A 57671-nucleotide genomic window follows, 5' to 3' on the forward strand; every position below is an offset into this window, starting at 1 on the left:
TCAATGGTTAAATTTCTACCATTTGACATATCCATTCTCAAACGCGCACCCTGCACTTGGAATGTGCTAGAGCCATCACTAGAACGTAACTGCAAGCCTGTAACTACCCCAGCATTAATTTTTCCAGCGTCTATGCTTGATATCTTAGCGCTTGTAATCGATGCATTTGCAATTTTTGCGTTATCAATTGCACCATTGCCTATCTTTGCATTTGTTATTACACCATTTTCAATTTGAGCGTTTCCTATTATCGCATTCTGTAAGTGAACTCTAGTAATTGCGGCGTTTGCTATAGAAGCTGTTCCAATAGCAGCACGAGCAATAACACCAGAATTTGCTTTGATCGTATCCGCTCGTAGGTGTTTTGCTTCAATAGAACCATCTACAATTAATTCACCCCTGGACATCTGTCGAACGACAATGTCGCGAACATAGAATGAACCATTGTTATCAGATTCATCTTTTTCTAGAAACCATTCAACATCTTGTATTGTTTTCTCCTTATTCGGTTGAACAGTAACTTTAAAGGTTCTTACACAGACTGAACGCGTGGTACCTATTTGAGAATTAGTTACGGCTGCATTTTCCCACGTCCCATCTGTATATCTATATCTTAGAATCCAATTCACATTACTGATAGTAGGGTCTTTCATTCCAAAAAACGATAAATAGTATTCATCGTCCAAGGAGAAATCCATCTGCCTTGCTTTTGCCAACAAAAGTTTACCGTATCTACCGCTAATTCTAAAAAAGTTAGTTCCAGATATATTACTTACACTGTGACCGCCTCGATCTCCATCTACAGAAATTTGATTAACATTGCTCATATCCGCTACAAATAATTTAGATGAGGAAATTGTATTCGCTTGAATCTTATCCCCACTAAGATTATTAATATGTGCATTTTGGATAACTGCATTGTCTATCCTTGATTGCCCAGCTAAATGAATAAGACCTGCTTTAATCTTCACAGATTCTGGTTGAATGTTCAGCTCAGCTACCAACTTATCACGTTCCACGCGAGCAGAAATTTGACCGGCTTGTGTGATTATTCTTCCTTCTGCCGTAGTTACACGCCCAGTGAGGTGATTTACTTCTGTTTTTGTTGCTCTTAAGGCTATTTCATCTTTTGTTTGTACAATTTCAGTTTCTGCTTTTACAATGCGACCATAGACCGTATCACTGTCACTACCATCTATGTTTTGTGAGCCAATAGGAACATTTGGAACAAATCCTTGGTTAGGTAATAATTGAAAACCATTGTTATTATTTGATTTGTAGATACTATAAGAAGTTAAAGTGAACGCTTGGTATGTTGATCTAACTCGTAAATAGTATTCAACCACAACGTTACCTGAATTTTGAACAACAACCGCTTTAAAATCTTCCGTTCTTAACCTACCTTTTGAATCAGTTACAGCGATCTCCGCTATTGTTGGTCCGCCTATTGCCTCTTGCTGTTTGTGCCTAATATAGATTGTTGTTTTATCACCTGTTGATGCACTATGGTCTCCACCAACAATATCAACAATTCCATAAACGTTGTTATATCTTGATGTTAGCGTAGTTCGTGCAAATCTCGTCCAATTTCCACCGTTACTACCACCAGAACCAGTTGTTCTTACCGTCTCCCCTTCAAGTTTATTATCCAATTTTGACTCGATACTAGATATCGTCGTACTAAATCTTGTAGTGGATAACTCTAATTCACCTGTTCGACTTGCTAGTATCGTAATATCTCCTGTCGCTGTGTCTACTTTCCTGGTCACATCAGTCACATTACCGCGAATCCCGCTTAAGGCCAAGTCCAAGGCTGATTGACGATTATTGTAGACTATTGCGTCTACCTTCTTGCTTAAGTCATCTTGGCTGGCTTTTAAAGCGATCTGTCCGTCTAGTATTTGAATAGAAGTTTCTGTTCTAGTCGTGCGTTCTTGCAAATCACGAATGTTTGTGACATCAACCATAGATACATCGTCATATTGCACCCAGCCTCTAGTATGATTGGCTACTAACCAAATTGTAATTGAGGTAACACCTTCAGGACAGGTCCAACGTTCTTGTATCTCAGCCCACTCATCCTGCGCTCCGTCCCATCCCCAATCTCTCAGTTGATTCGTGTTTTCCGCATTGCGAATAGATAGCTTTTGATTATTACGCGTTCCGTTGGCTTCAGGGTGAGTTTTATAACAAAAAGAAAATTGATACGTTCTCCCTGCCTTTACTGGAATAGGTAGTATCGTATCAGCCCTATTGGTACTCCCATTTTGGGCAAAAAACCGCATTGCTTTGTTTCCTGAGTTTGGGTCATCTTCTGTTACTGCATTACTACCTCTTGATATCCATCCTTTTCCTCCACCTTCAAATCCTCCATCGGGTAGCATATTATCACCAGTAGTTGGAGCCATATCTTCCATATCCGTTTCTAGATTTTCTAAGGATATGGAAAATCTATCCGTCCTTTGTTCAAGAGAACTAGTTCTTGACCTGACAGCCGTAATATCACTAGTGTTTCCATCCGTCTTAGTAGTTACATCACTAACTTTGTTTGATAGACCACCTATAGAAGTCTCAAAACGTGATTGCTGCTCTGACAAACCTTGAACCGAATTTTCTACCCTCGTAAAATCAGTAGAAAAACTATCAACTTTTGCATCAACCTTACCGATGGATTGTGCTAAAGAACCTTTTTCAGTGTTAAACTCTGTTTTTGTTAACCTCGCATTAATAGCCGCTTCATTTATGGTCAGCTTGTTGCTGTGAGAAGACAGAATTCCTTCTTGATTAGAGAGTTTATCTGCTTGTAGCTCCAATTGATTTTTGGCTTCATCCACATCTACCTTTATACCTGTTACTTCACCATTAATATCTCCGACGTTTTCAACAAGTTCATTTGCTACCTGGTCTAATTCAAGAAGTTTTGCATCAGTAAATTTAAATTTACCATCTACCAGTTCTAAGCCAGCTTTTGTGGCTAAATCGGATCTTAATGCCTCTTCCAACTTAACTAGATCGACAGACCAAACTTTATCGTCTAACTCGTCCCTCAATTCTTTTGTGATACGGTTAATCTCTTCTTCGGTATAGCCTTCTACCGTTTTGCGTATCTCTTCCAATGTGTCATCTGCGAATTTGTCCAGGTCAATGATGCCTGGCTTAAGATGTTCCATTTCGATTACACCTTTTGCGATTTTATCAGAAATAATCGAACCATCTACAAGCTCTTTACCTGATAAACTCTCATCTGCGATAACTTGAGCGGTTTTACTTAATTCCCTTAGTTCTGCTGCAATTTCTGGACCAAATAGAATGTCATCAGAAATAATCCGGGCTGTCATTGCTGTAACTTCTTGAGAATAAAGAGAAAATCGATCATGGTAGTTAAACGCTCTAACACGGAAATAAAGTTGTTTGTTAGGCTCAAACGTGTATGAAAAGCTATTACCCATCCCTCTAAAAATCATTGTTTCTGGTGACGGCAAAAAGCCTTTTACTTCAGAGGCATAGACTTCATATCCTTGTATATATGTGAGAATATAATCAAAATCCCACTCAACTAAAACTGCCGCAAAAAGCCCTGTTACTTTTACGTTTTGGGGTACTGACGGTACGATATTTGGGTAACGACTCCCATCAATAGGACGAGCTGCTTCATCCCATTTACCACGGTTATCATTAATCTGTCTGACTACTTTATCTAGCCGGTCATCATAACCATGTACAGACAAAACTTGTCCCATTTCAACTACAGCAGATTCCTCAATATCAAGTAGGTCATACTCCATAGCAATGACACGTGCCTGAATCTCAATCGGGCGAGAGAATTTACGATCAATTGCCCTAGCCGTATCACCGAGACTTACCTTCTCATGTTCATAACCCGCAATTACTTCAAGCATGTGTGCAGCAAGGCGGTAATTAATCTCTGGACCCTTAACTCTTTGCAATTGTTCCCACGTTGCTTTTAATAACTCAGCTGGATCGTCGTAGTCTCCATTTTGCCATTCGGCCTCTCGGTGAAGTAGTTGACCATTATGTTCTCGACCATACTTTTGTAAAGCGTCAGGATCACCCACCCACTTTTGACCCGCAGGTTTATCTACTGGATCTCCTGATGACTTACTCCAAACTACATCAGCAAAGTCTAGATAGCGTGTAAGTGCGACATCCTCATTGTCTCCCTCGCTATCATTATTTAAAGATGATCCCCGTCCATAAATAGCTGTGGTCGGATAAGAAAGGATGGTCCGTTGAATTTCTTGCATGTTATAACCTATTTCGAATCGTTTGCCACTATCCAACCCTCGTCTGGCCAAGATACGAATTTTGCGTGCGGTAATCTTATTTCCATTAAATTCAACAGTATCTTTAAATTCTCCGCCCCAGATCTCCATGATGGTCCAGATGGCACCAATTGAAGTTTCATAATAGAAGTTTGTCGTGTATTGGCCAAGCTCCACTTCTACTGTCCCTGTCCATCTGGTTCCTTGTAAAGCAACTGTTAATACTTCCAGAGCTGGGCGGTTAACAAAGCGACTGTCGACAATAATGTTTTCTTTAAGCTCCATAAATGCGGGTTCGCAGAAAGCAGTCGTCACAGCTCCACTTGCATCATCAGAGTCATCAAGTTCTTTGATAACGAATAATCTTAATTCGCCTTCCTTGTCTTTAAAAACAACTTGATTTTCCTCCAACACATATTTAGCTTCCTCCACCTCAGCATTTATGGTAAAAGAAAAAGGCTGATCGGGTAGCCCGTTCAGCTCTTCTCGGAAATGTGTAGCTTGTAAACCAGTCTCTTCTGAAAGAGTAGTAATCAAATGATCCTGTGAATTTAATATATATATTTCTGCCACGCTAGTCCTCCCTTCTTCAAATTCAATTTCTTTTTATATAATGTTATTAATAGAACTTCTCCGTATACGTCACTTCAGTGTTATAACTGGAACTAATCTGGTTTTCCCCAGGTTGGACCTTGAACCACTCGCTTGCTAAAGAAAGCAGTGGCATCCGTACTACACCATTTAGTACGATTTTTCGCAAACGAGAATCAATTTCCAACGTATCACCTACACCAAAGGTGTAATGTAATGTAATTTGTTTTCCAGATAGCAATTCAATAGAATAATTCGTAGTTTCTTGTCGAAAAATCGTTTTGCTTTTCCAATGCGTTTCCTTTTGTCCTAAAACCATGTGAGTCTTGTTAGATGAGTCAATTTGCAAAACTCTAGTCTGCCCAAACCGATATGCCTCAGGTAAATAGAAGGTTAAAACGCCTTTAGCGAAATTGATCCGTTCATCAAGTTCCATAGATTGATAAAAAGCCAAATAATACATATTCGGCATATCAATAAATTGCAATTTTTTCGGTTCAGAGTGTACAAGCCATTCAGATAGATCTTGTTTCAGCCCTTCAATTCGTTTATCACTGCGAATAGTGATAGGTACAGCTAACTCCATCCCTGAAAAATGTTTACGAAGTACTCTTTCGCCATCTGTTTGTTGGTCAAAAGTTATAAATTCTATAGGTGGAGTAGGAGGACGAAATAATTCCATATTCACCCGTAAGTACTCCTTTTTAACACCATTAAAAATCATGTAACTCTCACCCCATTTCTACTTTGCCGAAAGTTTTTACGCTCTTGAAGCTTTGTAAGGTCTTCTACAATTTCACTTGCAATCTTCTTGGCGCCGACGTAAACATTAATGGTAGCTGGATTTTTCTCAATTGAGTTTGCTACATCCTCTTGCCTGGCAATAGCTTGTGCTTGCTGACTATTTATTTGCCGAGAGGGCAGTCCTACATTTCCAACATCTATAAGTCCGCGTACAGGTGTTGCGAGAGCTTTCAGTTTACCCATCACATCAGATAAATCCGGTACTTCTGGTTTCATCCATTCTGAAGCCCTTGAACTCATTTTTTGGACAGGGCCCTTCTTTCGCTCCATACCGATTTCCCAACCGGTCATCATGTTCTTTCCGATCATGTCACGCATCCAACGCGAAGGAGAACGAATGCCTAGTGCCCCTTTAATACCATTTTTAATAGTAGTTGCTATTCCAGTAATCTTTTCTGTAACTTTGCCAACCATGGACCCCAATCCATTGATTAATCCTTGTATAATATTCTTACCAATTTGTAAAAGATCGATATTTGCAAGAAAATCTTTTGCTTTATTCCATGCATCTTCAATGTTTTGTCTTGCTTCATCCATTTTGTCTTTAACTGCTTGTTTGATCTCATTAAATTTATCCGTTACACTTTTGATGATTTTTACTGCTGCCAAAAGAATAAATAAAACGATATTGTTCCAAATTTCTTGAAGCGTTGCTTTCGCTTCATTCATTTTTTCTTGAATATTTCTCCTTATTTCTAAAAACTTATTTATAACCATTGCTACAAGAGCGATAAGGATCGTTGAAAATTTTGCTTTGATTGATTCCCATATTTCTGATATTTTATTTTTTGCCTCATCCATCTTTTCTTTGATCGTGTCTTTTATCAAATTAAAGATGTTTTTACCGGTTTCCCATATCGCGGTCCAAATTCCAGTAATATACGTTAGAAATATTCCCCATATCAATTTGAGGTTTTCAACCAAGGTACTTATAATGATACTTACATTTTCTTTAAGGGCTTTCCAAATTGCACTAGCTGCTTCTTGGATTTTTAACCAAATTTGAGATAAGTGAGAAGCAAAGCCTTCCATATCACCAGTAACCAAATCGATTAAGAGAAGAATTGGAGCCAGTATAGCTATTTTAATTAGCTCCCACAATGCGGCAGCCATCGTTTGTATATTGGTCCAAACTGTCGATAGCATTATAATGAGGTTGTCCCAAATCTGTGTAGTGTTTTCAAAAATTGTCGTCCACATCGTTATGAAGAATTCAATAAGTGGAGCAAATAACGTTAAAATTAAACTAACAACCTCATCAATTTTCTCTGTAAAGCTATCCCAAATCGTTATCGCATACTCTACAATTCCAGTCCATAACTCAGTAAAAAAGTCTACAATACCTAACCATAGTTCCTTGAACCACTCTACCGTCTCCTGCCACACAATTTTCAAAATCTCCCAGATCAATAGTGCACTTTCCTTAATACTCTCCCAAAGATTAATGAAGAATTCACTAATTGGTTCCCAGTAGATGTAAATAAGTACAGCAGCGGCAACTATAGCAGCAGCTAACCACACATAAGGATTCATCAAAATAGTATTGTTTAATTTCTTCATTACTTCATTAAGTGAGTTGAAGGTAGCAACACTCGTAACTACCGTACCAAGTCCTGCAGCTATCGCACCTAATAGGGGTAACCATGGCTCCAAATTGTTATATATCTCTTTAATCTGTTCGACTACAGGAGGAATATTCTCCCCAATTGTTGTGAGTACTTCTTCAAAGTATCTTCCAAACTCTGAAACCAGCATTTGCATATCTGGCAACCCATTACTTGTTAACATTTCATCAATACCTTGAATAATACTTACTACTCCATTAGCTACAGATGATTGCATACTATCAAAGGCTGTATCCCACGTTCCTCCTAGTTCTTTCGCAGCCCCAGAGATATTTGTAACACCATTTGTTCCTTCAGTCATAGCCATTGTAACTGTGTCTATAAACCCTTCGGCTGTAAGTGCGCCAGCCGCTAAATCCTTTTGTACGGATTCGGTATCACGACCTGTTGCTTTGGCGTACATACCTACTGCGTCAATCCCGTTATCATATAGATTATTGAGCTGACCCATGTCAACTTGTCCATTTTTTGTCATTTCCGATAATGTGCTTGTCACACTTGCCAGTTGTTCATTTGAACCATTTCCATAGAATGCTACCGCATCACCCCAAGCTTCGATTCGACTGGTCGCTTTATCGACATCTACGCCACGAGTGACAAAATCTTGGACTCCTTGTGTAGCAACATCCAGGCTGTAAGCTGTTCCATTTACAATATTACCTGTACTTTTAATTGCCGCATTTGCAATTTTTGTACTACCTGTAGCATCAGACATGACTCGTTTAAAACTTTCAATCGCATCAATCCGGTCAAAGGCTTTCGGGATCGAATCTTTTACAAGGTCAATTGCTTTAGATCCCAGTTTAACTAAACCTAGTGAAGAAGCGATTTCGTCAATTCCCTTCCCACCTTCAAAACCAGCTTCTCTGACTTTAGAGGTTAAGCCCTTTATTGCTCCGCCAGCCTTCGCTAATTTGTTATTATCTAGTTGTATGTCTACAACTACCTTACCTTCTGAAATAATAATCACCGCCTTTCAAATTTATTTACGGTTTATGACCACTTTGAGCATTAAAAAAAGACCCTTTAATTGGGTCAATACTTGCTTTTGTAACGCTACTTACTACTTTTCTAAACTACACACTAACACGTTAAAATTCCGCATTCCCTTTCAATTCGTAGGCCTCTTGCATTTCTTTAATGCGTTTTCGCTCTTTTGCTGTACCTTTTCCTGTAGGTAACTCCATCTGCCTGATTTGTAGCACTTCTTTAAATTTTGTATCTGCCCTAAGTCCACCTAATAACGCTTTGAATTTATTCCAATGCAACGTTCCTTGTTGCTCAAACAAATCAATTTGATAATCCTGCATAAATGAAGCAAAAATATATTCCGCGTCTTCCACAAGAGAGTAGACTCGTTCTTCTTTTTGCGCAGGCATTGGGTTCCCTTTAATGTCTAAAGGAGCCTTCACTTCCTTTTGAGCAACCACTGTTTCAAACAGTTTTTGTAGAATGGTTGCTTTTGTCTCGATATCAAAATCGACGTTACCCATTAACATTTCTATACCCATTTCAACTTTAACTTCATCGTTGAGCTCATTGTCGCCGAGCATTTCTATCAGTCTAATAATATTGTCAAAGCTCATGTTCACGGTGTACATTTGTCCCGAAATTACAACTGAATCATCTAGAGGATAGGCAAGGGAAAACATGTAACTTCACCTATTTCTTTTTTGACTGAATATACTTTTGTGATTTTGACTGTTTTAACGCTTTAAACTCTCCACGTTTCTCTAATTCTTCCATTAAACCGGTACGTAATGACACATAGCCAACTCCTAATTCAATGATAGAAGGTGTTAGCGCATAAATCTGATCAAAAGACCCAGCTCCTAGGTATACGTCATATGCTTCTCTTAATGTATCCTTTGCATCCTCAAAGCCGTTCTGATCATCTAACTCTGCCACTTTCTTTAAAGCATTCTCCCCTACTTCTAATTCCTTCTTAAGGTTGCTATCCGAATAATCATATTCAAAGTGAAGGCCGTTTATTTCTACTTCAATAATTGGGCGTTTAAGATCAATTTTAATAGCCATTTATATTCCTCCTTTATTGTTAAAAAGGGCGGAAACCCGCCCCTTATGAATTTATTTAATCTTGAGTTTCTTCCTCAACAGGTGAACCATCCGATTTCTTAGGTCGTTTGTCAAAAGAAATAATACAACTGAAAACCGCATATTCAATCGCTTCGCCCCCAGATGACTTGGGTTCTGTTACCGTTGCTTGTCCCTCGTAAGTATCACCATTAGATTCTACTTTCTTAAACATGATCTTACGTCCCTCACCAAGCTCTTGCTTTAATCCAGCAATGAACTTCATAGCAGGATCCTCATCGTCATACATTCCTTCAAAAGAATAGCTCTCTGAAACAGAAGTAACATCCTTTTCTGGTGTACCATCTCCATCATAATAGCCTGTGTCTTCTACATTCTCCTCAGATTCATCTGTAACTGAGGAAATCCATTTAGCCAGTTCCATAAAATCAGGTGCTTCTGAACCCTTCACTAGTGGTGCTACAAAATAACTTGTTAATGCATTCTTTTTACGACTCATCAAAATCTCTCCTTAATATATAGGTCAGCGCTAAATGCAGCTGAGTAATAATAGTATGTTTCATCTTTTCCGTACTGATCAGGATTTGTTTTTACATTTATACCGTTAAACAAATACGTGTTATTAGCACTAGGAACATCCTTGATTTGAGTTAGGTCATTCGTTATTTTTAGAAGAGTATTATACGCTTCTAGTTGATGTTCATGCTTAGTGATTACTTCGAATACTAACTTCTTGTCGTGTGAGCCATCATAGTAAGATGCCTGAGTATCAGAGGACTTCTTCTTCAAGGTTATGCCGTTTCCAGATACTAAAGGAGTAGTTACAATCAGTGAATAGTAACTCTGCTTGTTTAACAGATCTAGCACAAGTCTATCTAAAAAATCTATATTCATGCATATCTACCCTCTACCTTCTTTAGTGCAATATCCATGTTTTTAAATACGTATTGCAGACAAGATTTATAGTCTTGTATTCATATTGAGTTTAGTTCTCCACATAATCAATCACCTCTTTCTGAACGTATTACCTTATTTAAATACGAATGCTCTCGCTTCACCAGGAGTAAGCTTCTGCCACGAAAACATGTCAATGACAACTCTTGATAGGACTTTTTTACCTACCATGCCCGCGCTTCCTTCAGACGCGATGAACGCTAAAGCTCCTGTCAGCCTCCTGGTTAGCTACTGACAATCAACACTCTTCTGAAGAATCCCGGTACGCCATTGATAGTGGAGTAAGGCGTTTCTCCTTCTATATCCATAGCATAATTCTTTTAGCACAAAAAAAAGGTACCCTGTTTGGCACCCATTTTGTCCGTATTTTGTTTTTATTTTTAAATAATCCCAATAGCAGTTGCTAATCTTAGCATGGCCGAACGCTTCTTTTCATAATATTTTCCTTTCTTGATTCCAAACTCTGAATAGATAGTAAGATCATTTATTTCGATTGAAGATAAAAATTTCCTCTCTACAATAGTCCGTTCTGTTTCATCTAAGCAAGCATTCAATGCTCTCTCCATCTGTTTTACTCTAAGCTCTTCACTATTATTGAGATTCTTTAATCCATTAGCTGTTTGTAAAGAGGGAAACAAATCCACACCATGCTCTCTTTGTTCTCGTTGATTGTCTACCTTTACCTTTAAAGCTCGATAGTTTCGTAACTCATTTATTACCATCTTCTGCATTTGCTTCTCATCAATATCAACTAATTCAGTATTACAATTACCTTTCCTCACTTGAACCCCTCCATTATTTATTAGGACATTCAGAAAAAATCAAATAAAAATATCACAAAATAAATCTGACCTAATCAACACCCAGTGCCTTTTGTCATTCATCACAGGTAATATTAAACATAACGTTTACTTTTGTCAATGATTTTTGTCAACTAAGTGTTTTCAAATGTCAATAGAAAGGGTATACTACTATTAATGAACGATAAAGGTGGAGTAAATATGGCTGAGTTCGGAAAATATTTAAAAGCTATGAGAGAACAACGCGGATTAGGTGTCAATCAGCTTGCTACTCTATCCGGAGTTAGTTCTTCTCTAATATCTAGAGTCGAGAACGGAAAAAGAGGCGCCCCGAAAAGCTCTACATTAGATGAATTAGCTAAAGTTTTAAAGGTTTCGCAAGTAGAATTCTATTTTATGGCTGGTCACGTTGGTGTTCTTGAGTACAATCAAGAATTTATTCCTTCAAATATAGCATTGCAAAATTTGTCTGATGAGGATAAATATTTACTTAACAAAGAGAATGTAAAACATAATTCTAATGATGAACGTGACATTGCAAAAAGAATGGAAGCCATCAGAAGAGACTTAAAAACGCCTGATGGTCTTAATTTTTCGGGTGAACCTTTATCTGAAGAAGCAATAGAGTCACTTCTAGAAGCTATGGAATATGCAGTAAGGCAGACCCAGCGTATTAACAAGAAGTATGTCCCTAAAAAGTACAGAGATAATAATTAGGGGGAGATTTATTTGATTTGGATCAAAGAAACCGTTAGAGAGGTCACCGAGAAGTACAGAACAAACGATCCGTTTGAATTAGCAGCTCACTTAAACGTAATTATCATGGAATGGAATCTTGATGACGAAATAAATGGTTTTTACCACTATGAAAGGAGGAATAAGTATATATTTTTAAATAACTCGTTAAACGAGACATTTAAACGGTACACTCTAGCACATGAATTGGGCCATTCAATTTTACACCCTAAATTTAATGCAGCAAAAATGAAAGAGCACACTCTGTATTCGCAAGAAAAGATTGAAATTGAAGCAGATACCTTTGCAGTTGAATTATTAATAACAGATCATTTTCTCAAAGAGAATAAAAATCGAATTTCTACTATAAAAGATGCAGCTCTTGAAAATGGAGTACCTCTAGAATTAGCTCACCTAAAGAAGGTATGATTTTTAAAGAGATTTTATTTCAGTTAAAAAAGGAACATACATTCCTCTTAGAGGTTAGTCTTTTAAAAATGAATATATATGTAATGTAATTATCTAATGCCAAAACTCAAAAGGAGGATAGTTTTAGTAATAAATACATAAATAAAGCATATTTCCTATAACGGAAATATGCTTTATTATTTGTTAATATACTCGGATGGAGACGGTGGGAATCGAACCCACGTCCAGAAACAACGACACTTACGCTTCTACGAGCGTAGTTACTGTATTAGTGTTTCGCCGTCATCTCAGCCCAGCAACAGGCTTTGATACGGCTAGTCCGATTAATCTCTTCCTCCCCCTTCAGACTGCAGGGGAAAAGGTGTAGCCCACTTAGAGTGAGTCCCAGGTCCTACCACATGGGCGATGGAGGGTGGAACCGCAAAAGAGCTGTTACGCTGCTACTGCGAAGTTGTTGTTTTCTTTGCCAGTTAATTGGCTTTGGCGTTTTAACGTGGCCGACCCCCACGACTCGCCACGTAAGCACGACCTGTTCCTGTCGAATCCAAAACGTCCCCGTGTCAGAAAAAGTTCCGAGGTTTTAATACCTCAGAACTCTAATGATAGCACAATAAACAGTCAAAATCCAGTTATATGCTATCCGTTAAATCGTTCCTTCATTGCACGATCCACTTCTCGTTTTGCATCTTGTCGACGAAGGGTTTCACGTTTGTCGTAATTCTTTTTCCCTTTTGCCACACCGAGTAGTACCTTCGCAAAGCCATTTTTGATATAGACTTTAAGAGGTACCAATGAATAGCCTTGCTGTTGAGTCTGACCAATGAGTTGGCTGATCTCTTTTTTCTTCAGCAATAGCTTCCTAGCACGTGTAGGTTCATGGTTAAAACGGTTTCCCTGTTCATACTCAGCAATATGAGCATTGTGAAGGTATACCTCTCCATCACGGATACGGGCAAAGGATTCCTTAAGGTTCATTCTGCCCGCTCGCATGGATTTTATCTCAGTGCCTTGAAGCACCATTCCAGCTTCAAAGGTTTCTTCCACAAAATAATCATGGCGTGCTTTTTTGTTCTGTGCAACAAGATTATCATCTGCTTTTGGTTTTGCCATTATCCGCACCTCAAATTCTCTTCGTGCATCTATCTTAGCAAAGGCTTTAAGTGAACGTCAATTGCGTTGTTGCCGCTTGATCAGCTCTTTTTCTTTTTGCCTTTTTTGCGCTTTGCTCCAGGTGCATTATCATAGAAAGGCTTTTTCTTTTTCTTGCGGCCTCCTGATGTAGACTCACCCGGTTTTTGATCTCTCGCCCCTGCTGTTTTAAGAGGTTTGCGTGCATTTTTCCCTGGACGTTGCTTGCGTTTGCCGCCATCAATCACTTTCGGACGACTTTTAGGTGCTCTAGGTGCACGAGCTTTCATTCCAGTCAGTTCAAAATCAATTGAGGATTCCTCCACATTCACCTGAACCACACGGATTTCTACTTCATCACCAATACGGAATACCTTACCAGTCCGCTCACCAATCATCGCATATTGCTTCTCATCATAATGATAATAATCATCCGTCAAGTAGCTAACGTGCACGAGACCTTCGATCGTATTCTCAAGCTCAACAAACAACCCGAAATTCGTTACACCACTGATGATCCCTTCAAAGATCTCACCAATTTTGTCTTCCATGTACTGAGCTTTCTTGGCACTGTCTGTATCACGTTCAGCATCTACTGCTCTGCGCTCCATCTCAGATGAATGTTTCGTGATCTCCGGCAGACGCTCATTCCAGATATCCTGCGTAGACTTATCAATTTTCCCTTGAATTAAGTATGTGCGAATTAAACGATGCACGATTAAATCAGGGTAACGACGGATTGGTGAGGTGAAGTGAGTGTAGAACTCAGTGGATAAGCCAAAGTGTCCTAAACTATTCGGATCATACTTTGCTTGCTGCATTGAACGCAACATTACTGTACTAATGACCGCTTCTTCTGGCTCGCCTTTTACTTCAGCTAATAGCTTTTGAAGAGCACGAGGATGTACCGTATTCGCTGTACCACGCACCACATAACCAAAGTTTGTGATGAACTCCATGAACTTTTCTAGCTTCTCCGTTTTAGGGTCTTCATGAATTCTGTAGACAAACGGAAGATCTAATCGATGGAAGTGCTCTGCAATGGTTTCATTCGCTGCAAGCATAAATTCTTCAATTAACTTTTCAGCCACTGAACGCTCTCGCAGCTCAATATCAACAGGTTTGCTTTCTTCATCTACAATGACCTTAGCTTCCTTAAAGTCAAAATCTATGGCGCCACGTTCTGTCCGTTTGTTACGTAGGATCGCAGCTAGCTTTTCCATTTGTTCAAAAAGTGGGATTAAGTTCTTATAACGATCTCGAACCTCGTCATCTGTATTTAACAGGATTGAATTAACGTCTTTGTAAGTCATGCGTTCGGTTGTACGAATCACACTTTCAAAAATATCATGATTCACGACCTGTCCAGCTGCATTAAACTCCATCTCACATGAAAGCGTTAGTCGATCCACTTGTGGGTTTAATGAACAAATTCCATTCGATAAACGGTGAGGAATCATTGGAATAACACGGTCAACTAGATACACACTCGTTCCACGTTCTGCTGCCTCGACATCTATTGGTGACCCTTCCGTCACATAGTGCGTGACATCAGCAATATGAACACCAAGCACATAGTTTCCATTATCAAGTTGCTTCACTTGAACTGCATCATCTAAGTCTTTGGCATCTGCTCCATCAATCGTAACAATGGTTTCATCGCGCAAATCACGACGACCTGCTATCGCAGCTGGATCAATGGTATCGCCCACATCTTCCGCTTGTTTGATTACTTCATCAGGAAATGCAAGTGGAATGCCATGCTTGTAGATAATACTTAAGATATCCATGCCCGGATCGTTTTTGTGGCCAAGAACCTGTTTGACTTCACCTTCAGCACCTGCGCGGTCCTTTGGATATTTTGTAATTTCAATGACGACCTTATGTCCAGCAATTGCGCCTTTCTCTTTGCCTTTTGGAATAAGAATATCGTCCGGAATTCGTTTATCATCCGCTATGACCATGCCATATGCTTTGTAATCAACGTATTCTCCTACAATATCTGTTGTTCCACGTTCGACTATGCGAATGACTTTTCCTTCTGGTCTTGAACCAGAAGAACGCGAATGAAGGCGGACAAGAACAGTATCCCCATTCATAGCCCCCTCCATATCCTCAGCATTTACATAGATATCGTTCTCCCCTTGTTCTTCAGGGATCACAAAGCCAAAGCCTTTAGCATGTGCCTGCAATCGGCCACGGGTTAAGTTCATTTTTTCCGGAACGCCATAGCGGTTCGTTCTTGTTTGAACTAAGATACCTCTGCGTTCCATTTCATTTAAAATCTTTACTAGCTCTTTAAACTCATCACTATCTTTTGTAGGAAATGCCACTTCTAATTCCGAGACAGATAGAGGCTTTTCTGCTGTATCTTTAAAGTAGTGTGTAAGCTTTGTTAAAAGTTCTTCATTCATAAATGTCTTTCTCCTTTCTTTCTCTCTGTTCTGCCAGTTCTATCTGTCCCTACTTCAAGCTTATTGATCCCAATCGCATGTTTGCAAAAATTCTAGGACATCTTGATGGAGTTGTTCTTTTTCATCTCCAAGGGTGATCACATGACCAGAGTGTTCATACCATTTAATTTGTTTATCATCTGATTCTGCTTCATCATGAATAATGTTTGCACTGTTTGTATCAATCATGCCATCCTGTCTAGCTTGTACGACAAATAGCGGTGAGTAAATATAGTCTAGCTGGCTACGAACTTCATCCATTAAGCCTTTTAATTGATACAGAGTGTCCATTGGAAGCTGTTTGAATGCCTCCATTTCTTCTTGAATGACATCATCTGATTTTTGTTCTCTTTTCTTATAGGCTTCTGCATATTCGAGCATACCTTCATAGATAGCATCTTCCGTCTTCGCTCTTACAGGTGCACACATAGATACGATACCCTTTACAGGTAAAGTGTAACCGATTTTTAGAGAGAATACCCCTCCGAGTGATAATCCACACACAGCTATTTCATTATAGCCTTCATCTTTCAAATATTGATACGCTTCTTGTACATCTTTCCACCAATCCTCTGGCCCTGTTTCCACTAATTGCTCTGGAGGAACACCGTGCCCCTTATATAAAGGAGCGTAACAGGTGTAGCCCTCCTTCTGCAAAAATCGACCAAGCATGCGGACATCTGCTGTTGTTCCAGTAAACCCATGCAACAACAGGACAGCCCGCTTGCCTCCTTCAAAGAAAAATGGTTTAGGTGCAACTAACTTCATCTTGTTCATCCTTTCTATTTATCTGACCAAGTAAAAAATCTTGAATAAGCTGTGTCAACTGGTCCTGCTCAAATCCATGACAGATCATATGTCTTCCATCTTTTAAATAATGAATGAACTTCTCCTCTGCACCAATAGTCCGAAAAAGATATTCAGAACTCTTTCTAGGTACTAGAGCATCACGTTCGCCTTGAATGATCAGGGTTGGCGTATGAACGTGTCGGATGTATGGACGAATCTTCTTCACAGCCGTCATAAACTGTAGAACAGCTGACATCGGTGTATGAGTCATCTTATGCCGATACAAATCCACCAATTGATCAGGTTCTGACTCTCCAGTTAATTGGGTATGCCATGCCGCTTTGACACTTTCAAATAGCATGGGGGGGTTTAGATAATAAGCCGCCGCGCTAAGCAAAACTAGTTTCTTTATCTCATACTTTGCAGCAATATAACAAGCCAAAAGACCACCCATCGAAAAACCAATCACATAAACTTCTTCACAACGTTTGATCAGTTCTTCGACAGCTACCTCGACCATGTATACCCAGTGTTGATACGTAACCTCACGCAAATCCTCATCTGGCCCATGACCAGGCAAAGTTGGAGCGTATACCAACCAATCTTTTTGTTGTCTTAGTGATTCTGCAATCGGCTCAACTTCCCATGGATCGCCGGTGAAACCATGTATACAAAGACATCCCTTCAATGCCTTCCCCACCCTTTTGTATGATTTATAGACAATGATGCATTTACTGACTCATTGCTTCAGCCAATAATCGATAGGACTGAATCCGATCTTTTGCCGAATGAAGATTACACAGGATTAAAAATTCATCCATGCCATATCTCTCAGAGAGCTTCACTAATTCCCGACGAACCGTTTCCTGTGACCCTACAATCATTCGTGTTCGGTTATGTATCATACGCGTTTGATCCTCATCTGTATACTTATATTCAGTCGCTTCTTCAGAACTTGGCACACGGCTATCCAGTTCTTTTTCAACACGCAACAGCCAGAGATCCTGACTTTTTGCAAGATACTCAGCCTGCTCATCTGTTTCAGCACACACAACAAAAATCGCCGTCAACATTTGCGGTGCCTGACTCCACTCGTTTGGAATGAAATTTGACCGATACGCTTCAAAGGCTTGCCGACCCCGAGCTGATTTTATAAAATGACCAAACACATAGCCTATCCCTTGTTTCGCTGCTTGTATAGCGCTGTTTTCACCCAATCCAAGCAACCACATAGGTGGAGGTGTTTCGACCTGTGGGGATGCTTTAACACCTGAATAGGCGTGATTTCTAGGTAATGTGTCTCTTATATAATGTATGAGATCCTCTAATTGCCGATCAAACTCCTCTAAACTCCTCGGTTCACCATCAACTAATGCCTTACGCAAAGCCGGCGTACCTCCAGGAGAGCGTCCAACACCAATATCAATTCTACCCGGAAATAGAGATTCAAGTTGCTTACTAACTTCCGCTATTTTAAATGGACTGTACTGAGGAAGAAGAATGCCCCCTGTCCCTATTCGAATCTGCTTCGTGCTTGCTGCAACAGCTGCCATGATAATCTCTGGCGCACTACTCAACATTCCCTTTGTCCCATGATGCTCCGCAAACCAATATTTTGTGTAACCTAGCTCTTCAGCTATAGTCGCCATTTTTATTGTTTCATCCATCCTGTCAGATACCGACTGACCTTTGGATAGAGGGACTTGATCTAAAATACCTAGCTTCATCAAATCGTTTCGCCTCCCTCCTTCTATTGTATCCTTTCTAGCTTATTTTCCCTATTTTTCTGCTTTCCACACCTTATGTTCTATTTTATTGTGTGCTGTCGGTTTTTAATGGCGGTTCTATCGCTCCAATTCATCCTCCATTGCTCCATTCCAGCACCTTATCGCACCAATGATCCCCCTTCCGACAACCTAAAAAAACAGCGAGCATCCTAAGATACCCACTGCTTTCTTTGTTATTTATACTTTTACGGCTTCTGACTGAACATGAACTTCTTTCGAACGATACGTTGAAACAACGTCACCAGCCGAATTTGTTTGGAAAAGGACAGATCTTTCTTCTTCTAGTACGATGGAGTAGGTTCTGTTTAGTACCGGGTTTGTGACTTCAACTTCTACATCTCCTGCGAATTCAGAAACAAAAATGTAAAGATCTCCTTCATCAAACGACAGTCTACGTCCATAAACGCCTGGGTTGTCTCCGCCTTTAATCCAAATTAATTCTTCGGAAACACCAGCTTTTTCGAGAGCAAAACGATAGAGTTCCTTTAATGGCTCTAAACGATTATTCAACTCAATTGGCAGTGGACTCCAGATAAACGTTCCTTGACCAATCGACACGTGCTTAACCGTGTTTTGCGTTGAATCTTCCAAGCATTCTTTTGTTAGCTCAGCTATGCGTCTTGCCCCAAAGCTAACCGCATGAGCCTTTCCATCAATCACTAAAGCCTCTTCTCTCAATACATTACGACGAACCGAGGCACCAAATTCTTTTGTCAGTCTCGTTGATTCCTTCCAACCTGCGTCTAGACGAAGTGGGCCTGTGTAGAGAACTGTTCCACCTTGCTCTGCATACGCAACTAATTTGTCAAAGGCTTCATTACTGAAGTTGTGCGCACTCGGTACAATCACAAGTTTAGGTTGATCATCAAACAACGCATCTAAATGATATTCACCAAATCCTCTCGCATGAATATTTAATTCATACGACAATGTGCGGACTGCTTCGGTTGTTGCCTCAAACGCAAGCTTTCGAGTCGAGAAGTCATTGGAATATGGATAAACCACAGCTACTTCTTCTAGCTTTCTATTCACGAATAAATCACCTGATTCTTTCATAAATGCACCAAAGTCATAGGATACATCTGCCTCAGGTTTTTCAGTTCCATCTGCTCTTAAGGCTCCAATGTTCGATTCATTTACATTATCCATGTAGAAGTTCGTATTCCACAACCATTGAACAGCCCCTGCGCCTCCTGTCGAGAAAGCATACGCATATTTGCGCTCCAAAATATTACGAAGCTCTTCTTCCGTCCGCTTAGCCAATCCATCCGGCTGCTCCAAATACATGATACCCGTTTCTTGAACAAGGTTCGGTTTTGAAGCTGTTTTTGTGAATACACCATCCCATACGAGATGATCCAGCTGCCACCACGTATGGTTGGTTGTATAATCTACAACCGACTCATAGAAAAATGGTGTTGGACGCTGAGAACGTAAGGCCTCATCCTGACCAACTGTAATTAATCGATCACTGTTAATAGAGTGAATGGTGGTCGATAAATCGGCTGCCCACTGATTATGCATATCCATGGTAAATAGCGTATAGTCTAGCCACACTAAATTTTTGCTCGGATTACGCATGTCCTGCACATCAAAGTTCATATCTTCATGCTCAGGTGTTGTAATGGACTCAAACGTAGGCAATTCAACAGAAGAATAGTTCCACGCTTCCTGAACCTCACGAATCGTTCCATACTTTTCTTTTGTCCAATCTTGGAATGCTTTAATCTCAAATGTATCTCTTGCCGAACGTGGTCCAGAAAAGATTCGTTTTGGATCAAACATAGATGGTTCATTAATTAAATCCCAATGAAGATGGGTAGCTTTTGTATACCTAGACGTAATTGCTGCAATAAAACGCTTCTGAGCTTCTAAACTACGCGGGTCAAGATATGGGTTTTTCCCTTCCCATAATTCCGGAGTAAAAGCAAAGAATGTAAAGCAAAGATCTAAATCATGTCTCTTCGCTGTTAAGACAAACGCATCGATCGCTCGAAGAACTTCTTCATATGGGTGACCATCCACATACATGATCTGTCTCCATGCTGTCCAGATACCAGAACGGATATGATTAATGCCTGCATGCTTCATTTGCGCCATGTCCTGATCCCATACAAGCGTATTCGGCATAAACAAGAATTTCCTTGCAACGTCAGAAGTCATATAGGTCATTCCCACAATTGGAAACGGCTTATCGTCCTTCTCAAAGTAATCTCGGTTTGCTTTTAAAGGAGTCCCCTCTTGTAGCAACGTCTCTGAGAAACCCCAGAATCCCTGATTAAAGTGGATAAGTTCACCTGTTGTAGATAGTGCTTTAACATGAATAGTATAGAATCCTTCTTCCACTTGAAATGGCAGTGTTCTTCTTATTGTTGACCATTCTCTTGATTCATCAACCGTCACAACTTCTTGATAGCTAATTTTATCTGCGCCATCCTGTAGCACTTGAAACTGAAGTGTCCACTGCTTTCCTTGTTGCTTCTGATGATACAAAGCAAGGCTTTGCAGTTGAACGGAAATGGTTGGCACTTCACCAGGATAATAACTGGCATACCCAGGTTTTACCCATATCTCCGTTACACCTTCCGAGGTATACCAAGCTAACTTGTTTAGAATGTCCGCACCATGCTTCCAAAAGTGCTCATCAAAACGTTGATTCAAAAATATCCAGCGTCCTCCTGAGAATTGTCCTTTTGTATTCTCGATTAATACAACCGGAGCTGAAATTTCTCTACCCTCTTCAGATAGTCCAGTTAATAATGGATAGATATGAGCATCCATTGGTCCACTCGACCCATTCTCGTGAGGTTGGTCATCATCTTTTGTTATATGCAAAACGAAACCATATGTTGGTTGAATACTGAAGGCTCTTTCTAGACCCTCCAATATCGGACGATCATTTGAACCAACAAGCTCACACACCTTTGTGCTATTGACCTGTAAGGCTTCATGAATATTCAATTGCTGATGATAAGCCGTCTGCTCAACTTCAATCTTCCATTCACCTTGTTCTTTATATACAGGGTACCTAAACGGAATATCACCCGTATGAACGAGTCCTCCTCCTGCTTGGAGAAAGGTCAGGATTGCCGACCAATCTTCCTTAGGAAAATAGGAACCATGTAAATTAACAAAGGTTTGGTATTCCCCACTCTCCAATGCACTCTTTAATTCTTCAGCATTCACCGTATGTGAGAGGTTAGCTAGGTTACTTTCAGTTGGCCGCACCCCATCAAACGGAAATGTATGATCGTAAAAAAACAAATAACTCATGCGTGTAGAACCCCTTCCACCTAATTTTTCACTGCGCCTTCTGTAAGACCAGCAATGAAATAGCGACTGAATAAGATAAAGACAACTAAGATAGGCAGAGTCGCCATGAACGTTCCTGCTAGAATCATAGAGTAGTCTGTATAAAACACATCATTTAACGTTCTTAAGGCGATCTGAATCGTATGAACACTTTGATCCTTTAGAACAACTAAAGGCCATAAGAAATCATTCCACGTGTTCATGAATGTTACGATACCAAGCGTTGCAAGCCCTGGTTTAACTGTTGGCAGAACAATGTTCCAATACGTACGGAAGTTACCGCACCCATCCATTCTCGCGGCCTCTAGTAGCTCATCAGGTATTGCAGATGAAATATATTGCCTCATCCAAAACACCCCAAACGCACTAACCATAGCCGGTACGATAACTGCTTGAAGTGTATCAATCCATCCTAATTGACTGATAATCATAAAGGATGGGATTAAGCCTAGCTGAGGCGGGATCATCATCGTTGCTAATAGGAAAACAAACAACATATTTTTCCCTTCAAACTGTAGCTTTGCAAAAGCGAAACCTGCTAACGAACTGAAAAACAAAACGGAAAGCGTGACCGCTGAGGAGATAAAAAATGAATTAAACATGGCTCCAAAGAAATCAATCCGATCAAATACGTTCATTGCATTTTCAATAAATTTTGTACCCGGAATCAGGGCCGGAGGAAATTGGTTAACGGATGTCGTTGAATTGGATCCAATGACAAACATCCAATAGAAAGGAAATAAAGATAATAAAGAACTGCATACTAGAAAGGTATATAACAAGATTTTTGGCAGTTTCTTCTGTCCAACTTCTTTCATAACGGAAATTCTCCCTTCTTGCGTTAAGCTGACTTGATTCGTTTAGTCACAAACATATTAATTAATGAAACAACAATGATAATGAGGAATAGTACCCAAGCAATAGCCGCTGCATAACCAAACGAGAATCGTTCAAATGCTTCTTGATAGAGATATAGAGTCATTGTTAAACCTTGTGACTCGGAACCAATACCAAACAATAATGGCTCTGTGAATACCTGCATGCCTCCAATAGAAGAAAGCAAAACGGTAAAGATAATAATTGGGCGTACCATTGGAATCGTAATAAAAAAGAATTGTTGGATTTTTGAAGCTCCATCAATTGTAGCGGCTTCATATAAATCCTTAGGTATACTTTGTAGTCCTGCTAAGTAGATGATGGTGTTGTAACCTACCCATCTCCACATTACCATCAGTGAAATGGCAACATGAGTTCCGAAATATGAACCTTTCCAGTTGATAGGATCAATCCCAATTGAACTTAATGCATAGTTGATAATTCCATACTGTGTACCGAATATGGCTGAGAAAACAATAGCTACCGCAACAATGGAGGTAACGTTAGGCATAAAGACAAAAAGACGAAACAAGCTTTTTCCTTTTAAGAATGCTTGATTTAACACAAAGGCTAAAACTAAAGCAATGAACAACTGAGGGATCGTTGAAAGTGCCCATATACTAAAGGTGTTACCGACAGCCTTCCAAAATAACGGATCGTTTGTAAAAAGACCAACATAGTTGGCAAGACCAATAAACTCTCTTTCACCAAGAATGTTCCATTTATGAAAGGACAGGTACGCTGTAAATATAAGTGGAAACATCCCAAACACACCAAACAACAAGAAAAATGGAGAGATATATAGGTAACCGGAAATTCGGTCACGAGTGCGTTGGTTGTATTTTCGTTTAGGCTTTTTTTGCATGGTCGGGCTTTTAGGCTGCACTTCTGTACTCATAGGTTTCATCCTTCCTACTATACTTTCATAAGAAACAGCGTAAGATTACTCCTACGCTGTATGATGTCATGTTACCGTGAAATCTGTCTGTCTACTTCTAACATCGCTTGATCCCATGCTGCTTCTGGTTCTGCCGCTCCATCGGCTACAGTACCGAGTGCGTCCTGCATAATTGTATTGATTGGACTTGTCATTGGCGCACGATACACATCTTCAACAAGCGTCGCCGCTTCGGCATAGATTGCACCAATATCGTTTCGAATGAAGAATTCATCATCTAGTTCGTTAATAGCAGGCTCATCATAGATACCTGGTGTTGATGGGAAGTTCCCATTTTCTTCAAAAATATCAAGCTGGTTCTCTGGTGACATTAACCATGTGATGAACTCATATGCTTCTTCCGGATGATCACTCTGCGCAGGAACTGTTAGGAACGATCCTCCCCAGTTTCCAGAACCTTCAGGCATCAAAGCGATATCCCAAAGTCCAGATGTATCAGGTGCATCATTTTTGATATTTTGTAGCATCCACGGTGGTAGAAATACTGTTGCAAAGTCTCCGTTTGCAAGTGCTGCTCCCCACTCAGGAGTTTGTCTTTCAATGTTAGCTTGGATATCCATCGCTTCAATTGACTTATCCCACGCCTTAAGAATTTGCGGGCTATCTTCAATAATTAGCGTTCCATCCGTTTCGAAATACTGCTTTTGTCCCTGCTCACGAATCGCCGAGTACAAATCAGCTACATCACTAAACATATACGTTCCTGTTTCATCCATTAACTGTTGCCCTGCTTTTATATAGTCATCCCACGTGCTCATTACTTGAGCCACTTCATCTGGATCCGTTGGTAACCCTGCTTCTTCAAATAAATCAACACGATAAGCCATTGCCATCGGACCGATATCTGTTGGAATACCAATAACTGAACCATCATCAGATGATGCTTGTGCCCATTTCCAATCAAGGTACTCTTCTTCTAAATCTGCTGCTCCATAGTCAGCCAGATCATAAAACATTTCACTGCTCTCTTTAATTCTTTCAAGGTACCCTTCATCTACTCCAGAGATATCCGGCGCACCAGATCCAGCTGCTAAGGCTGTAATTAAATTCTGATGGGCATCCGCATACTCAGCCTCTTGAATATTAATTTTAATTCCAGGATTTTCTTCTTCGTATTGTTTTGCCTTGTCAGCAAATCCCATACCCGGCCAAAGCCACATTGTTAATGTAACGTCATCTCCACTTCCACCCTCGCTAGAACCAGATCCTGATGATGAACAAGCAGCCAATGCTGCAGCTACACCGATGCTTCCTGCAACTAATAACGATTTACGAGCTAAACGATTCATACTAAATCCCCCTGAATTGTTATTTTTGTTATTATTAAATGTTATTTATAAATAAAACATATCATTTAAATTTCAAAATGTAAACGCTTAATTTTCTAAAAAATAAAAATCGGCAAGCATAAGCTCACCGATCTCTTGGTACATCAATAGATTCTTTTAATAACATATCTCCTGAGATTAATATTTTTTCAGGAGGGTACTCACTATGATTAATTCTCCACACTAAACGATCAACCGCTCTTCGTCCAATGACTTGTTTTAAAACTTGAACAGTTGTCAGAGCAGGAGTTTGACCTTCTTCTTCGTCTAGTAAGTCAAACCCAGTGACAGAGACATCCCGAGGACAGGATAAACCATTATCTTCAAACAGATTAATGACCCTTCGTGCTATATGGTCATTTGCGCAAACAAAAGCCGTCGGAAAAGGGATTTTTTCCTTTTTCCAGCTGTTTAATTTCAGTTGAATCTCATCTTCCATGTCATCATTATACGTAATATCCATTAAGGTTGTTGCTTGTTCTAAACCAGCTTTTTCGATCACTGTTCTAAACCCTATCCATCGATCAAAAAAACTACGAGAGTGCTTTAATTCCCCTATAAACGTTATGTTTTTGTGTCCAAGTCCTATTAAATGATCCGTGATTCGTTCAACCCCACTGCGATTGTCCATAAAAATGCTATCAGCTCGCATGAGTTTATCTTCATGATCAATCATTACAATTGGAATCCCGTAACCAGACAGGGCAACTAGTGATTGTTCATCTAACGTTCCTAGCGTAATGATCCCAATCAGATTGGTGACGTCTACTTTTTTAGATAGGTCCATTTCACTTGTAATAACGATCATTCCAGCCTTTTTTGATTGAATTCCGACCGAGATTCCTTGATAAACAGATCCCCAATACGTATACGTAATGCTTTGATATTGAGAGTTCGGGAGGAAAACAAGAATATAGCCGTTCTCTACTTCTATCTTACGATTCAATTGAGTTGAAGGAGCCAGTTGTCCTTCTTTTAAATACCCTAATTGCTTTGCTGCGAACAATATCTTTTGTCTCGTTATATCACTTACACCTGGTTTGTTATTTAACGTTTTAGATACAACATACTTAGAGACCCCTACAGTATCTGCGATGACCTGCATGGTTATTTTTTTTTGCCCCATTGATCTACCTCACTGACATCCTACAATTTTGTTATCTTTGTTAGCATTATAACAGTATTTTTAGTTTCCTGCAGATTAATTAGATAAAAGGAATAATGAAATATAAAACCGGAATGATCACAAGCAACAAAGTGGTATTAACAATCCAATTTGAATTTGCAAGCTCAACATCTAATTTATACAGTTGAGGAGGCACAAGAGCTGAAACAGCTGTTGGCATCGCCGCCATAATTAAAATGACTTTTAAAAGATATCCATCGAATAATTCTCCCAGGCCAAATAAAACAGCAAGAGATACGATGATCGCGGGTACCATCACACATTTGATCGCTGACAGTGAGATACTGAGCTTGAAGTGCTTTTTGACCGCTGTCAGTCGCATAGAGAAGCCCACAGGAATCAAAAGAATAACAGAAGCCAGAGGAACAAGGATTTGATTTAACTGGCCATAGAAGTCAAAGCGAACCCATGATGATAGGTTTAATAATCCTCCAATGACAACGGCGAAAAACGTAATCATGATAAACGGGTCCCGGATAATTGAACTCCATTTAGAACGACTCACTTTATTCGTTTGTACCTGACCATAGCTCTTAGCAATCGGATAACAAACCGTATAATAAAATAACTCTTCAAACAGTCTAAACATCGCTACGTACGCTAAGCTCTGTTCTCCTAATAACAAGACGCAGAATAACGCCCCAAAGCTCCCTAGATTCACAAATGAACCTGTTACAAACATTGAACCCGTTTGTTCTCTCGACAATTTATAGTACTTGGACAGAAGGATACCAAACAAGCCACCAAGCATGATCGTAGCAATCCCAAGAACAGGGAGATAAATAAGTTGGATATTTGATAGTTCTGAGTACCAGAACGCCCCTATTAAAATGATGGGATTGATCCCAAGAAGCACAAATCGAATACAAAATGATAAAAAGAGAGACAACGGAAACCAAACAGGTATAGACTGTTTATCGGCCATTAACCGCAAGATCCGTCCCAGTATAAGCCCTAATGCAATAATACCAAAAGCAAACAAAAATTGGTTAATGCGATCCACTCCTACACGTAACAGTTATAGAATATGTTAAATTTATAATAAAATGGTTTTTATAGGAGATGATGACGAATGAAACCCGCTTTACTTATTCTAGATGCGCAAAACGGGTTTATCCAGGCAGGATCTTTTCAAAAAGAGGTAGATAATATTCAGAAGCTAGCTACCCATTTTAAAGATCGTTCATCCCCAGTGATATTGACACGACATATTGATTCACTATCAACTAGTCTTATTCAAGACCAAACTGATGAAGGAGAACTAGATCCTCGTTTAACCCCATTCGCAACTAAAATTGTGAAAAAGGGTCAACCCAGTGCATTTTTGGACACTGATTTGAACAGCTTTCTTCAGTCAGAAGGGGTGACTCATCTTGTCATCACCGGATTTAATGTAGAGTACTGTTGTCTATTTAATTCTGTTATTGCACATGAAAAAGGTTACTCAGTCACTTATGTAGAAGATGCTTCTGGCACTGTGAACACGCATGAAACGTACGAAATGCCAGGTTTAGATATTCGTGATTTTGTGGCGACTGTCCTTCACTGGTCCGGAACCACTCACGTTGTAGATACAGAAGAATACATATCTTAACATAGAAGAAACCACCCCAGTCTTACCACATGATTGGAGTGGTTTCTTTAAAACATCTATTATAAGAAATAACCAAGAGTGACAGCTAGAACAAAAAATAGAACGGCCAATACGATGGTTGCTCTATGAAGAACAAGGTCTACTCCTCTGGCTTTTTGTTTCCCTACCAACTGCTCTGCTCCACCGGAAATAGCTCCAGACAATCCAGCACTTTTCCCTGACTGCAGCACAACAACTGTAATTAGAGAAATCGAGACAATTACCAACAAAATCATTAACGTTAGTTGCAAATCATTCCACCTCCATGCACATCTTGCGCTAGTTTAAATCTACCATATACCCGTGCCTTAATCAACGCTATCGCTAGAAAAAGTAAGAATTTTATTCTGACGTACACGCTTGTTGATACATTAACCATCTATGTTATATTTCCGCTTTATTCTACAAGCACCTCATCATTTCCCGCGCAATATCTCAATTTCCGAGTGGTAGTTGTACTTATGACCATATTAGACACCGTAATAAGCCAAATAGTTAGGAATAGAGCGAAGAGGATGTCCTCATCGAACCAATCGCAATAGGATCACTTGCATTGCTTTCGCTGCTAAGTTCGAAACAAAAAAGACGATCTTTCGCTAAGTAATTCAATAAAAATATCCTCAATAATCTATTAAGATTCAGGTCCTCTTACTAGCGGACGGGATGGGGAGGCCGACTCCTGCGGGAATAAAGGGCAAGGTTGAAATAGACTGGTATAGCCAGTTTAGTTCAACGCCCTCCCGCGGAAAGCGTGCCCCCCCATCCCGGTAGCGGAATGACTGCACTCTCTCAATTAACTTAAGCAGAAATATATCTCAAACCAAAAAAGAACGATCCTATATAGGATCGTTCTTCGTTTTTTAACTTACTTAGATAGATTGTAGAAAGACTTACGTCCGCCGTAAACAGCTACGTCAGCAAGCTCGTCTTCGATACGAATCAACTGGTTGTATTTTGCTACGCGATCTGTACGAGAAGGTGCTCCCGTTTTGATCTGACCAGCATTTGTTGCAACAGCGATATCAGCAATTGTAGCATCTTCTGTTTCACCAGAACGGTGAGAGATAACGGCTGTATAACCAGCACGTTTAGCCATTTCGATTGCTTCAAACGTTTCTGTTAGTGTACCAATTTGGTTCACTTTGATTAGAATTGAGTTAGAGATTCCTTTTTCAATTCCTTCAGCAAGCTTTTCAGTGTTGGTAACAAACAAGTCATCCCCAACAAGCTGTACTTTGTCTCCAAGTCTTTCAGTTAAAAGCTTGTGACCTTCCCAGTCATTTTCATCTAGACCATCTTCAATAGAGATGATTGGGTATTTGGATACAAGATCCTCATAGAAACCAACAAGCTCTTCAGATGTGAAGACTTTGCCTTCACCTGAAAGATGGTATTTGCCATCTTCTTTGTTGAATAGCTCAGAAGATGCAACATCCATTGCTAATTGAACTTGCTCGCCTGGCTTGTAGCCTGCTTTTTCAATAGCTTCCATGATTGTTTGAAGAGCTTCTTCATTAGAAGATAAGTTTGGAGCAAATCCACCCTCATCACCTACAGCTGTATTGTAGCCTTTTGCTTTAAGAACAGCTTTAAGGTTATGGAAGATTTCAGCGCCGATTTGAACAGCATGCTTAAAGTTATCTGCTCCAACTGGCATAATCATAAATTCTTGGATATCTACGTTGTTATCAGCGTGCTCTCCACCGTTGATGATGTTCATCATTGGTACTGGAAGAGTTTTTGCACTGAATCCACCAAGGTATACGTATAAAGGAATACCTAGTGCTTCAGCAGCCGCATGAGCAACCGCCATAGATACACCTAGAATCGCGTTAGCACCTAATTTTGCTTTGTTTTTTGTTCCGTCAAGCTCAAGTAGAAGCTTATCGATTCCAAGTTGGTCCATTGAATCTGCCCCAATAAGTTCAGGTGCAATAAGATCATTTACGTTAGCAACAGCTGTAAGAACACCTTTGCCCATGAAACGGTCTCCGCCGTCACGTAGTTCTACTGCTTCGTATTCGCCTGTAGATGCGCCACTTGGTACAAGGGCACGTCCCATTGCTCCAGACTCTACATATACTTCTACTTCTACTGTTGGATTTCCACGTGAATCAAGGACTTCACGAGCATGAATATCAGTAATCATTGTCAAGCTAATCATCTCCCTTTAATGTTGTTTGGTTATTTTATTAATGTAATTCCAGTCATTTCTTCCGGTTTCTTTGCATCAAGTAGCTGAAGAAGTGTTGGAGCAAGATCGGCTAATTTGCCATCTTCACGCAACGTAATTCCTTTTTCAGTCACAATGACAGGTACACGGTTTGTTGTATGTGCCGTCATTGGATTTCCTTCGAGTGTAATAACTTCATCTGCATTCCCGTGATCAGCGGTAATAATCGCAGCGCCACCTTTTTCGTGGATAGCATCTACTACTCGTCCAAGACATTCATCAACTGCTTCAATTGCTTTGATTGTTGGCTCAAGCATACCTGAGTGCCCAACCATGTCCGGATTAGCAAAGTTCAAAATAATTGCATCGTGCTTTTCGGCTTGAATCTCAGCCACAAGCGCATCTGTTACCTCATATGCACTCATTTCAGGCTTCAAGTCATACGTTGCTACTTTTGGTGAATCAATAAGGATACGTTCCTCACCAGGGAATTCCTGCTCACGTCCACCACTAAAAAAGAAGGTAACATGAGGGTATTTCTCTGTTTCAGCAATTCGAAGCTGACGAAGGTTTTGTTGAGAAAGAACTTCTCCGAGTGTATTATCAAGATTTGTTGGTTTGAAGGCTACAAATCCGTCAATCGACTCACTGAACCTTGTTAAGCAAACAAAATGCAGGTGTTTTGGAAATTTCTCTCCGCGGTCGAAACCTCTAAAGTCTTCGTTAGTAAATACTTGTGAAAGCTGAATCGCACGGTCCGGTCGGAAATTAAAGAAGATGACTGCATCATCATCCTGAACTGTAGCCACTGGCTTTCCTTCTTTGTCCGTCAACACAGAAGGAATCACAAATTCATCATGGATGTCATTTTTGTAGTTATCTTCGATGACGTCTAAAGCATTTTCATATGAAGGTCCGTCACCATATGTCATGGCGCGGTATGATTTCTCTAGACGATCCCAGCGCTTATCACGGTCCATTGCATAATAACGACCATGAAGCGTGGCAATCTCACCAATTCCGATTTCTTCAAGCTTCTTTTCTACAGAACGAATATACGTTTCTGCAGATGTTGGGCTTACATCACGTCCATCAAGGAAACCGTGGATATAAACCTTTTTCACATTCTTACGCTTAGCTAACTCAAGCAATGCAAACAAGTGGTCAATATGACTATGAATGCCGCCATCTGATAGAAGACCATATAGATGAAGAGCGGTTCCCTTTTCATTTACATGATCCATCGCATCAATAAAGGTTTGGTTCTCAAAGAACTCCCCTTCACGGATAGCAAGGTTCACTCGAGTTAAGCTTTGATACACGATTCGGCCGGCACCAATATTTAAATGACCAACCTCTGAGTTCCCCATTTGACCAGCTGGTAATCCAACCGCTTCCCCATCTGCTTTCAGGGTTGCGTGAGGGAATTCATTATGAAAACGGTCATAATTGGGTTTGTTCGACTGCTCTACCGCGTTGCCTTTGGTTTCGTCCCTTAAACCAAAGCCATCTAGGATAATCAGAGCAACGGGCTTTTTACTCATTTTACCGCCTCCAGAAGCTCTAGGAATGAAGCTGGCTCAAGGCTTGCTCCTCCTACTAAAGCTCCATCGATATCAGATTGTGCCATGTATTCAGCAATGTTAGCTGGTTTTACACTACCGCCATATTGAATACGAACAGCGTCAGATACTTCATGAGCGAACGCTTCTGCTACTACCGTACGGATATAGCCGCAGCCTTCGTTTGCATCTTCAGAAGATGAAGATTTCCCTGTACCAATTGCCCAAACTGGCTCGTAAGCGATGACCGTGTTCTTAACCTGTTCATCAGTCAAACCAGCAAGACCTTTTGTGATCTGCTCTTGTAACACATCATTCGTACGGTTTGCTTCTTTCTCTTCTAACGTCTCACCGCAACAAAGGATTGGAATCAGTCCTTGCTCATGAGCAGCATGGACCTTTTTGTTTATAATGTCGTCTGTTTCACCAAACAATTCTCTGCGTTCAGAATGACCAAGTACAACATAATCAACCTTTAAGTCAGCAAGTGCTGCTGGACTTGTTTCACCAGTAAAAGCTCCGCTTGTTTCGAAATACGCGTTCTGAGCTCCAATTTTTAAGTCTGTACCTTCTGTAGCTTCAACCAAACTCTGAAGGAAGATAGAAGGAGCACACACAACTGAATCAACGGACTCAGCGCTAGGTACTTTACTCTTTACTTCTTCAGCAAATGCTTTTGCTTCTGAAAGTGTTTTGTTCATTTTCCAGTTCCCTGCAATAATAGGTTTACGCATGGTTCATCACCTCTCGTAATTGATTACTCTTTATCTGAAAGGGCTACAACACCTGGAAGGTCTTTGCCCTCCATAAATTCAAGTGACGCCCCTCCACCTGTAGAGATATGGCTCATCTTATCAGCGAATCCAAACTTTTCAACAGCAGCAGCAGAATCTCCACCACCAATAACAGAATACGTTTCAGTGCTATCAGCAAGAGCTTCGGCTACAGCCTTCGTTCCGCCAGCAAAGGTCTCAAGTTCAAATACACCCATAGGACCGTTCCAGATTACAAGTGCAGAATCTGCAACAACACTCTTGTATGTATCTTGTGTTTTAGGACCAATGTCTAAAGCTTCCCAATCAGCTGGAATTTCGCTAATCGGAACAATGTGTGTGTTTGCATCATTAGAGAAGTCATCTGCAACAATAACGTCCTCAGGCATGTAGAAGTTCACACCGTTCTTTTTTGCTTTTTCCATAAAGGTTTTGGCTAGCTCAATTTTATCTTCTTCTAGTAAGGACTTACCTACTTCATGACCAAGAGCTTTTACAAATGTATAAGCCAATCCTCCGCCAATGATAAGGTTATCGACTTTATCTAATAGATGATCAATGACACCAATCTTATCTTTTACTTTTGCTCCACCAATAATAGCTGTAAATGGACGTTTCGGTTCTGTCAGTGCTTGTCCAAGCACATCAAGTTCCTTTTCCATTAAGAAACCAGCAGCAGAAGGAAGATGCTTAGCGATTCCTTCAGTAGAAGCATGCGCACGGTGAGCTGCACCAAATGCGTCATTTACATAAAAATCAGCTAGGGATGCAAATTCCTTTGCAAGTTCAGCATCATTTTTTTCTTCTCCTGGATAGAAACGGACGTTTTCAAGTAGAAGAATATCCCCATCTTTTAACTCTTTTACAGCAGCCTGTGCTACTTCACCTCTTGCTTCAGTGCTAGCAGCGACTGGTTGATCTAACAACTCAGAAAGTCTTACTGCAACAGGTTTGAGACGAAGTTCTTCAACAGCTTGTCCTTTTGGACGACCAAGATGACTAGCAAGAATAACTTTCGCACCTTGTTTAACTAAATGTTTAATGGTTGGAAGAGCCGCTTTAATACGAGTCTCATCCGTAATCGCTCCATCATTCATTGGTACATTAAAGTCAACACGAACAAAGACGCGCTTTCCTGTTAATGTAACATCTTGAAGAGTTTGCTTATTCATAAACGAACCTCCTCCTATTCTTTATTTTGTGACAAGCGGAAAGAGGAGTCAGATTCAAGACCCTCCTCCTCTTATGATCCGCTTGCTCCATTATAGCCCTTTGCTAGCGATGTATTCAACTAAGTCAACGACACGGTTTGAGAAGCCAGTTTCGTTATCGTACCAAGAGATAACTTTAACCATGTTGCCTTCCATAACCATTGTTGAAAGTGCGTCAATTGTAGAAGAATGTGTGTTGCCATTGTAGTCATGAGATACTAATGGCTCTTCAGAATATCCAAGCACACCTTTAAGTTTTCCTTCAGATGCTTCTTTAAGTGCTGCATTTACTTCTTCAGCTGTTACGTCTTTATCTAGCTCAACAACAAGGTCAACTAGTGACACGTTTGGAGTTGGAACACGCATAGCTGCACCATTCAATTTCCCTTTAAGTTCAGGAAGAACAAGTGCTACGGCTTTAGCAGCTCCAGTTGATGTTGGAATGATATTCTCAGCAGCCGCACGAGCACGACGGTAATCTTTATGTGGAAGATCAAGAATTTGTTGATCATTTGTGTAAGAGTGAACTGTGTTCATTAGTCCACGACGGATACCAAATTGATCGTTTAATACTTTAGCAAAAGGCGCTAAGCAGTTTGTTGTACAAGATGCGTTAGAGATAACGTCATGGCTTGCTGGATCATACTTATCTTCGTTCACACCTACTACTATAGTTAGATCTTCATCAGAAGCTGGTGCAGAGATGATGACCTTTTTAGCTCCTGCTTCGATATGTTTAGCAGCATCTGCACGCTTCGTGAAGAAACCAGTAGATTCGATAACCACTTCAACTCCGTGCTTATCCCATCCAATTTCAGCTGGGTTACGCTCAGCAGAAACCTGGATCTCATGACCGTCTACAACTAATGAGTTTTCTTTTACTTCAATGCTCACGTCAAGATTTCCGTGAACCGTGTCATATTTCAATAAGTGAGCTAACATGTTAGCGTCAGTTAAGTCGTTAATTGCTACTACCTCTACGTTAGGATTCTGAAGTGCCGTGCGGAATACGTTACGACCAATACGTCCAAAACCATTAATACCAATTTTCGTTGCCATGTTAAAATTCCTCCTGACATAATTTGAAAAGCTAATCTATCAAAAAGGGCAGTACCCTTTTCTTCCTATTCATATTTCTTGAAGCAGTCTTCTTGCGGCCGCCTCATCTGTAATTAATACGTCACTTGGACGGTGTTGCATATACGCCTTAATTGCATTGGCTTTTGATGCGCCTCCTGCAACAGAGATCACATGCTTGCCAGTGTCTAACTCATCCAACTGCAACCCAATCGTTCGTTGCTTATGAATAATCTCACCTGACTGATTAAAGTAATAGCCAAAAGCCTCTGCTATTGCGTGTTCCCTTTTCAGTTTGTTCATAAACGGCTCTTCCGAACTTCGTCTAGCAGCCATTCTAGTAGCATCACCAATTCCATGGAGCAAAATGCGGGAAGTCTTAATCAAATCAAGAATTTCCTTAACAGATGGTTCCATCACTAGTGAAGCATAAGCTTCTTCGCTTAACTGATCAGGTACATGCATTAGACGATATTCAGCTCCAGCACGATCAGCAAACTCCGCACTAATCGTATTTGCCTGATTTTCGACTCTTTCACCTAACCCTCCACGGGCAGGTACAAAGATTGTTTGGCTTACCTTCGGATCTGGTGTCATCATTTGTGCAACTGCTGCAAGAGTTGTGCCTCCCATAACAGCTACCACAGATCTTGGCTCAATGATTGCTTTTAACTCTTTGACGCAAGCCTGACCCATCTCCTGCTTTACCCAGTCTTCCTCGTCACTGTCTCCGGCTACAATAACTGCCTTCTTCACTCCGAGTTTGTCTTGAAGTTCTGATTCAAATGCCTTTAATCCAAGCAATTCTTTCATCGTATCGTCTAATTGGACAAGCACAGTTTCCCCTTCTCTTGTAAGACTCATACCAGCTGTCGTAAATGTAACAAGCCGTTGTTCTTTAAGAAAAGTCACTTCTCCTCGTACAACTCGTTCGGAAAGTTGTAGATTAACAGCAAGTGCCCTGCGACCAATTGGTTGGCGAAGATAAACGAATTGCAGCATTCGATATCGTTTTTGCATGGTTTCTACTAGTTCAGGTACTAGCTGCTTCTGTATATTAACCAGCTTTCTCATCATTAGTAGCACCTCTTTCTGTAAATAGGGACACTGATCGTCCCGCGCAGACATTTTACGTCCCGATTAAACCAAACGTCTGCTACAAATATAATGATAACAACTGTTCACCAGTTTGACAAGTTTTTTAGCCTAGTTTTTAAAATAAAAAAAGCAATACTTAGTTCGTATTTTTAATGATTTGACTGATTTTATCATATGAAAGAATTCCCTCATCTGCTTCGATCCCCTCCACTAAAACCACAGGAATACGCAACATATATTTCTCCAACAATTCATCGTCTTCATAAATATCAACCACATTGACTGTTAAGAAATATTCTTCTTTTAATTTTTCAATAACATGAAGCCCCTTCTCACATAATGAACAGTTGTTCTTCGAGTAGAATGTTATGTGCATGATGTTGTCTCCTTCTATATAAAGTTAGATTCAGTATATCAAAATAAATGCAGTAAACCGTAAAACCGGTTTAACTTTACCTAGAATCGGCAATGATGAAAAGAGGGTTTTGGCTTGTCGATATGGAATGTACTATATAAAGAGTGGTTTTTATTTGACCTTCTTTGACCTAATCGGTATGATGTACATACAGCACAATGATGAAAGCTGATCTTAATACGTAATTAACCACATTTCACAGGAGGAATGATCCATGAATCTCATCCCTACAGTTATTGAACAAACAAACCGCGGCGAGCGTGCATACGATATTTACTCTCGTCTTTTGAAGGACCGGATTATTATGCTTGGAAGTGCTATTGATGACAATGTGGCTAACTCAATTGTTGCACAGTTACTTTTCTTACAAGCAGATGATCCAGATAAGGATATTTCTTTATACATCAACAGCCCAGGCGGATCAATCACGGCTGGTATGGCGATCTACGATACGATGCAGTTCATCAAACCAGATGTATCAACGATCTGCATTGGTATGGCCGCTTCAATGGGATCATTCCTATTGTCAGCTGGCGCAAAGGGCAAACGCCTTGCTTTACCTAATAGTGAAGTCATGATCCACCAACCACTTGGTGGAACACAAGGTCAAGCTTCAGACATTGAAATTCATGCTCGCCGCATTATTGAAATGCGTGAGAAGCTGAACGAAATTCTTTCAGAGCGTACAGGTCAACCAATCGAAATCATTGCTCGTGATACTGATCGTGATAACTTCATGACTGCTGAACGCGCAAAAGAGTATGGTTTAATTGACGAAGTCATTTCTTCACAAGCACAAAAGAAATAATAAAAAAAGGCAGCCCACTCGGCTGCCTTTTTTTATGTATTAAATTAAGAAGGATTTTGAATATAATCAACCAATGTATCAAGTGCTTCTTTCTCATCGTGCCCATCAGTACTTATAACAATTGATGCATCATGCCTAATAGCCAAACTCATAATCCCCATTATACTTTTGGCATTGGCCACCTTGCCATCTTTTTCAATATTAACAATCGATGAGAATCGATTCGCTTCTTGGACAAACAAGGCTGCAGGACGAGCTTGCAATCCACCCTTAATGGCAACTTTCACTTCTGATTTAAGCATTGTAATTCCCTCCTTTTATTTAGTCTTTATAAACTTTCAAGCACTTCACCTGAGCGAATTTTTTCAGCAATTTCATCAATTTTTTTGAGCCTATGATTAATGCCTGACTTACTTACTTTTCCGCCTTCTAACATTTCACCAAGTTCCTTTAACGTGACATCTTGATGAACAAGCCTCATGGATGCAATCTCTTGTAACCTTGGAGGTAGTTGTTCTAATCCAATCGTCCGTTGGATGAGACGGATATTCTCAACTTGTCTTAATGCAGCCCCTACCGTTTTGTTTAGATTTGCCGTTTCACAATTAACCAATCGGTTTACTGAATTTCGCATATCTTTTAAAATACGAACATCCTCAAAATACAGTAGTGCTTGGTGTGCACCTATAATGCTAAGAAATTCGGTAATTTTTTCACTCTCTTTTATATAGACAATATATCCTTTTTTCCGTTCTAACGGTTTTGCACGTAGTCCATATTCGTTCATTAGTTCACATAGTGAAGTATTATGTTCTTCATATGAAGAAAAAATCTCCAGATGATAGGAAGAAGTCTCAGGATGATTCACTGATCCGCCAGCTAGAAAGGCACCACGCAAATAGGCGCGTTTTCCTTGCTCAGATTTGATTAATTCCTTTGAAATCGTTCGAATGAGAGTAAATCCTTCTCCTAGAATTCCAAGCTGCTCCATGAGAGATTGAGCCCCTCTTGAGACTCTAACTAAGTAGACGTTGTTTTTTTTCAACCTCATCTTTTTTCGAACAAGCAATTCAATAAAAACATTTGGGAACAATTGCTTTAGTAATGTATAGATCCGTCTAGCTATAGCAGCATTTTCAGTAGTAATGTCTAACCCTACTTGTTGACGCGCAAACGAAAGTGAGCCATTCATACGAACTAAAGCAGCCAGCTCAGCCGACGCATAAGGTTCAGCAGGTTCCAGCTGAGTGAGTTCTTTTTTGACTTTGGCCGCAAAAGACATTCTGTTCACCCCATTTCTTTGAATCTTCTCTATATTCGTTACGTTTTAATGGTTCCTGCTCTCAAGATGGCTTCAGATACTTTCTTTGCATTATGCCTAAGCTGCCCATCCTGCTCCACAACAAAATTATCTTCAATGACATTGACTCCAAGTTGCTGTAGTCGTTCATAGTCAACGTTAACCGGTATAGCCATTTCCTCTGCGTATAACGTTTTTACATTTTGAGAGATAGCAGATCCGTTAACAATGATATCGTCTACTAAATCTGGTCCGCAGTGCGAAATCAAACCATCTAAATGATCAGAGGCACTATATTCATCGGTTTCGCCCAATTGTGTCATCGCATTGCATATATAAACCTTCCTCGCTGACGAGCTACGAATAGCTTCAACAATTCCTGGAACCAACAAGTTCGGAAGCACACTTGTATACAAACTACCTGGACCTAAAACAATCCAATCTGCCTTTTTTATAGCTTCTAGGCTTTCAGGGAGTGGATCGATGTTCTCAGGTGTAAGATACACTCGCTTAATTTTCTTTTGAACAGCTGGGATTTTTGATTCGCCAGAAACAATCGAACCATCCTCCATTTCAGCGTGAAGCACAATACTTTGATTAGCTGCAGGGAGCACGGTTCCTCTTACATTTAAAACCCGGCTTACAGCAACAATTCCTTGATGAAAATCGCCCGTTATCGATGTCATTCCAGCTAACAACAAATTCCCTAATGAATGTCCGGATAGACTCGTTCCATTCGCAAAACGATGTTGGAACATCTCTTCCACCAACGGTTCTACTTCTGCCAAAGCTGTTAATACGTTTCTCACATCTCCTGGCGGTGGAATATCAAGTTCCTTACGCAGAATGCCTGAGCTTCCTCCATCATCTGCTACAGTTACAATTGCGGTGATATTGACTGGATAAGTCTTCAAACCACGCAATAATACAGACAAGCCTGTCCCTCCGCCTATAACAACAACGTTCTTATTCACGGATTACGGACCTTTCTCTTTTCAATATCTCTGTGCGTTGCGTGCACTTCATATTCTTCTGCAAATTGTTTAGCGAAATGCTCGACCAATGTAACCGATCGGTGTTGTCCACCCGTGCAACCAATTCCGATGACAACCTGGCTTTTACCTTCTCTTTTATATTGTGGCAACATAAACTGTAAAAGGTCCGTCAGTTTTTCGATAAACTGCTGCGTTTCTGACCATTTTAACACGTACGAAGAAACTTCTTCGTCTAGACCAGTTTGTGGACGCATATGTTCAACATAATGTGGGTTTGGTAAAAAACGAACATCAAACACTAAGTCAGCATCAATAGGGATACCATATTTAAATCCAAATGATTGTAGCTGAACTGAAAATGATTGCCTTGCATCAGAAGAAAATCGAGAAATCAAACGTTCTCTTAACTCAATTGGCTTGAGCTCCGTCGTATCAATAATTAGTTGCGCACGCCCCTTTAATTCTTCTAGCATTTCTCTTTCTAAACGAATACCTTCAAGAGGCAGTCCATTTTTGGCTAGAGGGTGTGTACGCCTTGATTCCTTATATCGTTGGACAAGCTTATTATCTTTTGATTCAAGAAAAAGAATTTGAACACTTGGTTTGCTTTGCCCAATACTAAGCTGGTCAACCACTTCAAATAAATGATCAAAGAATCGTTGTCCCCTTAAATCCATCACTAAAGCGACTTTGTTCATCTTACCGCTAGCACCCTCTATTAAATCAATAAATTTCGGGAGCAAAGCTGGCGGTAAATTATCTACGCAAAAATAACCTAAATCCTCAAAACTCTGAACAGCAACTGTTTTACCTGCTCCTGACATCCCCGTAATAATTACAATTTCAATTGGTTGCTCTGCCTCTCCCATATAAAACACCCTTCTCAGAAACTTATTTATTCATTCGTAGCTGGTGCAGGATCAAGACGTGAACGAAGTAGCTGATAGTCTGGTGTATAATAGAAGGTTCCAAACATGATACCCTTGCCATTTAATACATGCTCAATAAATGCCTGATCTCCTTCAGCCATTGGCAATCCAGCTACTTCATTACATTTCCACCACTTTAAAGTACCTTCAGGTGATTGCGACAAAAGCGTCCCTGAGTAATCTACTGCCTTAAAGGTAAAAAGCATCCATTCAGATACTGTCTGACCGTTTTCTTCTATAACAATTGTATATACTCCATTTAATTCGGGATCGATGACCGATAAGCCTGTTTCTTCTCTACATTCTCTAGTAGCTGATTCTTTTATCGTTTCTCCCGATTCCATTTTGCCACCTGGAGCCACCCACCATCCTCGGCTAGGTTTTTGCAAGAGCAAAATCTTATCATCTTTAATGACTGCACAGTTTGTAACCCTTTGCAATGAAATCACCTCGTTATCTATACACTATCAGTATACAATTATTTTATGACTGCTACAATTATTCAGAAGTTCTCTTAGTCCTTATGGCACAAAAAAAGGGCACGAGCTTCACGAAGCTCGTGCTAAAGATATATAAAAAGGGGGTCAATTACTTAAACATAGTGTAACAGTTTTATATTTCATAATTGTTACAGAATGATTAAGAGCGAATTACGAAACCCTGTCCCCACAAGGGTTTCAGCAAACTCCCTTTTTTAAAAATGCATCATACAGAGCATCTTTTATCCTATTTTTTATGCAACAGTTTGGCAATTCATTACGGATTGACTTTTTCAGCAAGACTTTCGATATAGTGTTGTACATTTTGTGCTGCAACACTTCCATCACCAGTTGCTGTGACAATTTGACGTAAAGATTTTTCACGAACATCTCCAGCTGCAAAGATACCTGGAATTTTTGTTTCCATCTCTTCGTTCGTTACAATGTATCCTTCTTCATTCAAGATACCAAGGTTCTTAACACTTTCATTAAGAGGTAGAAGGCCAATGTAGATGAAGACACCATCTGTTTTAAATTCAGACACTTCGTCGGTTTTGGTGTTTTTAAGCTTCACACTGCCAACCTTACCATTTTCATCTTCAATATCTGTAACTACATGGTTCCAAATGAACTCAACCTTGTCATTATCAAATGCACGTTGCTGAAGAATCTTTTGAGCTCTTAACTCATCACGGCGGTGAATGACCGTTACTTTTGAAGCAAATCGAGTTAGATAAACAGCCTCTTCAACGGCTGAATCTCCTCCCCCTACTACAACTAATTCGCGATTTTTAAAGAATGCCCCATCACAAACAGCACAATAAGATACTCCGCGTCCACCAAGCTCTTTCTCACCAGGTACACCAATTTTCTTATATTCAGCTCCGGTAGTCACAATCACAGCTCTTGCGCGATATTCTTTTGAACCCGCAATCACTCGTTTTGTGTCCCCTTCATCAATGATTTCTTTGATATCTCCATACGCATATTGAGCACCGAATTTTTTCGCATGTTCAAACATTTTTGTTGAAAGATCCGGTCCTAAAATATGGTCAAAACCAGGGTAGTTTTCTACTTCTTCTGTATTAGCCATTTGACCACCCGGCACACCGCGCTCAAGCATCAGCGTATTTAACTGTGCGCGAGAAGTGTACACAGCCGCTGTCATACCAGCTGGGCCTGCACCGGCTATAATGACATCATAAATGGTTTCTTCACTCATAATTAATTCCTCCTAAACTACACTTTCTTCTTATGTGACTATATCGTATCCAAATCTGAGAATCCTGTCTATTGATCTGCTCAAAACCTATTATGGCCACAAACGGTAGGTTACATCCTGTTGTTTGAGGTCCTCAATATTCTTTAAACGCTGCTCACTTTTGGAATAGCCTTTTTTCGTTGCTTTTCTCCAAAGAACTTCAGCCCGATCGATTTGCCCAAGATTAAATTGAGCAACCCCACGACAGTCGTATAGCTCTGGATACATATCAAAGGTTAAGGTGTCCACCTCTGAAAGTCTTTTTTCGGTCTCTTGATATTCTCCAAGAGCACATAAAACACGTGCTAGCTTGAGATAGTGATCCGTATCAATCGGATAGACTTGGCTAAGTGTCTGAGCATAACGCCTAGCTTCTTTATCATCACCAAGTTCATCCGTAAATAAGGCAATGTTACACAAAGCAAAAAGGTTTCCTTTGTCTTCTGTTAAAACCTTCTCCGAGAGATCAAATGCTTTACTTTGCTGACCCGATCGGAAGTATGCTTCTGCTAAATGATTATAAGCTGCCCAACACGTTGGATGATCATCTATCATTTCTTGCAGAACAGGTATCGCTTGTTTAGGCTTATTTTGTTTAAGGAATGATCCAGCCGTTGTGTGACCAGAAATCAGGTTCTCAAGCTCTTCGGATTCATCATCCATAACAAGCTCTTCCTCAGAAAGCATCTCTAGAAGTTCCTCTGCACCCTCCAGACGATCTTCCTTCGTTGTATTTTTAAGGTAGGTTTTGACTGACTGTTCTGCCAAACCAAAATTACCGAGATATGCGTAATTATTGGCCATGAAAAAATGGCACTCAGGATGATTGTCCGATGTGGCGTGTAATACATCACGCAGGATGTCATTTGAGCGTTCATATTCATTTAGCTCTGAGAGTACTGCTGCGAGTTGAATTTGAAACACTGGTTCTTTATCTGTTAGCTTAACCGCACGTTCAAACAGCGTGACGGCTCGCTTTAAGTTTTTTTTCTTATACGCATCAATGCCTCTATGAAAGAAATAATCTCCATTTTGAAGAAATGGGATAACATTGGCATGTTTTTTTCGATAAACCGATACATCCATATAAACTGCGTTCCCTCCAGATGTCTTCTTTATGCTTGTCCAGTATACATCATCTGTATAGAAAATGGGAGCTATGCGGGTTGAATCATTGACAAAATGAAGAAAACTATACGATTTGAAATCCCTATCCTGAATTGGAACTTATTTACCATGCTTTTAGATACCATTAGTTTCCATGTTTTAACTCTGACGATAACGGAAATACTACAGTCAGAGACGGTGCACCCTCTCAAGGCAAACATAACGCAAATAGATAAAGTACCCTTTTTCAATGGAGTGAGAAGCTTTATTCAGAAAGGAAGCGAGCATGTGAACGTGGCCATTCGTATTATTGTAGGCATCTATGCATTCCTCACACTTTTAATTTTAGGAAGTGTTTTGCTGGATGTAACAGGAATCTATCAACCTATCAACGAGCTGTTAGCCATACAACAAACAAATGAAATGTACTGGATTTTAATCGGTATTCTATCTTTTGTCTTCGTCGTATCGCTGATTCTATTTCTTTCTTCTTTTAAGAAGAGGGAGAGAACCCAAAGCAAATTTCAATCTCCTACTGACATAGGCGTGATTGGCATTTCAAAGGATTCAATTGAATCAACTGTATTACGAATCATAAGAAGATTTGAAGGAGTTCGCTCTGTAGATGTCGATTCGAGTATCTCTAAAAAGACTCAACAAGTAACGGTTTCAGTTAGTTATGCTCCTTTTGGACCGAACCCAGTTCAAGAGAATGCAAAAAAGCTTCAAGAAAGCGTAAAAATGGAGCTTGAGAAGTGGTTAGAGATTCCTGTCAAAGAAGTAAAAGTACTTGTTAAAAATCAATCCAATCCAACAAAAAAGCGGGAACGCGTCATTTAAGGAGGAAGCGCTATGAATCAAGAAACGTTCATGCGCTATCGTGGGCGCATCCTAGGGCTACTGATTGCCATCGTTTTCAGTATTCTTTTTCTCACGATTGGCTTAGGCTATTCATTAGCTGTAGGGATTTTTGTTCTACTAGGTTTTCTGATCGGCAAATGGATCGACGGCGATTTAAATGTACATGCCTATATCGATGCATTGTTTACAAAAAGAGATTGATCTAAAAAAAGGGAGATGTTTTAAATGGAAAAGAACATTCAATCAACAGAAAAAACAACGGCACAACTAGAGAAAGAACAACATGATCAAGTGAACCAAAACGAAAATCGCGAAAAACTAACATATGATAATGAAGTAATCAAAAAAATTACGGCATTAGCAACGAATGAAGTATCTGGCATTTTAGGTATGAGCGGGAGCCTTTTCCAAGGTGTGAGAGAAACATTTGGTGGAGACGAAAAAATCACAAAAGGTATTAGTGCTGATGTGGGAGAAAAACAAGTTGCCATCGATATTGAAGTATACGTAGAATACGGGAAAAACATCCCGAGCATTTATAAAGAAGTGAAAGAAAGCGTAAGTAAGAACATTCATAACATGACTGGACTTGAGCTAGTAGAATTCAACATGAATGTAGATGATGTCTACACTCGTGACGAATTTGAAAGCAAACGAACTAATTCTAGTTCACCAAATTCTGGTCGCGTTGAGTAAGAGTTGAACAAAAAAAGACAACCTCAGTTGGGGTTGTCTTTTTGCATTCTTCTATTCATGTCTTGCTTTTAGAATATCTGTTACCTCACTAAATGAAACCTTCTGCTCACGAAGTAACACAAACAGATGATACAAAAGATCGGCTGATTCGTTAGTTAGTTCTTCACGATCACGGTTTTTGGCTGCAATAATAACTTCTGAAGCTTCCTCGCCAACTTTCTTCAGAATTTTATCTACCCCTTTTTCAAATAGGTAAGTAGTATAAGCTCCTTCTGGCATCTCCGCTTCACGTTCCGCAATCAATCGCTCGAGTTCAGTAAGAATGGCAACAGAGCTTGTGTCATCCGGTTCTACCTTCTGATCTAGTAAAGAGTCAGAGAAACAGGTGTAGCTTCCTTTATGGCAAGCTGGTCCTTCTGGAACGACTAAAACTAGTAAGGCGTCCTGATCACAGTCATAGCGGATATCTTGAATGGCCTGTGTATTTCCTGATGTTTCACCTTTATGCCAGAGCTCTTGTCTTGAACGACTGTAAAACCAGGTCTGTTTTGTCTCGATTGATTTTGTTAGTGATTCTAGGTTCATGTAGGCAAGAGTTAAGACTTCTTTGCTTGCTGCGTCCTGAACGATTGCTGGCACAAGGCCACGATCATCAAATTTCACGGATTCTAGATTCATCGAATAGACAGTCCTTCCCCTTTTAGATAACTCTTTACTTCAGCCACAGATGTTTCTTTATAGTGAAAAATGGAGGCTGCAAGCGCTGCGTCCGCTCCAGCTTCGTTAAATGCTTCAAGAAAATGCTCTTGGTTTCCGGCACCACCAGAAGCGATAACAGGAACGGAAACAGCGTCTCCTACTTTTTTAAGTAATGGTACATCAAAACCTGTTTTCGCTCCATCCTGATCCATACTCGTTAAGAGAATTTCTCCTGCTCCCAGAGATACAGCGTGTTTTGCCCAGTCAGCTACTTCCCATTCGGTTGCTTTTCTCCCACCGTGTGTATAAACACGCCAAGAACCAAGCTCCTCATCATATTTGGCATCAATGGCAACAACCATGCATTGCGCTCCAAAGAAGTCTGCACCTTCCTTGATTAACTCTGGTCGAAGCACAGCAGCTGTGTTCAGCGATACTTTGTCTGCCCCGGCACGAAGAACACGTTTCATATCTTCAAGTGTACGAATCCCACCACCAACAGTAAATGGAATGGCTAGCTTACCAGCCACTTCTTCTACCACCTCAATCATCGTCTCATGTCCTTCATGAGAAGCAGAGATATCTAAAAAAACGAGCTCATCTGCGCCTTGTCCATCATAAAAAGCAGCCAGTTCAATAGGATCTCCAGCATCTCGCAATCCAACGAATTGAATGCCTTTTACAACACGCCCTTCCTTGACGTCTAAACACGGAATAATGCGTTTGGTCAGCATATCATTACACCTTCCTCTGCAAGGCTTCTTTAAGAGTGAATTGATTTGTGTAAAGGGCTTTCCCTACAATTGCTCCAGCGATACCAGATGATTTCCTAGCAGCTAATTCATCTAAGTCTTCAAGTGAACTAACCCCACCTGAGGCAATGACCTTCGCACCACTAGCAATGGCAAGTGCTTCAATCGCTTCCGTATTAGGACCGGATAACATGCCATCACGAGCGATGTCTGTAAAAATAAAAATTTCGGCTCCAAAACGAACCATTTCACGAGCCAAGTCTTCCGCTTTAACTTCGGAGGTTTCTAGCCAACCTTCAGTAGCAACATACCCGTTCCGTGCATCAATGCCGATCACAATTCGCTCTCCACCATATGTAGCAAGCATTTCTTTTGTAAAGGCTGGGTTTTGAACGGCAACACTTCCAAGGATTACACGGTCCACACCGTGATCAAGGTAATACGCAACGTCTTCAACTGACCGGATGCCACCACCAATTTGTACCTTAGCGTCAAGCTCTTTAGCGACACGAATCACATGTTCATGATTCACACGTTTTTTTGCTTTTGCTCCATCTAAGTCAACCATATGAATCCATTCAGCTCCAGCATCAACAAAGGTCTTTGCCATATGAAATGGAGAGTCTCCATATACCGTTTCCTGATTATAATCCCCTTGCACAAGTCGAACACATTTTCCATCTCTCATATCAATCGCTGGATAGATAATCGATTCAGTCATGAAGCTTCACTCCTTTCTCCACCAATTGACCAAAGTTCGCAAGCAAATCCATGCCTACGACACTGCTTTTTTCTGGATGAAATTGCGTCCCTACAACAGAGCCTCTACCAACAACTGCCGGTACGTCTTGATGGTAATCAGAAGTAGCTAATAAAATCTGTGTATCCTCTGTTTGAACCACATAGGAATGGACAAAGTATACATACCCCTGCTCTACATCGTTTAGGAGTGGATGTTGTTGATGAAAGTGAAGTTGATTCCAGCCCATGTGTGGAACCTTATATGGTGTTCCGTCTGCCGATTGACCTTGAAATTTAACCACTTTACCTGGTAGCAAGCCAAGTCCTTTTGTTTGGCGATGCTCTTCACTTTCTTCAAATAAAAGCTGCATGCCAAGACAAATGCCCATGAGTGGTTTTCCATCTGCTACCCATTGGCGTAGGAACTCAGCTTTTCCTGTTGTATTCAGAATATCCATTGCATCAGGGAACGCACCAACTCCAGGAAGTAATAAGCCATCTGTCGTTTTAAGCACCTCTAGATCCTCTGAAATAACATAAGGTAAGCCTATACGCTCCATCGCTTTGCTGACACTGTGTAGATTACCCATGCCATAATCAACAATTCCAATCATCTATAACATCCCTTTCGACGACGGTACTCCTTTTACACGTGGATCAATCAGTGTCGCTTCATCCAGCGCTCGTGCCAACGCTTTGAAAACCGCTTCAATCATATGATGTGTGTTGTGGCCGTAATGCACAATTACATGTAGGTTCATTCGTGCTTCCAATGCAAACTTCCAAAGGAATTCGTGTACAAGCTCTGTATCAAATGTACCTACCTTCTCAGATGGAAATTCTGCTCTAAACTCTAAGTGAGGTCGATTACTAAGATCTACAACAACCTGTGCTAATGTTTCATCCATTGGAATAAAGGAATTTCCGTATCGCTTAATTCCTTTTTTTGAACCCAGTGCATCCTTCACCACTTGTCCGAGACATATTCCGATGTCCTCCGTGGTATGGTGATCATCCACGTCTGTATCTCCGTTTGCTTGAACTGATAAGTTAAACTGTCCATGTTTGGCAAACAAATCGAGCATATGATTCATAAATGGTACGCCCGTATCAAGCACAGTAGACCCTTCTCCATCTATATCAAGTGATAGTTTAATTTGCGTTTCACCTGTGTTACGTTCAATCTCTGCATATCGTTTTTCTTCACTCATCCGAATCATCTCCTAAACGTATCTCAACCGCACGTGCATGTGCTTCTAATCCTTCTAAGCGAGCGAGTGTTGTAATCGCATCAGCTTGAGCAATAAGGGCTTCTTTTGAATAAGACAAGACACTCGATTTTTTCACAAAATCATCCACACTTAATGGACTCGAGAAACGAGCTGTCCCCTCTGTCGGTAACACATGATTGGGGCCAGCAAAATAATCGCCAACTGGTTCCGTCGTATAAGGTCCTAAGAAAATGGCGCCAGCATGGCGAATTTTGCCTAGCTGTTCCATTGGATTCTCTACAATGATTTCCAAATGCTCTGGGGCCAGCTGGTTAACCGTACGGATTGACTGCACTAAGTTTTCCGTAAGATAAATAACCCCTTGGTTTTCAATCGATGTTCGGGCAATGTCTTCTTTAGGTAATGTTTTTAATTGAGTTTCAACTTGCTCAGACACAGCGTCTGCAAGGGTTTTTGAATCAGTCACTAATACAGCTGTTGCTAGTTCATCATGCTCAGCCTGAGACAACAGATCTGCCGCAACATGAGAAGGTATAGCTGTCTCATCAGCTAGAACCGTAATGTCACTTGGTCCAGCAATCATATCAATATCAACCACACCATACACAGCGCGTTTGGCTAAAGCCACAAATATGTTTCCAGGTCCAGTTATTTTATCAACAGGCGCTATGGTTTCTGTTCCATATGCTAAAGCGGCAACGGCCTGTGCGCCACCAATTTTATAGATCTCTTTGATACCCAGCTCGTGTGCTGTCACAAGCACCCCTGCTGGTAGTTGTCCATTTTTCTGTGATGGAGACACCATCGCAATCTCAGATACACCGGCCACCTGCGCTGGGACAACATTCATGATAATGCTTGATGGATATGCCGCCTTTCCTCCAGGTACATACACTCCGACACGATCAAGTGGTGTTACCTTTTGTCCAAGCATCACACCATCTGAATGTGTTGTCATCCAAGATTGCGTAACCTGCCTTTGATGAAAATCGCGAATTCGTTCGATCGCTTCACGAATGGCAGCAATCACGTTCGGTTCAACCTGCTGATACGCTTGATCTAGTTCTGACTGTTTCACTTTTAATTGAGTCAGGTCAGCACCGTCTAAATCACGCGTTAACGCAAACAACGCTTCGTCTCCTTGCTCACGAACCTGTTTAATGATGCCGTCAACAATTTGTTGTTCTTTTTCTTTACCCGCTTCTACTGTCCGCTTAATAGTAAAGGCTTCGTCTACTTTCACAATTCGCATACTTACTCCTCCTCAACCACGTCAAACAACCGCTCAACCATCTTATCAATACGTTCTGCCTTCATCCGATAGCTCACAGGGTTTACAATAAAGCGTGATGTAATTGGCTCAATGGTCTCTAGTTCAACCAATCCATTTTCCTTTAACGTTTGACCCGAGGAGACAATATCAACAATACGATCAGCTAAACCAATTAAAGGCGCAAGCTCAATTGACCCGTTTAACTTTATAATTTCAACCTGTTCTCCCTGCTTCTTAAAATAGTGAGCAGCGAGATTAGGGTATTTAGATGCGACCTTAGGGTTGATATCTTTTTTTTGATATCCAGGTAAACCAGCTACAGCCATATAACATTCACTAATTTTTAGATCTAATACCTCATAGACATCTCGTTCTTCTTCAAGCATGACATCCTTACCAGCCACACCAACATCCGCTACGCCATGCTCGACATAGGTTGGCACATCCATCGGTTTCGCAAGGATAAATCTAAGCTCTTCTTCTGGCACCTCTATAATTAACTTTCTCGAATCATCAAATTCATCAGGGAGGTTATATCCTGCTCGACGCAAAAGATTTACGGCTTCTTCAAAGATACGTCCCTTTGGCATCGCAATTGTTAATTGATTATTCATCAGCTGGACCTCCCTGCTTTGACTTGCCTATCACATAAATAATCTCGTCGTATTCCTCACTCATTTGATCCACATTCGTTACGCCTGCCAGATCCTGCAGGATGACAATTTCTCCTTCTGCTCTTAGATCACGGGCATTCTGTATCGCCTCGGCACGACGTTCACGACTGAACATTACACACGTTCGTTTTTCAATTGGTGCGGATTGCCCAATGGCTTCTGCTAATAGGTCAAGCCTTACACCAAATCCTATCGCTTGAGCCGGTCGCTTAAACTGCTGTAATAGTTCATCATAACGCCCCCCGCTTCCAAGCGGCACACCAAGCTCCTGACTATACACTTCAAAAACCGTACCTGTATAGTAGCTCATATGAAGAACTAGATTTAAATCGATTGTAATAAAGGACGATAAGCCATAATCCTCTAGTACAGCCCATAGCTCGCGTAATTCTCTTAGTGCGGCTTGGCCTTGCTCTGATTCAACCAGTTTTTCTGCATCGTTGAATAAGTCACGACCCCCACGAAGCTTTAGTAGACCTTCCAATCGTTTTTTATCAATAGATGAGAGTTTTAATCCCTTAACGTGAGAACGAAAACCCACATAATTCTTTTCATATAAATAACGTCTAAGTGCTTCTGCACGCTCTTTATTTCCAACAATATCAACAAGTAGCGCATCCACAAAGCCTACATGGCCAATCGCTAATTTGAACTGCTCAAGCCCTGTTCGTTTAAGTGACTCAATCATCAATGCAATCGTTTCTGCATCTGCACTAACTGTTCCATCACCAATCAGCTCAGCTCCCACCTGCTCGAACTCTGCTGGACGCCCACCATCATGCTGTTGTGCCCGAAATAAGTTAGAGTGATAGCTAAGGCGAATTGGATAAGCGGCATCTTTCAAACTAGAAGAAACGAGTCGTGCAATTGGTGCCGTCATATCAGGACGCAGCACAAGAGTATAGCCTTGACTGTCCATCAACTTAAACAATTGCTGGTCTAAAATTGCTGATGATGCACCGATTGTATCGTAATATTCAACCGTTGGGGTCTCCACCATTTGGTATCCCCATTGCTTCATCTCATCTGCCATTTCTGTTCTTAAACGTTTTTTGGTTTCATATAACTCTGGCAATGTATCTCTCATGCCTAGTGGCTTCTCAAACATGAATAACTTTGACATTAATCTCTGCACCCCACTACAGTTATCTACTCAATTTTTAAGCTCATTATATCATATCGTTTTGCTTTAGTTCGCTAAATCAATAGCGAAGTAAAGGATTTAATAGTAGTTTACATGGCTCTTATCTAAGCGTCAACCATTTCCATCTATGATTTTGTTGATGAGACCTTATGTAGATACTGGTTTTACTTATTCCTTTTAACTTGCTCTTCAAACCTCTTACATCCCTAAACTCACAACGAAAAACCCGATAAAATTTCCTCACCGGGTTCTTTCAACTAATTTTCAGGAATTGAATCACATAGTCAGTTAAAATTGCTGCTCCTATAGGTAGACACTCTTCATCAATATCAAAGATTGGTGTATGCAAATCACGAACCACACCATCTGGCATCGCGCACCCGAGAAAGAACATCGAACCTTTTGTCTTCTGTGTCATATATGAAAAGTCTTCTCCGCCCATACCAAATGGTGCATGAATGACTTTCATCTGAGGATAAAGAGAGTGCACGGTCTGTATTAATGTTTGGTTTATAGAAGGATGATTATATAAGGAAGGTTCGCCTCGAATGATCGTGCATTCACCTTGACCTCCGAGTGGAGTAGCCAAAGCAAACGCGTCCTCAACATGAGAGTGCAAGGCATCGCGTGTTTGCTCTTGATAGGCCCGTATCGTGCCTTCTATCGTTACTTTGCTTGGGATAATGTTACTGGCTTGCCCAGCCTCGATTTTACCAACACTTATGACTGCAGGATCAAGCGCCGAGATCCGGCGGTTGATGAGGCTATAGAGATTAGTTAACACATGATTCATGATCCAAATCGGATCTGTACCAAAATGAGGGTAGGCCCCGTGCCCCCCTGTCCCTTCAATCGTACCCTTAAAAACATCTACACTCGCCATACTGGCCCCATCATGTACTTGCATCTCGCCAACAGCAAGCCAAGGACACATGTGCAAAGCAAGAACAGCATCCACATTCTCTAAAACGCCTTCTTCAATCATATAGACAGCACCTGACCGCCCTGAATCATCGATCGTTTCTTCTGCTGGTTGAAAGAGAAAAAGAATCGTTCCACGCCACTTGCTTTGTCGTAGCTGATCCGTGATAAGATGAACGGCTCCAAGAAGAATAGCTGTATGCGCATCGTGTCCACAGGCATGCATCACACCGTTATGTAAAGAGGCGTATTCATGCTCATTTTCCTCTTGAATCGGCAGAGCATCCATATCAGCTCGTAAAGCAATGGTGGGACCTTCTCCTGTTGAGAAACGTCCCACCACCCCATAACCTGCCATATGGGTTTGCACCTCTAATCCTGAGATTCCTTTTAATATCGAGGATACATATTCTCCTGTTTCTTTTTCTTGAAAACTTAATTCAGGGTGCTTATGCATATGACGCCGCCACCCACTTATCTTATCTGCTAACGCTTCTGCCTGAGCAACAATAGGATGCTTCATAATTAGGCCTGTACGGGATAACCAACCGCTTTAAGCGCCTGTTCAAAGTCAGCCAAAATATCTTCCGCGTCTTCGATTCCACATGAAACTCGAATAAGTCCTTCTGGAATACCCATCGCTGCTCTTTCTTCCGGTGTACATTCTACATGGCTCGTTGTTCTGGCAGGACCTACTGTCGTCTCAACAGAACCAAGATTGGCTGCTCGGTTAGCAAATTGTAGTTTTGGTAAAAGGTCACGTACCGTATCCACACCACCTTTTACAGAAAAACTTAACATCCCGCCAAACCCCTTCATCTGCTCTTTTGCGATATCATGATTCGGATGCGTTGATAAACCAGGATAAAAGACACCTTCGACTAAATCAGACGTTTGCAGGAACTGGGCCAGTTTCATCGCATTTTCAGCCTGTCGTTTCACTCTGAGATCTAATGTTTTCATTCCTCGCAATAGCAAGTAAGCAGCCCACGGATCCATGGTTGCCCCATTAATTTCTCGATAATGATAGATCGCTTCCACTAACGATTCATCGTTACCAACCACAACTCCTCCAAGTGCATCTGCGTGCCCACCTAGAAACTTGGTTGCACTATGAATAACTAAATCAGCCCCTAATTCAAGCGGATTCTGATTCACAGGAGTAGCAAATGTATTATCCACTACCACTAAAGCACCTACAGCTTTTGCTGCTGCAGCCGTTTGTTTAATGTCTGTAATTTTTACAGTTGGATTTGTAGGTGTTTCTAGATATAACATCTTACACCCTTTTTTGACTTCCTCTTCAATTTGTTTCTGATTACCTGTTTCACAGAATACAACTTCAATTTGGAGCTTATGCAAAAATTCGGTGAATAGCTTATTCGTTCCTCCATACGTATCTTTAATGGTGACGACCTTGTCTCCAGGAAATAAAAATGTATATAGCGTATTACTGACCGCGGCCATCCCTGTTGAAAAGCTAGTACCAGCCGCAGCACCTTCAAGTACTTTTACCTTATCTTCAAATGCCTGCACTGTAGGATTAGTGTTACGTCCATAGATATGGCCCTTCTTCTTACCAATCGCCACGTCATACCATTCATCCATATCATCATACCCAAACGCAACACTTGGAATGACTGGTACCTGAGTCGCTCCGTGCACCAGATACTCCTTTTCCCCTCCCCAAACAGCTTTTGTCCCTAATCTAGCTTGATCGAATTTACTCATATAAACCTCTCCCTTCTTTTTTAGAACATCAACATGCTAAAGAAGGCTCGATCTGGAGCCTTCTTCTTTTCTACTACGATGCAGAGTGAATGTTTGGATGTTTCGTAAAGAGCTCTCTTGGAAAATTCGCGAGGGTCTCACATCCATTTTTAGTCACTCGAATGGATTCACTCAATTCAACGCCAAAGCTTTCAAACCACATACCAGGAATAACATGGAAAGTCATATTCTCTTGAATGACCGTCTTGTCTCCTTTTCTAAGACTAGCAGTATGCTCACCCCAATCAGGGGGGTAATTCAGACCCATGGAATAACCAAGTCTTGATTCCTTTTCAAGGCCATGTTTTGCAATACTTGCTCTCCAGACAGCCTCGACCTCTTCACATGTCACACCAGGCTTTACAAATTGCAGGGTCTCATTTAAACCCTCAATCACAATGTTTGAGAGGTCGGCAATTTGCGAGGTCGGCTGCCCTACAACTAATGTTCGAGCCAATGGACTGTGATAGCGTTTATAACAGCCCGCTATTTCTAAAATAACCGTTTCACCTTGTTTATACGTTCCATCTGTCCACGTTAAATGCGGTGTAGCCGTTTTTATCCCCGAAGGCATGAGCGGAACGATAGCCGGATAATCACCACCATATGCCTCCGTTCCTGAGATTTGAGCCTGAAAGATTGTAGCCGCTACATCACACTCTCGAACTCCAGCCTGAACAGCATCAATACCTGCTTGCATGGCACGCTCAACAATTAATGCTGCTCTTTTCATATATTCAACTTCTTGATCTGATTTGATCAAGCGAACATAGTTCACTAAATTGGTTGCGTCCTTAAATTGAGCATGAGGCAAATGCCGTTTTAAATGCTCATAACACGCGGCAGTGAAATAATACTGATCCATTTCAACACCAATCACTCGATGACTTTGACCAATCTCTGTTAAAATCTGTGCCGCAAAATCCATCGGATGTTTTGTCAAAGATTGAACATAATCATCTGGGTACGGAATGATATGATCATGATGCAGCCAGGCTGTTTGTTTTGCCCCATTTGCATCTTGAGAACGGCCAATCCATAGGGGTTGATCCTCATCAATAATGACCACAACCATTTGATGAACATAAAAGGACCACCCATCATATCCAGAAATATAATTCATATTAGCTGGATCACTCAAAAGAAGAACATCAATACCTGATGCCTCCATCCTTTGTTTTGTTTTCCTGATTCTCTCTTGGTATTCTTCCATTGTGAATGAAAGCATCATGATTCCTCCTTTTAAAATCCCAAAGCGTATGAAACGGGTTTATTTAATTGTTTGAATATTTAAAGTATATGCAATGAGACATGCTTTGTTCAATGAATAAAGTGTAAGAAAATATCAGCCTAATTGTAGTCAATCTAGCAAAAAGACGACTCTGCAAACGATTTCAAGTGTAGATTTGGTGATTTGTATTAGAAAATCTAACAATGCAAAAAAGAAGTGGACCTATTACATGTCCACTTCACAGAATTAAACTTACCCTTTTTCTACCAACTGTAAATGCCAAATACGAATACTTAATTCAAGTAAGAATACGTCATCTGGATTAGCCAACGATAATTGGGTCAAGGATTCAATTTTTCTCAACCTATACAAAAGCGATTGCCGATGTAGATGTAAGACGCGAGCTGTTTGACTCACCTTACTTTGGTTTCGATGATAAGTCGTAAAGGTACCAATCAAATCCATGTTCCGCTGCTTGTCATATTGATAAAGTGGGGTAATGATGTCCGTCACTACTTCTCGCAATTCCGGGTATTCTCCCATCGCTTTTAACACTCGATCGACGCGTGTATCTGAATAAAAGACTCTGCGTGAAAGGTCTTTTCTTCTTTTACCAATGTGTAACGCTTGATTGGCCTGTTCAAAGCTACGACTGAAGGAAAAGGTCGTCTCCGCCCCATCGCCGATCCCCCAGAACATATCCACACTCGGTAAAAGATTCATTAAACGTCGATTCATCAGATCAAGAAAACTATGCACGGTCTCTCGTTCAGCTTCCTCCGTCACTTCTAAAAAGATAATAACCTGATTAACTTGAAAGGTAGCCAAGGCTTTACGCTTAATAGATTTTGCAACATGAAGAACCTCTTCTTCAATATAATGAGCCATACTTCGTAACCAGTCATCTTGAGACGCAGATGACAGCTCCGCTTGAAACATCTGCTTCAGTTCATCAGGGTAGCCTACAATGGAAACATAAGGTAGCTCAAGATTGTATCCAAGTGTGCGTGCACGAATCAGCATTTCGTCATGTGAATGAAATTGATCTTTTGCCAGCTCCCACACAAAGTGATCCTTTACCTTTGCTTCAGCTTCAAGTACCGCATTCTCCCGTAAGAACCAAAACGCAGCCGCTGTCACTGTATGCTCTAACACAATGAACACCGCTGCTGGCACCGTAGACTGATCCTTATCTAAAATGACATAGACATATCCTTGACTATTATTACCTGATTGCGTAATTGGTAGACGCAGAAACGATCCTGCCTGACATGTCCCCATTTCAACTTTTGTCAGCAGTGGGTGAATCTGCTCTTCTAGAGAATGCGCTAGCCCGTTTGCTTCTTCTTTAAAAATTGTTGCCCATCTGCTATGTTCGTTAGAATCCACTTCACTTGACCCTTTGACCTCACCTTTTTTATCCGTCAGATAAATGGGCTGATGAAGTTGATCAGCCACATGACTAGCGAGCTGCGAAAGTGTTGCGCCTTCAAGCATTAAAGAAAGAAGCTCCTGTTGAATAACCTGCAGTTCATGAATATACCCTTGCTTTAAGTCAGTAATTTTCTGCGTAATCGATTGAGTCACATCCGCAAAACGAATTTCCCATGGCAGAAAAACGATTGGAAAATCATACTCCTCAGCCAAATCCACACACCGATCACACAACTCAACAATATATTTACCCGTAGCCACCCCTAAACCGGAAGCTCCTGAATGGATCACATCTCTCACAAACTCATGAAAATCTTGAGGCGACTGAGCATAACCAATCCCCGTCGTTAACACCATCTCATTTTTCCGAACAAAATTTTCAACCGGTGCTTCTGTAATCGATACCCACTCCACAACCCGTTCATCTAAACTTGTCGCAGCTGTCTTAACAACTGAAGGCTCCATAATCTCTAAATCCACCACATCCCGCATCGTCAGAACCATTCCCATTCCCCCTTAAGAGCACAGACCTTTCCTTATTTATTACTTCTTGATGTTAAGCCTGATACCCTTTATTTGCGACTGTACTCTTAAAAGGCAGTGGGGGTGGAATTTTGCGCATTTTAGGATTTATCGCGCGGTTTTGCTTCATTTTTGAGCATTTTGAGGTTTTTAGCGCACCTTTGATCCGTTTTTGCGCGTTCTCCGAATTTCCCGCGCATTTCTTCTTCATTTTCGCGCATTCTCAGCTTTTTCGCGCATCTCCACTCCTTTTTCGCGCACTCGCACCTTTCCCCACGCTCCCCCTCTCCCTTTCTTCAAAACAAAAAAACAAGCGACCCGGACACTCGTCCGTTTCGCTTGCTTAGTTGATTTATTCAGGTTTAGGCAGTTGTTTGATTACCTGCATCGGGTTTCCCCCAACAAATGTGTAGGGTTCGACGTCGCGATGAACAAGTGTGCAGGCTGATACGATAGCGCCATCACCAATCGTCACACCCGGAAGAATCGTTGTGTTAGCTCCGATCATCACTTCATCACCAATGACAATATCGCCAAGTCGATATTCCTTAATTAAATATTCGTGAGCTAATAACGTGGTGTTGTAGCCAATCACACTGTTTCGACCAATCTTGATCCGTTCAGGAAACATGATGTCCATCATAACCATTAAGGCTACTGCCGTTTCATCACCTATCTTCATACCAAGTCCATGTCGATACAGGCGGTTCTTCAAACGAAGCCAGGGTGTATATCGGGCAAGTTGGATAACCGTAAAGTTACGTATGACTTTCCAAAAAGGTACGGTCTTGTAGATATGCCATAAAG

54 protein-coding genes and 1 other RNA gene (2 of these 55 cut by a window edge) are annotated in these 57671 nt (G+C 40.7%); 7 read left to right on the plus strand and 48 right to left on the minus strand.

All coding sequences use genetic code 11. The annotated features are described in order from the left end of the window. The 8 genes from J2S05_RS07210 to J2S05_RS07245 form a co-directional block, all read right to left on the minus strand. On the minus strand, positions 1–4856 hold the 5' portion of the coding sequence (locus J2S05_RS07210) for a phage tail spike protein (protein ID WP_306981358.1). 961 nt of this gene lie to the left of the window's left edge; only the first 4856 of its 5817 coding nucleotides appear in the window; it begins with the start codon at positions 4854–4856; its stop codon lies beyond the left edge, outside the window. A 46-nt stretch (positions 4857–4902) separates the two neighbouring features. After that, entirely contained in the window at positions 4903–5556 is a 654-nt protein-coding gene (locus tag J2S05_RS07215; protein ID WP_306982639.1) for a distal tail protein Dit, read from the minus strand. Between the two features lie 38 nt (positions 5557–5594). Next, positions 5595–8273 (minus strand): phage tail protein, encoded by a 2679-nt coding sequence (locus J2S05_RS07220; RefSeq protein WP_306981360.1) that lies wholly within the window; start codon positions 8271–8273, stop codon positions 5595–5597. A gap of 121 nt (positions 8274–8394) precedes the next feature. Continuing rightward, on the minus strand, positions 8395–8955 hold the full coding sequence (locus tag J2S05_RS07225) for a bacteriophage Gp15 family protein (RefSeq protein ID WP_306981362.1): 561 nt from the start codon (positions 8953–8955) through the stop codon (positions 8395–8397). Between the two features lie 10 nt (positions 8956–8965). Next, the gene (locus J2S05_RS07230; protein ID WP_306981363.1) at positions 8966–9340 is read right to left on the minus strand and encodes a hypothetical protein; all 375 of its coding nucleotides are present in this window, start codon (positions 9338–9340) and stop codon (positions 8966–8968) included. 55 nt (positions 9341–9395) lie between these two features. Then, positions 9396–9857 carry a phage tail tube protein gene (locus tag J2S05_RS07235; protein ID WP_306981365.1) on the minus strand — a complete coding sequence of 154 codons (462 nt, stop codon included), beginning with the start codon at positions 9855–9857 and terminating at the stop codon, positions 9396–9398. Next, the gene (locus tag J2S05_RS07240) at positions 9857–10252 is read right to left on the minus strand and encodes a hypothetical protein (RefSeq protein ID WP_306981367.1); all 396 of its coding nucleotides are present in this window, start codon (positions 10250–10252) and stop codon (positions 9857–9859) included. Before J2S05_RS07240 ends, J2S05_RS07235 begins: the two co-directional genes overlap by 1 nt. A 440-nt stretch (positions 10253–10692) precedes the next feature. After that, positions 10693–11094 carry an ArpU family phage packaging/lysis transcriptional regulator gene (locus tag J2S05_RS07245; protein WP_306981368.1) on the minus strand — a complete coding sequence of 134 codons (402 nt, stop codon included), beginning with the start codon at positions 11092–11094 and terminating at the stop codon, positions 10693–10695. A 219-nt stretch (positions 11095–11313) separates the two neighbouring features. Between J2S05_RS07245 and J2S05_RS07250 the strand changes: the two genes are divergently transcribed. Together J2S05_RS07250 and J2S05_RS07255 are read left to right on the plus strand one after the other, a co-directional pair. Beyond that, on the plus strand, positions 11314–11829 hold the full coding sequence (locus J2S05_RS07250; RefSeq protein WP_306981370.1) for a helix-turn-helix domain-containing protein: 516 nt from the start codon (positions 11314–11316) through the stop codon (positions 11827–11829). 12 nt (positions 11830–11841) lie between these two features. After that, complete coding sequence (locus J2S05_RS07255) at positions 11842–12276, plus strand: ImmA/IrrE family metallo-endopeptidase (RefSeq protein ID WP_306981372.1); 435 nt, start codon at positions 11842–11844, stop codon at positions 12274–12276. Between the two features lie 194 nt (positions 12277–12470). Here J2S05_RS07255 and ssrA read toward each other — a convergent pair. The 12 genes from ssrA to J2S05_RS07315 form a co-directional block, all read right to left on the minus strand. Next, positions 12471–12833, minus strand: a transfer-messenger RNA (tmRNA) gene (gene ssrA, locus J2S05_RS07260). A 79-nt stretch (positions 12834–12912) separates the two neighbouring features. Then, positions 12913–13386 (minus strand): SsrA-binding protein SmpB, encoded by a 474-nt coding sequence (gene smpB, locus J2S05_RS07265; protein WP_306981374.1) that lies wholly within the window; start codon positions 13384–13386, stop codon positions 12913–12915. 80 nt (positions 13387–13466) lie between these two features. Next, on the minus strand, positions 13467–15818 hold the full coding sequence (gene rnr, locus J2S05_RS07270) for a ribonuclease R (protein ID WP_306981376.1): 2352 nt from the start codon (positions 15816–15818) through the stop codon (positions 13467–13469). Positions 15819–15878: 60 nt separating this feature from the next. Continuing rightward, positions 15879–16625, minus strand: a complete 747-nt coding sequence (locus J2S05_RS07275; RefSeq protein WP_306981378.1) for an alpha/beta hydrolase — start codon at positions 16623–16625, stop codon at positions 15879–15881. Further along, positions 16606–17334, minus strand: coding sequence for an alpha/beta hydrolase (locus J2S05_RS07280; RefSeq protein WP_306981380.1), 729 nt, complete (start codon positions 17332–17334; stop codon positions 16606–16608). Before J2S05_RS07280 ends, J2S05_RS07275 begins: the two co-directional genes overlap by 20 nt. Before the next feature lie 43 nt (positions 17335–17377). Beyond that, entirely contained in the window at positions 17378–18376 is a 999-nt protein-coding gene (locus J2S05_RS07285; RefSeq protein WP_306981381.1) for an LLM class flavin-dependent oxidoreductase, read from the minus strand. A gap of 234 nt (positions 18377–18610) precedes the next feature. Continuing rightward, positions 18611–21706 (minus strand): beta-galactosidase, encoded by a 3096-nt coding sequence (locus J2S05_RS07290; RefSeq protein ID WP_306981383.1) that lies wholly within the window; start codon positions 21704–21706, stop codon positions 18611–18613. Positions 21707–21726: 20 nt separating this feature from the next. Then, positions 21727–22563, minus strand: a complete 837-nt coding sequence (locus J2S05_RS07295; RefSeq protein ID WP_306981384.1) for a carbohydrate ABC transporter permease — start codon at positions 22561–22563, stop codon at positions 21727–21729. Positions 22564–22586: 23 nt separating this feature from the next. Then, a complete protein-coding gene (locus tag J2S05_RS07300) occupies positions 22587–23519 on the minus strand; it encodes a carbohydrate ABC transporter permease (RefSeq protein WP_306981386.1) in 933 nt (310 codons plus the stop codon). 71 nt (positions 23520–23590) lie between these two features. After that, on the minus strand, positions 23591–24868 hold the full coding sequence (locus J2S05_RS07305; protein WP_306981387.1) for an extracellular solute-binding protein: 1278 nt from the start codon (positions 24866–24868) through the stop codon (positions 23591–23593). A gap of 124 nt (positions 24869–24992) precedes the next feature. Beyond that, positions 24993–26033, minus strand: coding sequence for a LacI family DNA-binding transcriptional regulator (locus tag J2S05_RS07310; protein WP_306981388.1), 1041 nt, complete (start codon positions 26031–26033; stop codon positions 24993–24995). A gap of 79 nt (positions 26034–26112) precedes the next feature. Next, positions 26113–27096: an AEC family transporter gene (locus J2S05_RS07315; RefSeq protein WP_306981389.1), complete on the minus strand. Its 984-nt coding sequence runs from the start codon at positions 27094–27096 to the stop codon at positions 26113–26115. A gap of 69 nt (positions 27097–27165) precedes the next feature. On the opposite strand from J2S05_RS07315, the gene J2S05_RS07320 reads away from it, so the two are divergent. Further along, positions 27166–27687, plus strand: coding sequence for a cysteine hydrolase family protein (locus J2S05_RS07320; protein ID WP_306981391.1), 522 nt, complete (start codon positions 27166–27168; stop codon positions 27685–27687). A gap of 59 nt (positions 27688–27746) precedes the next feature. On the opposite strand, the gene secG is transcribed toward J2S05_RS07320, so the two are convergent. The 8 genes from secG to J2S05_RS07360 form a co-directional block, all read right to left on the minus strand. Continuing rightward, a complete protein-coding gene (secG, locus tag J2S05_RS07325; RefSeq protein WP_306981393.1) occupies positions 27747–27977 on the minus strand; it encodes a preprotein translocase subunit SecG in 231 nt (76 codons plus the stop codon). Between the two features lie 614 nt (positions 27978–28591). Then, positions 28592–29875, minus strand: a complete 1284-nt coding sequence (eno, locus tag J2S05_RS07330; protein ID WP_370873631.1) for a phosphopyruvate hydratase — start codon at positions 29873–29875, stop codon at positions 28592–28594. A gap of 35 nt (positions 29876–29910) precedes the next feature. Further along, positions 29911–31443 carry a 2,3-bisphosphoglycerate-independent phosphoglycerate mutase gene (gpmI, locus tag J2S05_RS07335; protein WP_306981397.1) on the minus strand — a complete coding sequence of 511 codons (1533 nt, stop codon included), beginning with the start codon at positions 31441–31443 and terminating at the stop codon, positions 29911–29913. Then, entirely contained in the window at positions 31440–32195 is a 756-nt protein-coding gene (gene tpiA / locus J2S05_RS07340; protein WP_306981399.1) for a triose-phosphate isomerase, read from the minus strand. Before tpiA ends, gpmI begins: the two co-directional genes overlap by 4 nt. A gap of 23 nt (positions 32196–32218) precedes the next feature. Continuing rightward, positions 32219–33406, minus strand: coding sequence for a phosphoglycerate kinase (locus tag J2S05_RS07345; protein ID WP_306981401.1), 1188 nt, complete (start codon positions 33404–33406; stop codon positions 32219–32221). A 90-nt stretch (positions 33407–33496) separates the two neighbouring features. Beyond that, a complete protein-coding gene (gene gap, locus J2S05_RS07350) occupies positions 33497–34504 on the minus strand; it encodes a type I glyceraldehyde-3-phosphate dehydrogenase (RefSeq protein WP_306981403.1) in 1008 nt (335 codons plus the stop codon). 69 nt (positions 34505–34573) lie between these two features. Further along, on the minus strand, positions 34574–35596 hold the full coding sequence (locus J2S05_RS07355) for a sugar-binding transcriptional regulator (protein ID WP_306982641.1): 1023 nt from the start codon (positions 35594–35596) through the stop codon (positions 34574–34576). 160 nt (positions 35597–35756) lie between these two features. After that, positions 35757–35996, minus strand: coding sequence for a glutaredoxin family protein (locus J2S05_RS07360; RefSeq protein WP_306981405.1), 240 nt, complete (start codon positions 35994–35996; stop codon positions 35757–35759). Between the two features lie 253 nt (positions 35997–36249). On the opposite strand from J2S05_RS07360, the gene clpP reads away from it, so the two are divergent. Further along, positions 36250–36843 (plus strand): ATP-dependent Clp endopeptidase proteolytic subunit ClpP, encoded by a 594-nt coding sequence (gene clpP / locus J2S05_RS07365; RefSeq protein WP_306981407.1) that lies wholly within the window; start codon positions 36250–36252, stop codon positions 36841–36843. A 44-nt stretch (positions 36844–36887) separates the two neighbouring features. Here clpP and J2S05_RS07370 read toward each other — a convergent pair whose 3' ends face one another. From J2S05_RS07370 to J2S05_RS07400, 7 genes are all read right to left on the minus strand, one after another. Beyond that, positions 36888–37145 carry an HPr family phosphocarrier protein gene (locus J2S05_RS07370; RefSeq protein ID WP_306981409.1) on the minus strand — a complete coding sequence of 86 codons (258 nt, stop codon included), beginning with the start codon at positions 37143–37145 and terminating at the stop codon, positions 36888–36890. Between the two features lie 26 nt (positions 37146–37171). Beyond that, entirely contained in the window at positions 37172–38125 is a 954-nt protein-coding gene (gene whiA / locus J2S05_RS07375) for a DNA-binding protein WhiA (protein WP_306981411.1), read from the minus strand. A gap of 38 nt (positions 38126–38163) precedes the next feature. Continuing rightward, the gene (locus tag J2S05_RS07380) at positions 38164–39117 is read right to left on the minus strand and encodes a gluconeogenesis factor YvcK family protein (RefSeq protein WP_370873616.1); all 954 of its coding nucleotides are present in this window, start codon (positions 39115–39117) and stop codon (positions 38164–38166) included. Further along, complete coding sequence (gene rapZ, locus J2S05_RS07385) at positions 39114–40007, minus strand: RNase adapter RapZ (RefSeq protein ID WP_306981415.1); 894 nt, start codon at positions 40005–40007, stop codon at positions 39114–39116. The genes J2S05_RS07380 and rapZ overlap by 4 nt, the downstream gene beginning before the upstream one ends. 26 nt (positions 40008–40033) lie before the next feature. Further along, entirely contained in the window at positions 40034–40507 is a 474-nt protein-coding gene (locus J2S05_RS07390; RefSeq protein WP_306981416.1) for an 8-oxo-dGTP diphosphatase, read from the minus strand. Between the two features lie 316 nt (positions 40508–40823). Next, positions 40824–41768: a thioredoxin-disulfide reductase gene (gene trxB / locus J2S05_RS07395; protein ID WP_306981418.1), complete on the minus strand. Its 945-nt coding sequence runs from the start codon at positions 41766–41768 to the stop codon at positions 40824–40826. 90 nt (positions 41769–41858) lie between these two features. Further along, a complete protein-coding gene (locus J2S05_RS07400; protein WP_306981419.1) occupies positions 41859–42893 on the minus strand; it encodes a tetratricopeptide repeat protein in 1035 nt (344 codons plus the stop codon). Between the two features lie 309 nt (positions 42894–43202). Between J2S05_RS07400 and amaP the strand changes: the two genes are divergently transcribed. Genes amaP through J2S05_RS07415 form a run of 3 tightly spaced genes read left to right on the plus strand, consistent with a single transcriptional unit; the run spans position 43203 to position 44471 of the window. Then, complete coding sequence (gene amaP, locus J2S05_RS07405) at positions 43203–43754, plus strand: alkaline shock response membrane anchor protein AmaP (RefSeq protein WP_306981421.1); 552 nt, start codon at positions 43203–43205, stop codon at positions 43752–43754. A gap of 12 nt (positions 43755–43766) precedes the next feature. Further along, entirely contained in the window at positions 43767–43976 is a 210-nt protein-coding gene (locus J2S05_RS07410) for a DUF2273 domain-containing protein (RefSeq protein WP_251606605.1), read from the plus strand. Positions 43977–44000: 24 nt separating this feature from the next. After that, positions 44001–44471 (plus strand): Asp23/Gls24 family envelope stress response protein, encoded by a 471-nt coding sequence (locus J2S05_RS07415; protein ID WP_306981423.1) that lies wholly within the window; start codon positions 44001–44003, stop codon positions 44469–44471. A 51-nt stretch (positions 44472–44522) separates the two neighbouring features. Here J2S05_RS07415 and hisIE read toward each other — a convergent pair whose 3' ends face one another. The 13 genes from hisIE to J2S05_RS07480 all read right to left on the minus strand — a co-directional run. After that, on the minus strand, positions 44523–45149 hold the full coding sequence (gene hisIE, locus J2S05_RS07420) for a bifunctional phosphoribosyl-AMP cyclohydrolase/phosphoribosyl-ATP diphosphatase HisIE (protein ID WP_306981424.1): 627 nt from the start codon (positions 45147–45149) through the stop codon (positions 44523–44525). Then, positions 45146–45904 (minus strand): imidazole glycerol phosphate synthase subunit HisF, encoded by a 759-nt coding sequence (gene hisF / locus J2S05_RS07425; protein WP_306981426.1) that lies wholly within the window; start codon positions 45902–45904, stop codon positions 45146–45148. The genes hisIE and hisF overlap by 4 nt, the downstream gene beginning before the upstream one ends. A gap of 4 nt (positions 45905–45908) precedes the next feature. Beyond that, the gene (gene hisA, locus J2S05_RS07430) at positions 45909–46643 is read right to left on the minus strand and encodes a 1-(5-phosphoribosyl)-5-[(5-phosphoribosylamino)methylideneamino]imidazole-4-carboxamide isomerase (RefSeq protein WP_306981428.1); all 735 of its coding nucleotides are present in this window, start codon (positions 46641–46643) and stop codon (positions 45909–45911) included. Continuing rightward, positions 46636–47277, minus strand: a complete 642-nt coding sequence (hisH, locus tag J2S05_RS07435) for an imidazole glycerol phosphate synthase subunit HisH (RefSeq protein ID WP_306981430.1) — start codon at positions 47275–47277, stop codon at positions 46636–46638. Before hisH ends, hisA begins: the two co-directional genes overlap by 8 nt. Next, entirely contained in the window at positions 47278–47874 is a 597-nt protein-coding gene (gene hisB, locus J2S05_RS07440) for an imidazoleglycerol-phosphate dehydratase HisB (RefSeq protein WP_306981432.1), read from the minus strand. Further along, a complete protein-coding gene (gene hisD, locus J2S05_RS07445; RefSeq protein ID WP_306981434.1) occupies positions 47867–49147 on the minus strand; it encodes a histidinol dehydrogenase in 1281 nt (426 codons plus the stop codon). The genes hisB and hisD overlap by 8 nt, the downstream gene beginning before the upstream one ends. A gap of 2 nt (positions 49148–49149) precedes the next feature. Continuing rightward, positions 49150–49782, minus strand: a complete 633-nt coding sequence (hisG, locus tag J2S05_RS07450) for an ATP phosphoribosyltransferase (RefSeq protein WP_306981436.1) — start codon at positions 49780–49782, stop codon at positions 49150–49152. Then, positions 49775–50965 (minus strand): ATP phosphoribosyltransferase regulatory subunit, encoded by a 1191-nt coding sequence (locus J2S05_RS07455; protein ID WP_306981438.1) that lies wholly within the window; start codon positions 50963–50965, stop codon positions 49775–49777. The genes hisG and J2S05_RS07455 overlap by 8 nt, the downstream gene beginning before the upstream one ends. Positions 50966–51239: 274 nt before the next feature. Continuing rightward, positions 51240–52430, minus strand: a complete 1191-nt coding sequence (locus J2S05_RS07460) for a M20 metallopeptidase family protein (protein ID WP_306981439.1) — start codon at positions 52428–52430, stop codon at positions 51240–51242. A gap of 2 nt (positions 52431–52432) precedes the next feature. After that, the gene (locus J2S05_RS07465) at positions 52433–53638 is read right to left on the minus strand and encodes a cystathionine gamma-synthase family protein (RefSeq protein WP_306981441.1); all 1206 of its coding nucleotides are present in this window, start codon (positions 53636–53638) and stop codon (positions 52433–52435) included. A gap of 73 nt (positions 53639–53711) precedes the next feature. Continuing rightward, positions 53712–54905: a M24 family metallopeptidase gene (locus tag J2S05_RS07470; RefSeq protein WP_306981443.1), complete on the minus strand. Its 1194-nt coding sequence runs from the start codon at positions 54903–54905 to the stop codon at positions 53712–53714. Between the two features lie 255 nt (positions 54906–55160). Continuing rightward, the gene (locus J2S05_RS07475; protein WP_306981444.1) at positions 55161–56846 is read right to left on the minus strand and encodes a PucR family transcriptional regulator; all 1686 of its coding nucleotides are present in this window, start codon (positions 56844–56846) and stop codon (positions 55161–55163) included. Positions 56847–57216: 370 nt separating this feature from the next. Further along, positions 57217–57671 carry the 3' portion of an acyltransferase gene (locus tag J2S05_RS07480; RefSeq protein WP_306981446.1) on the minus strand. Its footprint extends 43 nt past the window's final position, so 455 of the gene's 498 nt are visible here — the last part of the coding sequence; its start codon lies off the right edge, out of view — the gene reads right to left on this strand; it ends in the stop codon at positions 57217–57219.

The organism is Alkalicoccobacillus murimartini (genome assembly GCF_030813245.1).
GTDB lineage: Bacteria > Bacillota > Bacilli > Bacillales > Bacillaceae_D > Alkalicoccobacillus > Alkalicoccobacillus murimartini.

What these genes read in the sequence shown, in the direction of transcription:
- J2S05_RS07215 (WP_306982639.1), bottom strand. Translation starts at nt 5,556, where the DNA reads ATGGAATTATTTCGTCCTCCTACTCCACCTATAGAATTTATAACTTTT.
- J2S05_RS07225 (WP_306981362.1), bottom strand. Translation starts at nt 8,955, where the DNA reads ATGTTTTCCCTTGCCTATCCTCTAGATGATTCAGTTGTAATTTCGGGA.
- J2S05_RS07230 (WP_306981363.1), bottom strand. Translation starts at nt 9,340, where the DNA reads ATGGCTATTAAAATTGATCTTAAACGCCCAATTATTGAAGTAGAAATA.
- J2S05_RS07235 (WP_306981365.1), bottom strand. Translation starts at nt 9,857, where the DNA reads ATGAGTCGTAAAAAGAATGCATTAACAAGTTATTTTGTAGCACCACTA.
- J2S05_RS07240 (WP_306981367.1), bottom strand. Translation starts at nt 10,252, where the DNA reads ATGAATATAGATTTTTTAGATAGACTTGTGCTAGATCTGTTAAACAAG.
- J2S05_RS07250 (WP_306981370.1), top strand. Translation starts at nt 11,314, where the DNA reads ATGGCTGAGTTCGGAAAATATTTAAAAGCTATGAGAGAACAACGCGGA.
- smpB (WP_306981374.1), bottom strand. Translation starts at nt 13,386, where the DNA reads ATGGCAAAACCAAAAGCAGATGATAATCTTGTTGCACAGAACAAAAAA.
- rnr (WP_306981376.1), bottom strand. Translation starts at nt 15,818, where the DNA reads ATGAATGAAGAACTTTTAACAAAGCTTACACACTACTTTAAAGATACA.
- J2S05_RS07275 (WP_306981378.1), bottom strand. Translation starts at nt 16,625, where the DNA reads ATGAAGTTAGTTGCACCTAAACCATTTTTCTTTGAAGGAGGCAAGCGG.
- J2S05_RS07290 (WP_306981383.1), bottom strand. Translation starts at nt 21,706, where the DNA reads ATGAGTTATTTGTTTTTTTACGATCATACATTTCCGTTTGATGGGGTG.
- J2S05_RS07295 (WP_306981384.1), bottom strand. Translation starts at nt 22,563, where the DNA reads ATGAAAGAAGTTGGACAGAAGAAACTGCCAAAAATCTTGTTATATACC.
- J2S05_RS07300 (WP_306981386.1), bottom strand. Translation starts at nt 23,519, where the DNA reads ATGAGTACAGAAGTGCAGCCTAAAAGCCCGACCATGCAAAAAAAGCCT.
- J2S05_RS07305 (WP_306981387.1), bottom strand. Translation starts at nt 24,868, where the DNA reads ATGAATCGTTTAGCTCGTAAATCGTTATTAGTTGCAGGAAGCATCGGT.
- J2S05_RS07310 (WP_306981388.1), bottom strand. Translation starts at nt 26,033, where the DNA reads ATGGGGCAAAAAAAAATAACCATGCAGGTCATCGCAGATACTGTAGGG.
- J2S05_RS07320 (WP_306981391.1), top strand. Translation starts at nt 27,166, where the DNA reads ATGAAACCCGCTTTACTTATTCTAGATGCGCAAAACGGGTTTATCCAG.
- eno (WP_370873631.1), bottom strand. Translation starts at nt 29,875, where the DNA reads ATGATTACTGATATTCATGCTCGTGAAGTCCTTGATTCACGTGGAAAT.
- gpmI (WP_306981397.1), bottom strand. Translation starts at nt 31,443, where the DNA reads ATGAGTAAAAAGCCCGTTGCTCTGATTATCCTAGATGGCTTTGGTTTA.
- tpiA (WP_306981399.1), bottom strand. Translation starts at nt 32,195, where the DNA reads ATGCGTAAACCTATTATTGCAGGGAACTGGAAAATGAACAAAACACTT.
- J2S05_RS07345 (WP_306981401.1), bottom strand. Translation starts at nt 33,406, where the DNA reads ATGAATAAGCAAACTCTTCAAGATGTTACATTAACAGGAAAGCGCGTC.
- gap (WP_306981403.1), bottom strand. Translation starts at nt 34,504, where the DNA reads ATGGCAACGAAAATTGGTATTAATGGTTTTGGACGTATTGGTCGTAAC.
- J2S05_RS07355 (WP_306982641.1), bottom strand. Translation starts at nt 35,596, where the DNA reads ATGAGAAAGCTGGTTAATATACAGAAGCAGCTAGTACCTGAACTAGTA.
- J2S05_RS07360 (WP_306981405.1), bottom strand. Translation starts at nt 35,996, where the DNA reads ATGCACATAACATTCTACTCGAAGAACAACTGTTCATTATGTGAGAAG.
- clpP (WP_306981407.1), top strand. Translation starts at nt 36,250, where the DNA reads ATGAATCTCATCCCTACAGTTATTGAACAAACAAACCGCGGCGAGCGT.
- J2S05_RS07370 (WP_306981409.1), bottom strand. Translation starts at nt 37,145, where the DNA reads ATGCTTAAATCAGAAGTGAAAGTTGCCATTAAGGGTGGATTGCAAGCT.
- whiA (WP_306981411.1), bottom strand. Translation starts at nt 38,125, where the DNA reads ATGTCTTTTGCGGCCAAAGTCAAAAAAGAACTCACTCAGCTGGAACCT.
- rapZ (WP_306981415.1), bottom strand. Translation starts at nt 40,007, where the DNA reads ATGGGAGAGGCAGAGCAACCAATTGAAATTGTAATTATTACGGGGATG.
- trxB (WP_306981418.1), bottom strand. Translation starts at nt 41,768, where the DNA reads ATGAGTGAAGAAACCATTTATGATGTCATTATAGCCGGTGCAGGCCCA.
- J2S05_RS07400 (WP_306981419.1), bottom strand. Translation starts at nt 42,893, where the DNA reads ATGGATGTATCGGTTTATCGAAAAAAACATGCCAATGTTATCCCATTT.
- J2S05_RS07410 (WP_251606605.1), top strand. Translation starts at nt 43,767, where the DNA reads ATGAATCAAGAAACGTTCATGCGCTATCGTGGGCGCATCCTAGGGCTA.
- J2S05_RS07415 (WP_306981423.1), top strand. Translation starts at nt 44,001, where the DNA reads ATGGAAAAGAACATTCAATCAACAGAAAAAACAACGGCACAACTAGAG.
- hisIE (WP_306981424.1), bottom strand. Translation starts at nt 45,149, where the DNA reads ATGAATCTAGAATCCGTGAAATTTGATGATCGTGGCCTTGTGCCAGCA.
- hisF (WP_306981426.1), bottom strand. Translation starts at nt 45,904, where the DNA reads ATGCTGACCAAACGCATTATTCCGTGTTTAGACGTCAAGGAAGGGCGT.
- hisA (WP_306981428.1), bottom strand. Translation starts at nt 46,643, where the DNA reads ATGACTGAATCGATTATCTATCCAGCGATTGATATGAGAGATGGAAAA.
- hisH (WP_306981430.1), bottom strand. Translation starts at nt 47,277, where the DNA reads ATGATTGGAATTGTTGATTATGGCATGGGTAATCTACACAGTGTCAGC.
- hisB (WP_306981432.1), bottom strand. Translation starts at nt 47,874, where the DNA reads ATGAGTGAAGAAAAACGATATGCAGAGATTGAACGTAACACAGGTGAA.
- hisD (WP_306981434.1), bottom strand. Translation starts at nt 49,147, where the DNA reads ATGCGAATTGTGAAAGTAGACGAAGCCTTTACTATTAAGCGGACAGTA.
- hisG (WP_306981436.1), bottom strand. Translation starts at nt 49,782, where the DNA reads ATGAATAATCAATTAACAATTGCGATGCCAAAGGGACGTATCTTTGAA.
- J2S05_RS07455 (WP_306981438.1), bottom strand. Translation starts at nt 50,965, where the DNA reads ATGTCAAAGTTATTCATGTTTGAGAAGCCACTAGGCATGAGAGATACA.
- J2S05_RS07460 (WP_306981439.1), bottom strand. Translation starts at nt 52,430, where the DNA reads ATGAAGCATCCTATTGTTGCTCAGGCAGAAGCGTTAGCAGATAAGATA.
- J2S05_RS07465 (WP_306981441.1), bottom strand. Translation starts at nt 53,638, where the DNA reads ATGAGTAAATTCGATCAAGCTAGATTAGGGACAAAAGCTGTTTGGGGA.
- J2S05_RS07470 (WP_306981443.1), bottom strand. Translation starts at nt 54,905, where the DNA reads ATGCTTTCATTCACAATGGAAGAATACCAAGAGAGAATCAGGAAAACA.
- J2S05_RS07475 (WP_306981444.1), bottom strand. Translation starts at nt 56,846, where the DNA reads ATGGTTCTGACGATGCGGGATGTGGTGGATTTAGAGATTATGGAGCCT.